Raw genomic sequence first — 55824 nt, 5'->3', positions numbered from 1 at the left:
GGCGCCCGGATCTCGAGATCTTCGCCGAGCAGCACGGCATCAAGCTCGGCACCATTGCCGACCTTATCGAATACCGCAACCAGCACGAGACCACGGTAGAGAAGGTGGCCGAGTGCAAGTTGCCCACCGAATACGGCGAGTTCGACCTCGTCACCTTCCGCGACACCATCGACAACCAGGTGCACTTCGCCCTGAAGAAAGGGGACGTGAAGGCCGACCAGCCGACCCTGGTACGGGTGCACCTGCACGACGTGCTGAGCGATCTGCTGCTCACCGACCGCCACAGCGCCCGCAGCTGGCCGCTGCCCAAATCCATGGCCCGCATCGCCGACGAGGGCGGGGTGCTGGTGATCCTGGGGGCGGAAGCCCATGGCGCCGAGCTGCTGGCCAGGGTCAAGGGTTTTGAAGCCGCCGACAAGGGGCTGGCACCGGAAGGGGCCAAGTGGCAGGGCACCTCGCGCCGGGTCGGGGTCGGTTCCCAGATCCTCAAGGCGCTGGGGGTCGGCAAGATGCGCCTGTTGAGCTCTCCCAAGAAGTACCATGCCCTCGGTGGCTTTGGTCTGGAAGTGGTGGAGTACGTCGGCGAGTAAGCGCTGAGTATGGTTGAATTCATCACCATGGCCGCCCGTTGCGGCCATGGTTTTTTGTCGCGGCTCTGTTGTGCTAGAATGCGTGCACTTTTGAGCCCGGCCCCTAATTGATTGCACAGAGACAGGATTTCCAATGAAGATTATCGAAGGAAATATCGCCGCTCCCGAGGCGCGTGTTGCTATTGTCGTTGCCCGTTTCAACAGCTTCATCAATGACAGCCTGGTGAACGGCGCGCTGGACGTGCTGAAGCGTCAAGGTCAGGTCCAGGAGAGCAATCTGACCCTGGTGCGCGTACCGGGGGCCGTCGAAATTCCCCTGGCGGCCAAGAAGCTGGCCAAGAGCGGTCAATACGACGCCATCGTCGCACTCGGCACCGTCATCCGCGGCGGTACCTACCACTTCGAACTGGTAGCGAGCGAGAACGGCAAGGGTCTGGCCCAGGTAATGATGGAATACGACATTCCCGTTGCCTTCGGCGTGCTGACCACCGAAAACATTGAACAAGCCATCGAACGCGCCGGTACCAAGGCGGGTAACAAGGGTGCAGAGGCTGCACTGAGCGCGCTCGAAATGATCAACGTCCTGAAACAACTGGACGTGTAACGAGGAGAAATGCATTGAAACCGTCCGAGCGCCGTAAGGCCCGCCATTGCGCCACCCAGGCCATCTACCAGTGGCAGATGACCCAGGCCAACGTGGGCGACATCGAAGAGCAGTTCAAGATCGATCAGGACACCAAGGGTGTGGACCTGAACTATTTCCGCGATCTGCTGTTCGGGGTTGCGGTCCACTGCAACGAGCTGGACAAGGTGTTCGCGCCTTTCCTCTCCCGTCCGCTGGAAGAAGTGGACATGGTGGACAAGGCGATCCTGCGTCTGGCGACCTACGAGCTGACCCGTCGTGAAGATGTGCCGCCGCGCGTGGTGATCAACGAAGCGATCGAGCTGGCCAAAGCCTTCGCCGCCGATGACAGCCACAAGTTTGTCAACGGCGTCCTGGACAAGGTGATCAAGACGCTGCCCAAGCGCTGATCCTGCTGTCCGTCAGCAATTAAGAGAGGAGCCAGCTTATTGCTGGCTTTTTACTGTATGGGTGAATTTGAGCTGATTGAGAAGTACTTCAAGGTCCCCCACGCCCGCAAGGACGTGGTGATGGGCCCTGGAGATGACTGTGCCCTGCTGACCCTGCCCCCCGACGCCCAGTTGGCGGTGAGCACGGACACCCTGGTGAGCGGCGTGCACTTCTTCCCCGACATGGATCCGGTGGATCTCGGCTACAAGGCGCTGGCGGTCAATCTCTCCGATCTGGCCGCCATGGGTGCCGAGCCGCGCTGGGTCTCCCTGGCCCTGACCCTGCCCGCCATCAACGAGCGCTGGGTCGCCGGTTTCGCCGAAGGGTTCCTCGAGCTCGCCGAGTACTACAACGTGGCGCTGGTGGGGGGAGACATGACCCGCGGGCCCCTCTCCATCACCGTCTCGGTGAAAGGATCGGTCCCGGCAGGTCGCGCCCTGATGCGCAGCGGCGCCAAGGCCGGTGACGGGGTCTACGTGACCGGTACCCTGGGAGATGCCGCCCTGGCGCTCTCCCACCTGCTGGGCAAGCGCACCCTCAACGAGAACCAGCTGGCGGCCGTGTTGCCACGCCTCGACCATCCCCATCCCCGCATCCTGGCCGGTCAGGCCCTGCGCGGGCTGGCCAGCAGCGCCCTGGATCTCTCAGACGGCCTGGCGTCCGATCTCGGCCACATCCTCAAGGCGTCCGGTGTGCGGGCCCAGATCGATCTCAATCTGCTGCCCCTCTCCCCCGTGTTGCAGGATGCGGTGCCGGCCATGGATGCCTGGCAACTGGCTCTGGCCGGGGGCGACGACTACGAGCTCTGCTTCACCGTCCCCCAGGAGCATCACGGTGCCCTGGACACGGCACTGGCCAATTGTGGCGTGAAGTTCACCCGCATCGGTCGCATCCTGGCCGGGGAGCCTGGCATCGACTACCTGCAGGACGAACAACCCGTCGAACTGCACCTCAAGGGCTGGGATCACTTCGCATGATGTCTTTCAAGATAAAGCCCGAACTGACGCGGCTGAACCTTAAAAACCCGCTCCACTTCCTGGCGGTGGGGTTTGGCTCCGGCCTCTCCCCCAAGGCGCCGGGCACCATGGGGACCTTGGCAGCCATCCCGCTCTATCTCTTGGTGAGCGGGCTGCCGACCTCCTGGTTCATCGCCCTGCTGGTGGTGGGTTTCGTGGCGGGCATCCGCATCTGCCAGAGCGCCACCGACGCCATCGGGATGCCGGATCACGGGGCCATCGTCTGGGACGAGGTCATCGGATTCGGGGTCACCATGATTGCGGCCCCGGCCGGCTGGGAGTGGGTGCTGGCGGGCTTCGTGCTGTTCCGGGTGTTCGACGTGCTCAAGCCCTGGCCCATCTCCTGGTTCGATCGCCGCATTCACGGCGGGCTTGGCATCATGCTGGACGATCTCATTGCCGGCCTGTTCGCCCTGGCCTGCATGCAACTGCTTGCCCACTGGTGAGGGGGGGCGGCATCTGAACGCCCTCTCGCTGTTTTTTCACTGCTCTCCTCTTGCAAAGAGGCCGGATATACCGCACACGCAGGCCCTGAGGGGCCTGCGTTTTTTTGTATGCAATCCCTCCCGGCTTGCCGTGCCGGCGGGCCTGTGGCCCAGGTTGATCCTTCTGCATTGTCCCTATTTAGCTCTGCCTATTTTTCCTTACTCCAGATATGCTGCCGTCAAAAAATCATTTCACATAAATATTCACTACTCATTCGAAGCTGGTCAGCATAATGCTGATAGTGAATAAGATGGTTTGTTGCTATTTTGTTGAAACATAATTGGTTGATGGTCTCGCATTGCCAGCGTAATCTCTGGTAATGTGACTTTTATCGACATTTTAACCCCAGGGTGTCGGCATTCTCTGGGCAAAGTATTGCGAAATTGTATAACTGGATCATTTACACCCGCGGGCAAACCGACTAACTTACTCGCGGGTTATTCCAAAAAAATGCAAAAAACCCGCCCGGATCGCTGGTTTGGCTGCCTCATGGATTGAGCGTTAATTACACAACAACGGCTCTCGAGCAGTACCAAGGCACAACCAGCATCTGCGGCTGATTTACGGACGAATTATTTGGGACGGATGTCCCCCGCAGAGGTAACCATGTCCTTGCTTGAAGTCAAAAACTTGCGGATCGAGTACCCCTCCCGCTACGGGGTGCTTGCCGCGGTCAAGGATCTCTCTTTTTCTGTTGAAAAGGGCGAGATCGTCGGCGTCGTCGGTGAGTCCGGCGCTGGCAAATCCACTATCGGCAACGCCGTCATCGATCTGTTGAGCCCGCCCGGTCGCATCGCCCGTGGCGATATCTACCTCAACGGCGAGCTCATCTCCGGCAAGAGCCAGAACGAGATGCGGGCCATTCGTGGCTCGCGCATCGGTTTCATCTTCCAGGATCCCATGACCTCCCTCAATCCGCTGTTCACCGTGGAGCAGCAGCTGGTGGAGACCATCCTCGCCAACACCGACCTGTCCCGCGAGGCGGCCTTTGCCAAGGCCCTCGAGCTGATGGGGGCGGTGGGGATCCCGAACCCGGACGTGCGCATCAAGCAGTATCCTCACCAGTTCTCCGGTGGCATGCGCCAGCGGGTGGTGATCGCCATCGCCCTCTCCGGGGATCCCGAGCTCATCATCGCCGATGAGCCGACCACGGCGCTGGACGTCTCCATCCAGGATCAGATCCTCCAGCTCATCCGCAACCTGTGCAAAGAGCGCCAGGTAGGCTGCATGCTGGTGACCCATGACATGGGGGTGGTCTCCAACGTCACCGACAAGGTGGCGGTGATGTACCGCGGCGATCTGGTGGAGTTCGGCACCACGGAACAGGTGCTGGGCCGCCCCAATCACCCCTATACCCGCAGCCTCATCTCGGCGGTGCCCCGCTCGGATGTGAAGCTGGTGCGCTTCCCCTTGGTCTCCTATATCGAGGATGCCGGTGCGGCGGATACCAGCATCGATCTCAAAACCCACTGGCTCGGCCAGAGTCAGGACGAGCGCACCTATGAAGGCGCGCTGCTGCGGGTGGAGAACGTGGATCTGAAGTTCGTCACCAAGGATTCCATCTTCCCGAGCCGCCGCCAGTACGTGCGCGCCTGCAACAACATCAGCTTCGAGATCTTCGAGGGTGAGACTTTCGGTCTGGTGGGGGAGTCGGGCTCCGGTAAATCCACCATCGCCCGTGCCATCACCGGGCTCTATCCGCCCGATACCGGCAAGATTGTCTTCGAGGGGATCGATCTCACCGCCCTGAAAGGGGAGCACGAGCGTCGCCCCCTGCGCCGCCAGATGCAGATGGTGTTCCAGAACCCGTACTCTTCGATGAACCCGCGCATGAAGGTGCGTGACATCATCGCCGAGCCGATCCGCTTCCACCGCCTCGCCGAGAGCGAGCGGCAGATAGAGCAGATCGTCGGGGACCTGCTGGATCACGTGGGCCTGGGCCGCGGCGCCGGGGTCAAGTATCCCCACGAGTTCTCCGGTGGCCAGCGCCAGCGCATCTCCATTGCCCGCGCCCTGGCGACCCGCCCGCGCTTCCTCATCTGCGACGAGCCGACCTCGGCGCTGGATGTCTCGGTGCAGGCCCAGATCCTCAACCTGCTCAAAGACTTGCAACAGGAGCTTGGGCTCACCATGCTGTTCATCAGTCACGATCTGCCGGTCATCCGCCAGATGTGCGACCGCATCGGTGTGATGCAGCACGGTCATCTGGTGGAAGTGGCCGAGACCGAGAAACTGTTCACCAATGCCGAGCATGAGTACAGCCGCAAGCTGATCTCCCTCATGCCGGAATTCAAGGGAATGTCCCGCGAGGGGCTGGAAATCGCAAGCTAGGAAAGCACCGGTTCGCCGGTTTGTCTGTCAATAAAAAGCCAAAAGCATGGAGAAAGACATGAAGAAAGGATTATCCAAGATCGCCATGGCGCTGTTCGCCGCTGGTCTCGCGTTCAACGTTTCTGCTGCCGACATCAAGGTCGCCGTCGCGTCCGACGCCACCTCGCTGGACCCGCAGGAGCAGCTCTCCGGTCAGACCCTGGAGATGTCTCACCTGGTGTTCGACCCCCTGATGCGTTACACCCAGGATCTGCAGTTCGAGCCGCGTCTGGCCGAGAAGTATGAGCGCATCGACGACAAGACCGTCCGTTTCCACCTGCGCAAGGGTGTGAAGTTCCACTCCGGCAACGACTTCACCGCCGATGACGTGGTATGGACCGTCAACCGTCTGAAGGCCTCCCCGGACTTCAAGGCGATCTTCGACCCCATCGCCGAAGCCAAGAAGGTGGATGATTTCACCGTGGATCTCGTCACCGCCAAGCCGTTCCCGCTGGTGCTGCAGACCGTCACCTACATCTTCCCGATGGACTCCAAGTTCTATAGCGGCAAGACCGAGGCGGGCAAGGACAAGGCCGAGATCGTGAAGAACGGTGACTCCTTCGCCTCCACCCATGTCTCCGGTACCGGTCCGTTCAGCGTCAAGTTCCGCGAGCAGGGCGTGAAGCTGGAATATGTGCGCAACGCCAACTACTGGGACAAGGCCTCCAAGGGCAACGTCGAAAACCTGACCGTGGTACCGATCAAGGAAGACGCCACCCGTGTTGCAGCCCTGCTGGGCGGCGACGTGGACATGATCTACCCGGTTGCCCCGAACGATCTGGAGCGCGTGAAGAACGGCAAGGATTCCCAGCTGGTCACCCTGTCCGGTACCCGTGCCATCATCATCGAGCTGAACCAGAACACCAACCCGGCGCTGAAAGACAAGCGCGTGCGTCAGGCGATCAACTACGCCATCAACCAGGTGGGCATCGTCGACAAGATCAACAAGGGCTTCGGTACCCCGGCCGGCCAGCTGAGCCCGAAAGGCTACGCAGGCTACAACGAGGCGCTCAAGCCCCAGTATGATCTGGCCAAGGCCAAGGAGCTGATGAAGGAAGCCGGTTACGAGAAGGGCTTCAAGATGAGCTTCATCTCCCCGGCTGCCCGCTACGTCAACGACGTCAAGATTGCCCAGGCCGTCTCCGCCATGCTGTCCAAGATCAACATCAAGGTGGATCTGAAGACCATGCCGGTGGCCCAGTACTGGCCGGAGTTTGACAAGTGCGCCGCTGACATGCAGCTGATCGGCTGGCACTCCGACACCGAAGACAGTGCGAACTTCTTCGAGTTCCTGACCTTCACCAAGGATGCCAAGACCGGCATGGGTCAGTACAACTGCGGCGGTTATGCCAACGCGGAAGCTGACAAGATGGTGATGGAAGCCAACACCGAGACCGATCCTGCCAAGCGTGCCGCCATCCTGCAGAAGGTGGAAGCCATGCTGATCGACGACGCCGCCTATGTGCCGCTGCACTGGGAAGACCTGGCCTATGGCGCCAAGAAGAACGTCGACATCAAGCCGGTGGTCAACGTGATGAACTTCCCTTATCTGGGTGACCTGGTGGTCAACAAGTAAGCGAAGCGTTTAAGGAAGGACCCGGCGGGGCACCCATGGTTGCCCCGCCATTAACAGAAGCCTGTGCCAAGACACAGGCCACGTAGAAGGACAAGCATGTTTACATTCCTGCTGAAACGGTTCTATCAGGCCGTGATAGTGATGTTCGTCATCAGCCTGGTCGCCTTCTCCATCCAGGACAACCTGGGGGATCCGCTGCGCGAGCTGGTGGGACAATCCGTCTCCGAGTCCGTGCGCCAGGAGCTGCGCGACAAGATGGGACTCAATGATCCCTTCCTCGTGAAATACAGCCGCTTCTTGAAGAACGCGGTACACGGGGATCTGGGCACTTCCTATTTCTTCAAGCGACCAGCCCTCGAGGTTATCCTCGACAAGCTGGTGGCTACCCTTGAGCTGGTGTTTGCCGCCGCGCTCATCATCGTCGTGGTCTCCATTCCGCTGGGGGTTTATTCGGCGATAAGACCGCGCAGCATCCTCACCAAGCTCATCATGGCGGTGAGCAGCATCGGCATATCGATCCCGGTCTTCCTGACCGCCATCATGCTGATGTACCTCTTCTCCATCCAGCTGGGCTGGCTGCCGGCCTATGGCCGTGGCGAGACCTACAACCTGCTGGGCTGGGAGTCGGGCTTCTTCACCTGGGACGGAATCCTGCACCTGGTGCTGCCTGCGGTCTCCCTCTCCTCCATCATGCTGCCGCTGTTCATCCGGCTGGTGCGCTCGGAGATGCTGGAGCAGCTCTCCTCCGAGTACGTCAAGTTTGCCCGTGCCAAGGGGCTGGACAACAACAAGGTCTACTACCAGCACGCCCTGAAGAACACCATGCTGCCGGTCATCACGGTGGGCGGTGTGCAGATCGGGACCATGGTGGCCTACACCATCCTGACCGAAAGCGTGTTCCAGTGGCCGGGGACAGGCTTCCTCTTCCTTGAGGCGATCCACCGGGTCGATACGCCGCTGATCACCGCCTACGTCATCTTCGTCGGCCTCATTTTCGTGGTGACCAATACCCTGGTCGACCTGCTCTACGGGTTGATCAACCCGACCGTCAACCTGACCGCCAAGGGGTAACAGATGACTAACGCTGTAACTGCAAGCCCAAGCCGTTGGGCACGCTTCAAAAATTCCGACATCGTCTACTATTTCCTGCGGGACAAGGTAGCCATGTTCAGCTTTGCGGTGTTTGTGGTCTTCGTGCTGGCGGCTCTGCTGGCACCCTGGATCGCACCGCACAACGTCTATGACCAGACCAGCTTCGATCTGATGGATGCGGAGCTGCCCCCCTCCTGGCTGGAAGGGGGCGAGGCCCGCTTCTGGCTCGGGACCGACAACCAGGGACGCGACATCTGGAGCACCATCCTCTATGGTGCCCGCATCTCGCTGACCATTGGTCTGTTCGCGGTGGGGCTGCAGCTGGTGCTCGGTATCGTCATCGGTCTGATGGCCGGGTACTTCGGTGGTCGCATCGACAACCTGCTGATGCGCTTTGCCGATGTGCAGCTGTCGTTCTCCACCATGATGGTGGCGATCATCATCTCCGCCATCTTCCAGGCGACCTTTGGCTCCGAGTTCTACTCGAAGTTCGCCATCCTGATGCTGGTGGTGATCATCGGTATCGCCGAGTGGCCCCAGTATGCCCGGACGGTGCGCGCCTCCGTGCTGGCGGAGAAGAAGAAGGAGTATGTGGAAGCGGCTCAGGTGATGGGGTTCCGCGCCCCGCGCATCATGTTCCGCCACATTCTGCCGAACTGCCTGTCCCCCATCCTGGTCATCTCCACCGTGCAGGTGGCGAACGCCATCATGAGCGAGGCGGCCCTCTCCTTCCTGGGTCTGGGGATGCCGGTTGATCAACCGTCCCTGGGGTCGCTCATCAGCGTGGGCTTCAACTACATCTTCTCCGGATCCTGGTGGATCACCGCCTTCCCGGGCCTCTGCCTGGTGGTGCTGGTGCTGGTGATCAACCTGCTGGGTGACTGGCTGCGGGATGTGTTCAACCCGAAGATCTACAAGGGCTGATAAACCTCTCCACGAACTGGCTGCGAGGCCGTGATCAAGGTTCATGTGCTGCTCGCTTATGTGGAATCAAGGAGTGCTCACGTATGTCTCGGTTCCTGAGCGGCTTGTAACCTTGTTGACGGCCTTCTCGTGACAGGGCGTGAGCAGGGTTGGTCTGGCACAGTGAATAACAAAAAAGGGCGCCATCAGGCGCCCTTTTTATTGCTTGCGATAACCCTTGTCAGGCCTGCAGCCAGCTCTCGATGCGGGTCTGAATGCCCACGCTGTCCAGCCCCAGCAGGGCGTAGATCTCATCCTGGGTGCCCTGCTCGATGAAGCGATCCGGCAGGCCGAGGTTGAGCACGGGTTTGCACTGCTTGCTGCCCATCAGCAGCTCGTTCACCGCAGAGCCTGCACCGCCCATGACGGCGTTGTCCTCGAGGGTGACGAACTGATCGTGGGAGGCGGCCAGAGAGAGCACCAGCGCCTCGTCCATGGGTTTGACGAAGCGCATGTCCACCAGGGTGGCATCGAGCGCCTCTGCGGCTGCTCTGGCCTGTTGCAGCAGGGTGCCGAACGCCAGGATGGCGGTCCCCTTGCCCTCACGAACGACACGTCCCTTGCCGAGGGGCAGGGCCTGCATCTCGCTCTCGGCCTGGATACCGGTGCCGCTGCCACGAGGGTAGCGCACCGCCGCTGGCCCGTTGCACAGATAGCCGGTGTAGAGCATCTGGCGGCACTCGTTCTCGTCGGACGGGGTCATCACCACCATGTTGGGCACGGTGCGCAGGAAGCTGATGTCGAACGCCCCCTGATGGGTCGGGCCGTCGGCCCCCACCAGACCGGCCCGGTCGATGGCGAACAGCACCGGCAGGTTCTGCAGCGCCACGTCGTGGATCAGCTGGTCATAGGCCCGCTGCAGGAAGCTCGAATAGATGGCGACCACGGGTTTCTGGTCGGCGATGGCGAGACCGGCGGCGAAGGTGACCGCATGTTGCTCGGCGATGGCCACGTCGAAGTAGCGATCCGGATATTGCTGGCTGAATTTCACCAGACCGGAGCCTTCGCGCATGGCGGGGGTGATGCCGACCACGCGCTCGTCCTTGGCGGCGATATCGCACAGCCACTGACCGAAGATGGCGGAGAAGGTGGGTTTGCCACCGGCGCTCTTGGGCAGGGCACAGTCATCCGGGTTGAATTTGGGGACGGCGTGATAGCCAATGGGATCTTTTTCCGCCGGCTCGTAGCCCTTGCCCTTCTTGGTCTTGACGTGCAGCAGCTGGGGACCCTTGAGATTGCGCATGTTGCGCAGGGTTTCGACCAGGGCATGGATGTCGTGACCGTCGATGGGGCCGATGTAGTTGAAGCCGAACTCCTCGAACAGGGTGCCCGGTACCACCATGCCCTTGAGGTGCTCCTCGGCCCGCTTGGCGAGCTCCTTGACCGGCGGCAGCCCCGCCAGCACCTTCTTGCCACCCTCGCGAATGGTGGTGTAGAGCTTGCCGGACATCAGCCTGGCAAGGTGATTGTTCAGGGCCCCCACGTTCTCGGAGATGGACATCTCGTTGTCGTTGAGCACCACCAGCATGTCCTTGTGGACGTCGCCGGCGTGATTGAGGGCCTCGAAGGCCATGCCGGCGGTGATGGCGCCATCACCGATGACCGCGACCACCTTGCGGCCAAGCCCTTCGCTCTCGGCCGCCACCGCCATGCCGAGCGCCGCCCCGATGGAGGTGCTGGAGTGGCCCACGCTGAGCACGTCGTACTCGCTCTCTTCCCGCCAGGGGAAGGGGTGCAGGCCATCTTTCTGGCGAATGGTGTGAATGCGCTCCCGTCGTCCGGTCAGGATCTTGTGGGGATAGGCCTGGTGGCCCACGTCCCACACCAGCCGATCGAAGGGGGTGTTGTAAACATAGTGCAGGGCGACCGTCAGCTCGACGGTGCCAAGGCCGGAGGCGAAGTGGCCGCTGGAGCGGCTCACCGAGCGCAGCAGATACTCGCGCAGCTCGTTGCACACCACGGGCAGCCGCTCGAAGGGGAGGGATCGCAAATCGACCGGCGTGTCCGCGAGGGCCAGGTTGGGGAAATCGCTAATATCAACGCTCATATTGTTACTGTTATCCAGCGTTTAGTGGGTTCGCTCGATGATGTAATCGGCAAACGCTTCCAGAATGTCGGTATTGTAGGGCAAGGATTGCAGGGCTGTTAAGGCCTTGTCATGCAGTTCGCGAGCCAGCTCACGGGCATTGTCGAGTCCGAGCAGGGCCGGATAGGTACTCTTTTCCAGCGCCAGATCCGAGCCTTGCGGCTTGCCCAGGGTGGCGGTATCGCCCGTGATGTCGAGGATGTCGTCCTGCACCTGGAAGGCGAGTCCGATGGCGGCGGCATAGGTTTGCAGGGCGGTGAGGGTGGCGGGTTCCACGTCAGCCTTGCACAGGGCGCCGAGGGTCACGGCGCACTCGATGAGGGCCCCGGTCTTGTGGCGGTGCACCTGCTCCAGCTCGGCGAGGCTGATCCGGCGCCCTTCGGCGTCCAGATCCAGTGCCTGACCGCCGCACATGCCGAGATAGCCGGACGCGCGGGCCAGGGCACTCAGCATCCGCACCCGGTTGGCCATCAATGTATCGGGCATGGGGTGGTCGGCCAGAATGGAAAACGCCAGGGTCTGCAGGGCATCGCCCGCCAGGATGGCTGTGCCTTCATCGAAGGCCTTGTGTACGGTGGGCTGACCACGACGCAGGTCGTCGTCGTCCATGGCGGGCAAGTCGTCGTGCAGGAGGGAGTATGCGTGAATGCACTCCACGGCGGCGGCGGGGCCATCCAGCAGTTCGCTCTTGACGCCCAGCATCTCGCCAACGGCATAGACCAGGAAGGGGCGCACCCGTTTTCCACCGAGCAGCAGGCCGTATTTCATCGCGTCCCGCAAACGTGGCGCCATGGCGGGCAGGGCGTCAAGCTGTGCCGAGAGGCAATCGTCGATGCGGCGCCGATGCAGGCGGGAGAAATCGTCCAGGGTCACTCACTCCTCTCCTTGTTCTGCTCGAAAGGGGACCGCTTGCTCGCTGCCATCGGCCTGGGTCAGGAGGATCTGGATCTTCTGTTCGGCCTGTTCCAGCTTCTGCTGGCCGGCACGCACCAGATGGATGCCCTGTTCGAATTGTTTGAGTGCCTCCTCGAGGGGGAGCGAGCCCTGTTCGAGTTGATGCACTATGGTTTCCAGCTCTTCCAGGGTGGCATCAAAACTCAGACGGTCGATTTTTTTACTGGCCATGTCCATCCTCGGGGATTGAAAAAAACGGCTCATCTTAACATCGACCGGCCACAGGGGGGAGGCAGAAAAACGCGGCGTCCTCAAACTATCCTGACCCTGGCCGATAAGAACGGGCATGCAACCACGCATTGCCGATCGGCGATTGCGGTGTACCGGGCTTGCTGCCGGGGACGCAATAGCAGAAAATTCAACGCAATATAATGAGACGGCACGTTCGGCGACAGGAGTAGGGATGTGGATTTAGGGAGTCTGATAGGCTTGGTGCTGGGGTTCGGGGTCGTGGTGTACGGCATGTTGCTGGGCGGCCCCATGAGCATGTATGTGGACATGCCATCGGTCTACATCACCATACTGGGGTCCGTGTTCATCTGCATGATGAAATTCAACCTCGGTCAGTTTCTGATGGCCTTCAAGGTCGCGGGCAAGGCCTTCATGTACAAGGGGGACAAGCTCGACGATCTCATCACCAAGGCGGTGGAACTGGCGGATGCGGCCCGCAAGGGGGGCTTTCTGGCCCTGGAGGCGGCAGAGATCCCCAATACCTTCATGAAGAAGGGCATCGACATGCTGGTGGACGGCCATGACGCGGACGTGGTGCGGGCCGTGATGGAAAAAGACATAGAACTGACCTCTGAGCGCCACGTCATCGCCGTCAAGGTGTTCCGCTCCCTCGGTGATCTCGGTCCGGCCATGGGCATGATCGGTACCCTGGTGGGGTTGGTGGCCATGCTGGCCAACATGAGCGACCCCAAATCCATCGGGCCGGCCATGGCGGTGGCCTTGCTGACGACCCTGTATGGCGCCATCGAAGCCAACATGATTGCCATCCCCATCGCGGACAAGCTGGAACTGCGCAGCGGCGAGGAACAGTTGAGCCGCACCCTGATCCTCGACGCCATCATGGGGATCCAGGATGGACAGAACCCGAGGGTGATCCAGGCCATGTTGCAGAACTACCTGAATCAGTCCAAACGCAACAACGGGACCGAATAGGAGCGCACAGATGGCAAAGTGCAAGTGCCCGCCTCCCGGATTGCCCGGTTACATGGGAACCTTCGCGGATCTCATGTCCCTGCTGATGTGCTTCTTCGTGCTCTTGCTCTCCTTTGCCGAGATGGATGTGCAGAAGTTCAAGCAGATCGCCGGTTCCATGGAGAAGGCGTTCGGGGTGCAGAACATCCTGGAGGTCAAGGATATCCCCAAGGGAACCTCCGTCATCGCCCAGGAGTTTCGTCCTGGTCGCCCCGAGCCGACGCCTATTGACACCATCATGCAGCAGACCATCGACATGACCCAGACCGAGCTGGATTTCCAGCCTGGGGATGCGGACAAGGCGGGTGGACATGACAAGACCGAAGGCCAGCAGAGCGGTGGCGATACCGCCCAGGAAGCCCAGAAGGCGCAGGAACAGTCCAACACCCTGGCCAAGGCTCTGGCGGAGCAGATGCAGGCCCAGATCCAGGATGGGGCCATCGAGATAGAGGCGCTGGGCCAGCAGATCATCATTCGCATTCGCGAGAAAGCGGCGTTCCCGGCGGGATCCGCCTTCCTGCAACCCCAGTTCTGGCCGGTGATCCGCAAGGTGGCTGCGCTGCTCAAGGATGTGCCGGGGGAGATCACCGTCTCCGGCCACACCGACAATGTGGCCACCGAGGACGAGTTGTTCCAGTCCAACTGGGAGCTTTCATCCCAGCGGGCGGTGGCGGTTGCCCACCAGATGATCAAGGTGCCCGGTTTTGACGGCAATCGTCTGGTGGTGCAAGGGATGGCGGATTCCCAGCCGCTGGTGCCCAACAACAGCCCGGAGAATCGGCGCATGAACCGACGTGTCGAGATCGCCATCATGCAGGGCAAACCGACGGTGTCGGCTCCGCTTGGCGTCTCGGAATCCAAGTAACGCTGGCCCAAAGCGGGATCCCGCTCGCAGGGGCTGACATGGATTTTGTGGCGGCTTCATATTAAGATGCCCCATCCGAACCGACAGCTGCGGCTCTCTTTTGATTGCCGCAGCTTCTCTTTATAAAGCAACCCAGGTTTCGACTATGAATCATACTCCGATGACTGTTCGCGGCGCTGAAAAGCTGCGTCAAGAGCTCGATTATCTCAAGACCGAGCTGCGTCCCCAGATTATCGAAGCGATTGCTGATGCCCGTGAACATGGCGATCTGAAAGAAAATGCCGAATACCATGCCGCCCGCGAGCAGCAGGGTTTCTGTGAAGGCCGCATTCAGGAAATCGAAGGCAAGCTCTCCAATGCCCAGATTATCGATGTCACCAAGATTGCCAACAATGGCCGCGTCATCTTCGGCGCAACCGTGACCCTGCTCAAAAGTGAAACGGAAGAGGAAGTGGTCTACCGCATCGTGGGAGACGACGAGGCGGACATCAAGCAGAACATGATCTCCGTGAACTCCCCCATTGCCCGCGCCCTGATCGGCAAGGAAGTGGATGACGTTGCCATCGTCAAGACGCCGGGTGGCGATGTGGAGTACGAGATCCTGGAAGTTGCCTATCTCTGATTGAACGGCGGGGAAAGAGACAGGGGAGCCGGGCTCCCCTGTTGTCTTTAGTCACCCTGATAGGCCTGGACGAAGGCGTCCTGGTGGCGCTGGAAGAGCCAGTCCCGCAATTGTTCCTGATCCTCCTTGCCCAGTCGGAACTGGACGGCCCAGTCATGGTGATGTTGATTGGCATCCACGTGCCTGATGAGGGTGCCTGTCATGGCCAGGGGAGGGAGATCCTCGATGCGAAGGTATCCGCCAAGTGGATCTCCCTTGGCAGAGGAGTCCGGCAAGCCGGCCACGATGAGACCGCCAAGGGAGAGGCTGTATACCTCGTACTCCGCGTCTTCGGTGCAGAGCACGGCCTTTTCGTCGAGTCGCCAGGCGCGCAGATGGGGCGAACCCAGCTCGGTAATGGTCGGCGCGGCGATGCGCAGCTCGGTGTGGCCCTCCTCTGCCTGGGTGCAGTGGAGCGGGAAACGCAATTGGTAGCCGGCGATGCGGGCTTCGAGTGTCAGAGGCTTGGCTCGCTGCAACAGGCTTTGGAGAGGAAGGGGCAGGGTGCCGCGCAGGTATTGGCTGGTGGCAATGTCTTCATCGTTTCCCAGGTCCCGCAGCATGGCCAGTTCTTCATCGGTGAGGAGCTGATGCTTGTCCATAGTGGGTGTCCGCGACTATTCATCGCAGGTTAAGGGCCTGACCACTATTTTGGCAAGCGACTTGGGAAGAAGGGAAATGAAGGAAAGAGCGAATGCTCTTTCCTGTTACTTGCGCGGCAACTGGATCTTGGGCTCTTTGGCCTGACGGTAGATGGTCAGTACATGGCCCATGCTCTGTACCTTGATGGCGCCGGTCTCGCGAACGATGGCATCCATCACCAGCTGTTTCATCTCACGATCTTCAGACGCAACCTTAACCTTGATCAGCTCATGGTGGTTCAGGGCCAGATCGATCTCGGCCAGCACCCCTTCGGTCAGACCGTGTTGTCCCAGCAGGACGACCGGCTTCAGACTGTGGGCCAGGCCCTTGAGATACTGTTTCTGTTTATTGTTGAGAATCATGGCAATTTCTTCATAAGTCAGGGTTGAAAGGGGCGTATTCTACCCCCACTTAGCCCTTAATACTAATAACCCTTGTGGTTTTTTAAAGTCGACAATCATGACCCAGAAAAAACGTTCCCCCAGTTCAACCCGCTGGTTAAAAGAACATTTCGACGACCAATACGTCAAGAAAGCCCAGAAGTTGGGACTGCGCTCTCGCGCCGTTTTCAAGATCGACGAGATCCAGGGCAAAGACAGGCTGCTCAAGCCGGGGATGACGGTAGTGGACCTGGGGGCTGCTCCCGGTGGCTGGTCCCAATTTGCCATCGACCAGGTCGGTGACAAGGGGCGCGTCATTGCATGCGATATTTTGCCGATGGATTCCATTGCCGGTGTCGATTTCCTGCAAGGGGACTTTCGGGAGGAAACTGTACTCGGCGCCTTGCTGGAGCGAGTCGGCCCCGACAAGGTGGACGTCGTCATGTCCGACATGGCGCCCAACATGAGCGGTACCCAGCAGGTGGATCAGGCCCGTGCCATGTACCTGGTGGAACTGGCGCTGGACATGTGCAATCAGGTCCTGAGCAGTAATGGCAGTTTTGTAGTCAAGGTGTTCCAGGGGGAAGGGTTTGATGCCTATCTCAATGAAATACGTAGACTTTTCTCTGTCGTCAAGATTCGAAAACCAGACTCGTCCCGTGCCCGTTCACGAGAAGTCTACATTGTGGCTACCGGTTTTAAACTGTAGTACCCTAACCCTCATCGTTAACTGTCAGTCTGCGAGGTCATTGATTTGAGTGACATGGCGAAAAACCTAATCCTGTGGCTGGTCATCGCCGTCGTGCTGATGTCGGTGTTCAATAGCTTCAGCCCCAGCGATACCACCAGTCGCCAGCTGGACTATTCCAGCTTCGTGAAAGAAGTGACCCAGGAGCAGATCCGTGAAGTGCGGATGGATGGCAAGGTCATCAATGGCGTCAAGCGCACCGGTGAACGTTTCACCACCATCATTCCTGCGCCGGATCCCCAACTGCTCAACGACATGCTCAACCATAACGTCAAAGTGATGGGTGAGAAGCCGGAAGAACCGTCCCTGATCACGTCCATCTTCATCTCCTGGTTCCCGATGCTGTTGCTGATCGGCGTCTGGGTCTTCTTCATGCGTCAGATGCAGGGCGGTGGCGGCAAGGGTGCCATGTCGTTCGGCAAGAGCAAGGCTCGCCTGATGAGCGAAGATCAGATCAAGACTACCTTCGCCGACGTAGCCGGTTGTGACGAGGCAAAGGAAGAGGTCAAGGAGCTGGTCGACTATCTGCGTGACCCGACCAAATTCCAGAAGCTGGGTGGCAAGATCCCGACCGGCGTCCTGCTGGTAGGTCCTCCTGGTACCGGTAAGACCCTGCTGGCCAAAGCCATTGCAGGCGAGGCCAAGGTGCCGTTCTTCACCATTTCAGGTTCGGACTTCGTGGAAATGTTCGTGGGTGTCGGTGCCTCCCGGGTGCGTGACATGTTCGAACAGGCCAAGAAATCCTCCCCCTGCATTATCTTCATTGATGAGATCGATGCGGTCGGTCGCCAGCGTGGCGCCGGTCTGGGTGGTGGTCACGATGAACGTGAGCAGACCCTGAACCAGATGCTGGTTGAAATGGATGGTTTTGAAGGCAACGAAGGCATCATCGTCATCGCCGCCACCAACCGTCCCGACGTACTGGATCCTGCGCTGCTGCGTCCGGGTCGTTTCGACCGCCAGGTCGTGGTCGGCTTGCCGGATGTTCGCGGTCGTGAGCAGATCCTGAAAGTGCACATGCGCAAGGTACCGCTGGCGGATGACGTCAATCCGGCGCTGATTGCCCGTGGTACCCCTGGTTTCTCCGGTGCCGATCTGGCCAACCTGGTGAACGAGGCTGCCCTCTTCTCTGCTCGCGAGAGCCGCCGAGTGGTCTCCATGCTGGAGTTCGAAAAGGCGAAGGACAAGATCATGATGGGGGCGGAACGTCGCTCCATGGTGATGAAAGAGTCCGAGAAGGAGATGACGGCCTATCACGAAGCGGGTCACGCCATTATTGGTCGCGTGGTGCCGGATCATGATCCTGTCTACAAGGTCTCCATCATTCCGCGCGGCCGTGCGCTGGGTGTGACCATGTACCTGCCAGAACAGGACCGCTGGAGCCACTCCAAGCAGCATCTGGAGTCCATGATCTCCAGCCTGTATGGCGGTCGTCTGGCGGAAGAGCTGATCTACGGTGCCGAGAAGGTATCGACCGGTGCATCCAACGACATCGAACGTGCCACCGACATCGCCCGCAAGATGGTGACCCAGTGGGGCATGTCCGAGCGTCTCGGCCCCATGCTTTACGCAGAAGAGGACGGTGAAGTCTTCCTCGGCCGCAGCATGGCCAAGGCCAAGCACATGTCTGACGATACCGCCCGCATCATCGATGCAGAGGTCAAGCAGGTCATCGATCGCAACTACGATCGTGCCAAGCAGATCCTGCTGGACAACATGGATGTGCTGCACACCATGAAAGATGCATTGATGAAGTACGAGACCATCGATGCCAAGCAGATCGATGATCTGATGGCGCGTCGCGAGGTCCGTGCTCCCAGCAACTGGCATGATGAGCACGGTGACACCCCGCAAGGTGGTGCCAGCGTGAACAACGGGCCGGAGGCCAAGGCGCCGGCTGAAGAGGGCAATGCACCTCTGAGTGACATCGACAAGGCGAACGATGTCCCGGCCAAATAAGTTGCCATGATACAAACCCCGGGCTTGCCCGGGGTTTTTCTTTGCACGAAGAGTTTGCCGCTCTTGTTGGAGGTAGTTGAAGCAATGCAGTTAATCAGCAAGGGACGTACCCTTTCTCTCGACCGTCCCCATGTCATGGGCATTCTCAATGTGACGCCGGACTCCTTTTCAGATGGTGGCCGCTTCAAGCAGATCGATCTGGCGTTGGGTCATGCCCGCGACATGGTGGCCGATGGGGCCACCCTTATCGATATAGGTGGCGAGTCGACCCGCCCGGGCGCCCCCGACGTGAGCGAGCAGGAGGAGCTGGACAGGGTCATCCCCGTGGTGGAGCGCATGGTCTCCGAGCTGGATGTGATGATCTCCCTCGATACCTCCAAGGCGATTGTCATGCGGGAGGGTTGTGCTGCTGGTGGTCACCTCATCAATGATGTCCGCGCCCTGCAAGAGCCGGGAGCGCTGGGCGCGGCGGCCGAGGCTGGCGTACCGGTATGCCTCATGCACATGCAGGGGCAGCCCCGTACCATGCAGGTGGAGCCGCACTATGACGATCTGGTGGGGGAGGTGAGAGCCTTCTTTGACGAGCGGATTGCCGCTTGTCTGGGGGCCGGTATCCCGCGTGAGCATCTGGTACTGGATCCAGGCTATGGCTTTGGCAAGACGCTGGTGCACAACTATCAGCTGCTGGCCCAGCAGGCGTCACTGCTCGATTACCAACTTCCGCTCTTGGTGGGCATGTCACGAAAGTCTATGATAGGCAACCTGCTTGACCGCCTGGTAGACGAGCGGTTGGCTGGTAGTCTGGCCTGTGCCCTGATCGGGTTGCAACATGGCGCCAGGATCATCCGGGTGCACGACGTGCGGGCCACCATGGATGTCTTGCGTACAGGCTGGATGACCATGACGGGACAAGATTTCATATCCAAATAGAAAAACGAGAAACAGACAATGACCAGAAAGTACTTCGGCACCGACGGCGTGCGCGGCAAGGTGGGTGAATACCCAATCACCCCGGATTTCGTCATGAAACTGGGCTGGGCCGCCGGCAAGGTGCTCTCCAAGAAAGGGACCAAGAAGGTGCTGATCGGCAAGGATACCCGTATCTCCGGTTATATGCTGGAGTCGGCACTGGAGGCGGGGCTCTCCGCCGCCGGTCTCAAAGCCATACTGATGGGACCCATGCCCACCCCGGCGGTTGCCTACCTGACTCGCACCTTCCGTGCCGAAGCCGGCATCGTCATCAGTGCATCCCACAACCCCTATTACGACAACGGCATCAAGTTCTTCTCCGCCGACGGCACCAAGCTGCCCGATGATGTCGAGCTGGCCATCGAAGCCGAGCTCGACAACGAACTCAAGTGTGTAGAGTCCGCGGAGCTTGGCAAGGCGCAGCGCATCGATGATGCGGCTGGTCGCTACATCGAATTCTGCAAGAGCACCTTCCCCTCCAATCTGAGCCTGGAAGGGCTGAAAATGGTGGTGGATTGCGGTCATGGTGCCACCTACCATATCGCCCCTTCCGTCTTCCGCGAGCTGGGTGCCGAAGTCATCGCCATCGGCTGCAGCCCGGATGGGCTCAACATCAATGACGGTGTCGGTTCCACCGCACCGGAGGCGCTGGCCGCCAAGGTCCAGGAATGCAAGGCAGATCTCGGCGTCGCCTTCGACGGTGACGGCGACCGTCTGGTGATGGTGGACAGCACTGGTTACATCATCGACGGGGATGAGATCCTCTACATCATCGCCCGGGATGCCCTGCGCCATGGCCGTCTCAAGGGCGGTGTGGTGGGCACCCTGATGGCCAACATGGGGCTGGAGCTGGCGCTTCAGACCCTGGGCATCCCCTTTGCCCGTGCCAAGGTAGGTGACCGCTACGTGCTTGAAATGATGAACGAGAAGGGCTGGCGCATCGGCGGCGAAAACTCCGGTCACATCATCTGCCTGGATCAGACCACCACGGGGGATGGTATCGTCGCCGCCCTGCAGGTGCTGACGGCCATGCGCAGTGCCGAGATGCCGCTGGCCAAATTGCGTTCGGGCATGAGCAAGTTCCCGCAAGTGCTGGTCAATGTGCGCTTCGCCGAAGGCAAGGATCCGCTGACCTCCAGTGCCGTTCAGCAGGAAGTGGCGGCAGTGGAGCTGGAACTGGCCGGCCGTGGCCGGGTGCTGTTGCGCAAATCCGGCACCGAGCCCCTGATCCGGGTCATGGTCGAAGGTGAACACGAACAGCAGGTGCGCGATATGGCAGAGCGCATCGCCAAACAGGTCGAATCGGCGTTTTAATGAACAGCCAAGGCGGCTTTTTAGTCGCCTTGGTTGTATCTTGTTCAAACGATTCGAAAATTTGAAAATAGCACTTGTCAGCTGAGCATCCTCTGGATATTATCAGCCCCGCTTTCGCAAGGGAGTTGCCGATGGGACATCGCAAGCCGTTTGTAGCAGCCAACTGGAAGTTACACGGTAGTAGGTCGCAGTTAGAGCAGTTTACGAGTCAATGCACAGAGCGCATTGATGAAGACGTAGATGTGGTCTTGTGTCCATCCCATGTGCATCTCGGTTTCACGGCCGAACTGCTCGGTGAGCAGGGAAGAGTGAAGCTGGGGGCTCAGAACGTGAGCCAGCACAGACAGGGCGCTTATACGGGTGAAATCTCGTGTGAGATGCTGGTCGAGGCAGGTTGCCGATATGTACTTGTTGGCCACTCCGAGCGCAGGCGTCTCTTTGGTGAGACCAGTTTTATCGTCGCAGAGAAGTTTGCGGCAGTCAGAGCAGCAGGTCTGATACCCATACTTTGTCTGGGTGAGTCAGGAGCAGCGAGGCAGGCAAGAAGAACCTTCGAGGTGATTGCCGAGGAACTGGACATCGTCATAGAGAAAAATGGCGCGATGGCTTTCGATAATGCTATCATCGCCTACGAGCCAATCTGGGCTGTAGGTACAGGTAAATGCGCCACACCCGAGCAGGCACAAGAGGTTCATTCCTTTATTCGCGGTCGCTTGGCGGAGGATACTCCGGTAATAGGTGAGAAAGTCAGAATCATCTATGGTGGGAGCGTGACACCGGCCAATGCACAAGATTTGTTTGCGCAGTCCGATATTGATGGCGGTCTGATAGGCAGGGCAAGTCTTGATGGCGAGGCGTTTTTAGGAATAGTTGAAGCGGCAAAGGGTGCAAGTTAAATGTACGAGATTCTTTTGGTCGTTTATCTGCTGGTATCGCTGGCTCTGATTGGTCTGGTGATGATTCAGCAAGGTAAAGGGGCTGATATGGGCGCCTCCTTTGGCGCAGGGGCATCGAATACTGTGTTCGGCTCCGGTGGTTCAGGCAGTTTCCTGACCCGCACAACAGCGATTTTGGCTACTCTGTTTTTCTTGATTAGTCTGGTTCTGGGTTCCATGTCCAGCAACAAGGTCAAACAGGGTAGTGAATGGGAAAATCTGCAACAGACTCAACAAGTTGAGCAGAGCAAAGCGCCAGTGAAGAAAGATACTGACGTTCCCGAATAAGAGTTTTGCCGTGGTGGTGGAATTGGTAGACACGCTATCTTGAGGGGGTAGTGCTCTAGGGTGTGCGGGTTCGAGTCCCGCCCACGGCACCAATTAAGCAGTGAACCCGGGTAACCGGGATGTTATAGCCACTGAGTCTTGTCTCACGAGAGTGAAGTAGCTATAATCTCGCACGATTTCGGACGCGGGGTGGAGCAGCATGGTAGCTCGTCGGGCTCATAACCCGAAGGTCGTCGGTTCAAATCCGGCCCCCGCAACCAAATTTCACGCATTTCCTACGCTCAGGAAGGCGGTCGCTGCGAGGCGACAATCAGGGTAAAGCGCCAAGCCCCGATTTGACATCGGGGCTTTTTGTTATGTGCAATTTACTCTGAATCTATTTCTATCTGGGCTATATGCCCTTTTTTCGTTTTTCGGAGGGTGACTTTGGCTACGTTGGAACAACGTTTGACCGATCTGCTCGAGGCTCCGGTCGTTGCCTTGGGTTTTGAACTGTGGGGTATCGAGTTTATCCGTGCGGGTAAGCACTCGACCCTGCGCGTTTTCATCGACTCGGAGCAAGGCGTGACGGTGGAAGACTGTGCCGAGGTGAGCCGCCAGGTCGGCGCCATCATGGATGTCGAAGATCCCATCACCGAGGAGTACTACCTTGAGGTGTCTTCCCCGGGTCTGGATCGTCCACTGTTCAAGGTCGCCCAGTTCGAAAAATACGTTGGCCAGGAGGCGGCGGTAACGCTTCGGATGGCAACAAACAACCGCCGCAAGTTCAAAGGCGTAATCAAAGCCGTGCAGGGGGACATGATCACTCTGACGGTAGATGGTAAGGACGAGGTGTTGGCTTTCACCAATATCCAAAAAGCGAACATAGTGCCGAACTTTGGTTAACGAGGCTATCGGATATGAATAAAGAGATTTTGCTGGTCGTTGACGCTGTGTCCAACGAGAAGGCTGTCCCCCGCGAGAAGATTTTCCAGGCTCTGGAGACTGCGCTGGCGACTGCGACCAAGAAAAAATACGAAGGCGAGATTGAAGTGCGTGTCGAGATCGATCGCAAGACCGGTGACTACGACACCTATCGCCGTTGGGTCGTGGTGGCCGATCAGGCTTCCATGGAGAACCCGTACGGGGAAATCACCCTCGAAGCCGCTCAGATCGAGCAGCCGGATATCCAGATCGGCGACTATGTTGAAGACCAGATTGACTCTGTGACCTTCGACCGTATCACCACCCAGACCGCCAAGCAGGTCATCGTGCAGAAAGTGCGCGAGGCTGAGCGTTCCCAAGTCGTTGACCAGTTCAAGGACAAGGAAGGCACCATCATCAGCGGCGTGGTCAAGAAGAGCAACCGCGACAACGTGATCCTGGATCTGGGCAGCAATGCCGAAGCCGTGATCTTCCGTGACGACATGCTGCCCCGTGAGACCTTCCGTCCCGGCGACCGTATCCGTGGCCTGCTCTACGCCGTGCGTCCGGAAGCCCGTGGTTCCCAGCTGTTCGTCAGCCGCTCCAGCCCGGACTTCCTGAAAGAGCTGTTCCGCATCGAAGTGCCGGAAATCGGCGAAGAGATGATCGAAATCATGGGCGCCGCCCGTGATCCGGGTTCCCGCGCCAAGATCGCGGTGAAGACCAACGATCGTCGTATTGACCCGATCGGTGCCTGTATCGGCATGCGTGGTGCCCGCGTTCAGGCCGTCTCCGCCGAGCTGAGCGGTGAGCGTGCCGACATCGTGCTGTACGATGACAACCCGGCCCAATACGTGATCAACGCCATGGCGCCAGCCGATGTGGCCTCCATCATCGTCGATGAAGACAACCACACCATGGACATCGCCGTGGAAGCCGCCAACCTGGCCCAGGCCATCGGCCGCAACGGTCAGAACGTGCGTCTGGCCTCCCAGCTGACTGGTTGGGAACTGAACGTGATGACCGTCGAGGACATGCGTGCCAAGCACCAGGCCGAGAACGATCGCATCATGAACCTGTTCACCAGCACCCTCGATATCGACGACGATTTCGCCGGCCTGCTGATGGAAGAGGGCTTCTCCACCCTGGAAGAGATCGCCTTCGTCCCGGTCAACGAGCTGCTGGCCATCGACGGTCTGGATGAAGACATGGTCGAAGAGCTGCGCAAGCGTGCCAAGGATGCCCTGACCACCAAGGCCCTGGCCAAAGAAGAATCCTTTGAAGGCGTCGAGCCTTCCGAAGAACTGCTCAATCTCTCCGGCCTCGGCCGTGAAATGGCCTATGCCCTGGCCGCTCGCGGTGTCGGCACCCTGGAAGATTTGGCAGAGCAAGGTATCGATGACCTTGCCGACATCGAAGAGTTGACCGCCGAGAAGGCTGGTGAGCTCATTATGGCTGCTCGCAATATCTGTTGGTTCGGAGAAGAGCAGTCTGAATAAGGTCAAACGGAGGAAAATGAATGGCAGAAGTATCAGTTAAGCAACTTGCCACTGACATCGACACGCCGGTTGATCGTCTTCTCCAGCAGTTTGTCGATGCCGGTATCGTGAAGAGCAAGGCCGACGACATGGTCAGCGAGTCTGAGAAACAGACTCTGCTGGCACATCTGAAGAAACAGCATGGAGGTGACGAGGTCACCGCACCTGCTCGCATGACCTTGCAGCGCAAGACCAAGAGCACTCTGAGTGTTCAGGGGACTGGTGGCAAGAACAAGGAAGTGCAGGTAGAAGTGCGCAAGTCTCGCACCTATGTAAGACGCTCGGCGCTGGAAGATGAACAGCGCCAGGCGGAAGCCGAGGAAACAGCGCGTTTGGAAGCAGAAGAAAAAGCTCGTCGCGAGGCCGAAGAGAAGGCCCGCCTCGACGCTGAAGAGAAGGCTCGCCGTGAGGCTGAGCAGGCTCGTCGTGAAGCTGAGGAAAAGGCGCGGATCGAGGCACAACAGAAGGCTCGACAGGCTCAACAGCCCGCCAAAGCAGCCGTTAGCACAGCTCAGCAAGAGGCAGAAAAGATGGCCAAGCGCGAAGCAGAAGAACTGAAGCGCCAACAGGAACAGACAGCTTTGCAAAAAGCTGAAGAACTCGCCGCGAAGAAAGCCGAAGAGGCTCGCATCATGGCGGAACAGAATGCGGCCCGCTGGGCTGAAGAAGAAGCGGCTCGCGCCAAAGAGAGCAGCGATTACCATCTGACCACCAACAAGCACGCGCAAGCGGCCGAAGATGAGTTGGATCGTAAGGAAGAGACCAGCCGTCGCACGGCTGCCGCTGCCAAGGCGCCGAAGAAGGTCGGCCGTCGCGAAGACGACCGCAATGACCGCAACTCCCGCGATCCGCGTGCCCGCAAAGGCAAGCGTGGCAAGATGGCCATGCCGAACGCCATGAAACACGGCTTCAACAAGCCGGCTGCCGTGGTCAACCGTGACGTCGTCATCGGCGAGACCATCACAGTGGCGGAGCTCGCCAACAAGATGGCCGTCAAGGGCGTTGAAGTCATCAAGGTGATGATGAAGATGGGTGCCATGGCCACCATCAACCAGGTGATCGACCAGGAGACCGCTCAGCTGGTCGCCGAGGAGATGGGTCACAAGGTAGTGCTGCGCCGTGAGAACGAGCTGGAAGAGGCGGTACTTAGCGATCGTGACGAGACCTCCGAAGCCAAGCCGCGTGCGCCGGTCGTGACCATCATGGGTCACGTCGACCACGGCAAGACCTCGCTGCTGGACTATATCCGTAAGGCCAAGGTTGCCGCGGGCGAAGCCGGTGGCATTACCCAGCACATCGGTGCGTACCATGTACAGACCGACAGCGGGATGATCACCTTCCTGGATACCCCGGGTCACGCGGCGTTTACCTCCATGCGTGCTCGTGGTGCCAAGGCGACCGACATCGTTGTGCTGGTTGTTGCAGCTGACGACGGCGTGATGCCGCAAACCATCGAAGCTATCCAGCATGCCAAGGCGGCCGGTGTGCCGCTGGTTGTTGCGGTGAACAAGATCGACAAGCCTGAAGCGGATCCGGATCGCGTCAAGACCGAGCTGGCCCGTTACAACGTCATGTCCGAAGACTGGGGTGGCGATTGCCAGTTCGTGCACGTCTCCGCCAAGTCTGGCGAAGGCATCGACGACCTGCTGGAAGCCATCCTGATCCAGGCCGAAGTGCTGGAGCTGAAAGCGGTGGTTGACGGCATGGCCAACGGCGTCGTGATCGAATCCTTCCTGGATAAAGGTCGTGGTCCGGTTGCCACCGTGCTGGTACAGGAAGGTACTCTGCGTCAGGGCGACATCGTGCTGTGCGGTCTCGAATACGGCCGGGTGCGCGCCATGCGTGACGAACTGGGTCGCGAGATCAAGGAAGCGGGTCCGTCCCTGCCGGTGGAAATCCTCGGCCTGTCCGGTGTTCCCTCTGCCGGTGACGAAGCCACGGTCGTGCGTGACGAGAAGAAAGCCCGTGAAGTGGCGCTCTACCGTCAGGGCAAGTTCCGCGAAGTCAAGCTGGCTCGCCAGCAGAAGGCCAAGCTGGAAAACATGTTCGCCAACATGACCGAGGGCGAAGTGTCCGAAGTGAACGTGGTGATCAAGGCCGATGTACAAGGCTCTGTGGAAGCGATCTGCGATGCGCTGGTCAAACTCTCCACCGACGAAGTGAAGGTGAAGATCGTGGGTTCCGGCGTAGGTGGCATCACCGAAACCGACGCGACCCTGGCCGCGGCTTCCAGCGCCATCCTGGTGGGCTTCAACGTCCGTGCCGACGCTTCTGCGCGCAAGGTCATCGAATCCGAGAGCCTGGATCTGCGTTACTACTCCGTCATCTATGACCTGATCGACGAAGTGAAGCAGGCCATGAGCGGCAAGCTGGCTCCTGAGTATCGTCAGGAGATCATCGGTCTGGCTGAAGTGCGTAGCGTCTTCAAGTCGCCGAAGTTCGGCGCCGTTGCCGGCTGTATGGTTACCGAAGGTGTGGTCAAGCGTTCCAACCGCATTCGCGTTCTGCGTGACAACGTGGTTATCTATGAAGGCGAGCTGGAATCCCTGCGCCGCTTCAAGGATGACGTCAACGAAGTTCGCAACGGCTACGAGTGTGGTATCGCGGTCAAGAACTACAACGACGTGCGTGAAGGCGACCAGATCGAGGTGTACGAGACCGTTGAAATTCAGCGGACTCTGTAAGCCGAGCGTTAGACAAAATAGGGGGCCGCGGCCCCCTTTTATCGCAGGATAGAATATGGCCAGAGAATTCAGCCGGACCCGTCGGGTCGGGCAGCAGATCCAGCGTGAAATCGCGCTGATCCTGCAGCGCGAGGTGAAAGACCCGCGCATCGGCATGGTGACCGTCTCCGACGTGGAGGTCTCCAAGGACCTCAACTATGCCAAGGTTTATGTCACCTTCTTGCAACTGGAGAATGACGCCGAGCGCATCAAGGAAGGGCTCAAGGGCCTGACCGAGGCTGCCGGTTACATCCGCAGCCTGCTGGGCAGCGCCATGCGTCTGCGGGTGGTGCCCGAGCTGCGTTTCTACTACGACCAGACCCTGGTCGAGGGGATGCGCCTCTCCAACCTGGTGACCAACACTGTGCGTGAAGACAAGCGTCGCATGACTGAAGCCGGTCGTGACGAAGAGCAATCCGCACCGGATGACACGACTGAGGATAACGCCTGAGATGTCTCGTAGACGTCGTTTCAAAGGCCGTGACGTACACGGCATCCTGCTGCTGGACAAACCGACCGGCCTGACTTCCAACGATGTGTTGCAGAAGGTCAAGCGGATCTACAACGCCGCCAAGGCTGGCCATACCGGCGCCCTGGACCCCCTGGCCACCGGCATGTTGCCGATCTGCCTCGGGGAGGCCACCAAGTTCTCCCAGTATCTGCTGGAAGCGGACAAGCGCTATGAAGTGACCGCCAAGCTGGGCGAGCGCACCAATACCAGCGACTCCGACGGCGAGGTGGTCTCCACCCGTCCGGTGAACGTGGCCGTGGGTACCCTGATCGAGGCGCTGGACCAGTTCCGCGGCCCCATCATGCAGGTGCCGTCCATGTACTCCGCCCTCAAGCACAACGGCCGTCCGCTCTACGAATATGCCCGTGAAGGGATCGAGATCGAGCGGGAAGCCCGTCCCATCACCATCTTCGAACTCAAGCTGCTCGGCTTCGAGGGGAACGAGGTGAAGCTGGAAGTGCATTGCAGCAAGGGTACCTATATCCGTTCCCTGGTGGACGATCTCGGTGAAGTGCTGGGCTGTGGCGCTCACGTCACCCAGTTGCGTCGCACCCAGGTGGCGAGCTACCCCTACGAGCGGATGCTGACCCTGGAGCAGCTCGAGTGTATCTTCGAGCAGGCCAAGGCCGAAAGCATTCCGCCACGGGAGCAGCTAGATCCCCTGCTGCTGCCGATGGACACCGCCGTGGCCTCCCTGCCCGAGGTAAACATGCTGGTCGCCGTGGCCGCCTATGTGAACCAGGGTCAGGCCGTGCAGGTGGCAGGTAGCCCCCAAAGTGGCCAGGTCCGCATGACGGTTGGCCCGGAGCGCGAATTCATCGGGGTTGGCGAGATCGATGACGAGGGGCGCGTGGCGCCCAAGCGTCTGGTTCGCTACCACGACGAGGAGTGATCCTCAGGCGGTATCGGTCTGTCACGCGTCTTTCCCGTTGCGAAAAGGGGCGGGGACGATTATGATACCGCCCTCATTTCACGGCTGAATTAGAGATTGGCTGTGAACCTTTAAACACTCTACTGGAGTAATACCATGTCTCTAAATGCTGAGATCAAAGCTCAAATCGTTGCCGACAACGCTCGTGGCGCCAACGACACCGGTTCCCCCGAAGTGCAAGTTGCCCTGCTGACTGCCCAGATCAACCATCTGCAAGGTCACTTCAAGGAGCACGCCAAGGATCACCACGGTCGTCGCGGTCTGCTGCGCATGGTTTCCCAGCGTCGTAAGCTGCTGGACTACCTGAAGCGTAAAGACGTTCAGCGTTACGCTGCTCTGATCGCCAAGCTGGGTCTGCGTCGTTAATCGACCATCAGATTTCGCAAAAAAGGGGAACCGCGAGGTTCCCCTTTTTTATTGCCCGTTTCAAACAGGATGCAGGCCGTTGCCTGCCTCACAGAATTGACGTCCGCGCTTACCTTTTGATGCGAATCAAGTATACTTGCACGCGAATTTAAAGCGCCAAATTGTTAAAAGGAAATTCACGTGAATCCTATTGTAAAGTCATTCCAGTACGGTCAACACACCGTCACACTGGAAACCGGTGTGATGGCCCGTCAAGCCACTGCGGCCGTCATGGTCAGCATGGACGATACCTGTGTCTTCGTGACTGTCGTTGGCAAGAAAGAGGCCGATCACGGCCGTGATTTCTTCCCGCTGACCGTCAACTATCAGGAGCGTACCTATGCTGCTGGTCGTATCCCGGGTGGTTTCTTCCGTCGTGAAGGCCGTCCGAGCGAGGGTGAGACCCTCATCTCCCGTCTGATCGACCGTCCCATCCGTCCGCTGTTCCCGGAAGGCTTCCTCAATGAGGTTCAGGTGGTTGCCACCGTCATGTCCGTGAACCCGGCCGTTTCTCCCGACATCGTTGCCATGATCGGTGCCTCCGCGGCCCTGGCCATCTCCGGCATCCCGTTCGGCGGCCCGATCGGTGCAGCCCGCGTGGGTTACATGAACGGCCAGTACGTGCTGAACCCGACCACCACCGAACTGCCCCAGAGCGATCTGGATCTGGTGGTTGCCGGTACTGCCAATGCGGTGCTGATGGTGGAATCCGAAGCGGCCATCCTCTCCGAGGAGGTGATGCTGGGCGCCGTGGTCTACGGTCACGAGCAGATGCAGACAGTGATCAACGCCATCAACGAATTCGCTGCCGACGTCGGTACCAAGCCCTGGGACTGGACCCCTCCTGCCGTCAACGAAGCGCTGAAAGCCAAAGTTGCCGAACTGGCCACCGCTGAACTGGGTGAAGCCTACCGCATCACCGAGAAGGCTGTTCGTTACGAAACCATCGCAGCCATCAAGGGCCGCGTGGTCGAGCAAGTCATCGCATCCGGCGTGGAAGAAGATGCCAAGAAGATCGGCGAAGAGTTCCACAGCCTGGAGAGCCGCATCGTCCGTGGTCGCGTCGTACGTGGTGAGCCGCGTATCGACGGTCGCGATCCGGAAATGATCCGCGCCCTCTCCGTCGGTACCGGCATCCTGCCCCGTGCCCACGGTTCTGCCCTGTTCACCCGTGGTGAAACTCAGGCCATCGTGGTGGCCACTCTGGGTACCGAGCGTGACGCCCAGAACATCGACGAGCTGACCGGCAATCGCGCCGATCGCTTCATGCTGCACTACAACTTCCCGCCCTACTGCGTCGGCGAGACCGGCATGATGGGCAGCCCGAAGCGTCGTGAAATCGGTCACGGTCGTCTGGCCAAGCGCGGCGTTGCTGCCGTGATGCCGAGCGCCGCCGAGTTCCCGTACGTGGTGCGCGTGGTCTCTGAAATCACCGAATCCAACGGCTCCTCCTCCATGGCGTCTGTCTGTGGTTCCTCCCTGGCGCTGATGGATGCCGGTGTGCCGATCAAGGCCTCCGTTGCCGGTATCGCCATGGGTCTGGTGAAGGAAGAAGAAGGTTTCGTCGTGCTGTCCGACATCCTGGGTGACGAAGATCACCTGGGCGACATGGACTTCAAGGTAGCCGGTACCAGCGAAGGTGTGACCGCGCTGCAGATGGACATCAAGATCGAAGGCATCACCAAAGAGATCATGGAGATTGCCCTGAAGCAAGCTCGTGGCGCTCGTCTGCACATCCTGAAGGTGATGGACGAAGCTATCCAGGCTCCCCGTGCTCAGATCTCCGATTTCGCACCGCGCATCCACACCATCAAGATCAATCCTGAGAAGATCAAGGATGTGATCGGCAAGGGTGGTTCCGTGATCCGTGCCCTGACCGAAGAGACCGGCACCAACATCGAGCTGGATGATGACGGTACCGTTCGCATCTCCGCCGTGGCCAACGAAGCCGCCATGGAAGCGATCCGCCGCATCGAGGCCATCACCGCCGAGATCGAAGTGAACCGCATCTACGAAGGCAAGGTCGTGCGCCTGGCTGACTTCGGCGCCTTCGTCAACATCCTGCCGGGTAAAGACGGTCTGGTGCACATCTCCCAGATCACCGATGCCCGCGTGCAGAACGTGGCCGACTTCCTGAAAATCGGTGACGTGGTGAAGGTGAAGGTACTGGAAGTGGACCGTCAGGGCCGTGTGCGTCTCTCCATCAAGGAAGCGAACGCACCGACCGAAGCGGCTGCTGCTCCTGCTGCCGTTGCCGTCGAAGAGCCGGCTGCCGAATAAGGCTGCCGTATGTGAAAGAGCCGACCCTTGGGTCGGCTTTTTTGTGCCTGTCGCCCGGCATGGCGCAGATTGTCTCCTTGTTCCTTTTGGCGCCCCTTGATATAAGGGACGACCCCGCTTCGTTGGCAAAAGGAATTGCAGCATGTCATGGGCCTACCTCAGACAGTTTCCTTCCCTGGTCTGGATCGTCATCCTGGGCACTTTCATGGTGCGTACCACCTTCTTCATGGTCTGGCCCTTTCTCTCCATCCTGCTCTACCGTGACTACGGACTTTCGGCGACCCTGATAGGCGCCATCCTGGGGGCCACGGCGGCGCTTTCCACTCTCGTCAGCTTCTATGGCGGCTGGCTCTCGGACAAATGGGGGCGGCGCAACATCCTGTTGTTCGGCTGCCTGGTGTCCGCCCTGAGCGTCGCCCTGCTCGGCCTCTCCCACCAGGTGGGCTGGCTGGCACTCGGGGTGATCGGCAGCGGACTCTCCTACGGACTCATCGACTCACCGGGCAAGGCACTGATGGCTGACAATCTGGCCGAGCCCAAAGCCCGTGAGCTGGCGCTGCACCTGCGTTATTTCCTGCTCAACCTGGGGGCGGCCATCGGTCCTCTGCTCGGCGTCACCTATGGCCTGAGCGCGCGTCAGGAGACCTTCCTGTTGCTCAGTGCCAGCTATCTGCTGCTTGGCATCGTCTTTGTCATCGGGTTCAGGCTGGCGGGTTGCCACACCAGCCAGGCGGCCGGGCCCGGCATGCGTGCCGTGCTGCGGGTGCTCTGGCAGGACAGGGGGTTTCTGCTGCTGATCATGGCCAATCTGCTGCTGATGCTGGTCTACGCACAGTTCGAGTCGCCCCTCATCCAGTATCTGACCCGCGCGGGGACGCCGGAGGTGGAGCGGCTCATCGGCTGGCTGGTGACGACCAATGCGCTGACCATAGTGATGCTGCAGTTCCCCCTGCTGCACCTGACTGCCCGCTGGTCCACGCGGCGCAAGCTGCAACTCGGGGTGGCGCTCTTTCTCGGCGCCCAGTTGCAGTTTGCGCTGGGGGATACCGCCATCTGGTGGCACTGGATAGTGGCGGTGATCCTCTTGAGCGTCGGGGAGTGCATCCTCTTCCCCTTGCTCAATGTGCTGATCGATCAGATGGCGCCTGGTCATTTGAAGGGGAGCTATTTCGGGGCGGCCTCCATCTCCGGACTCGGGGTGGCCATGGGGGCCTTGCTGGGAGGCTGGGTGCTGGCCCACTGGGGCGGGAGTTGGCTTTACGCCCTGATGGCGCTGCTCTGCCTGGTGATCCTGATGCTCTATGGTCTGAGTACCCGGACCTCGCGCACTGCGCTGGTCCGGGCTGGGCCCTGACGGCTAGAAGGTCAGCACCTTGTCGGCGGCCAGAGTCCATTGGGCCAGCAAGGGGAGGGTGCCTATCTCTATGCCCTCGACAAGGGGTAGCGGGGTGATGCCGCGCGCATCGGTGCAGCTCTTGCAAAGCCGGATCCGGGTGCCCTGAGCCAGCAGTATTTCCAGCATCTGGCGCAGGTTGTAGCCCTCGGCCGGAGCCTGCCCGGCCAGAGCAGCAGTGACGGCATCCGACATCAGGAAGAGGTTGAGGTCTACCTTTCCCTCCTCTTTGAGGGCGATGCCGAGGCGCAGGGCATTGAACAGGGACTCGCTGCCATAAGGGGCGCCGTTGGCAATGATGAGAATGTGTTGGGTCATGTGGCTCTCCTGATTGAAAGGGCCATTGTAGCCTCGGCGAAAGCGGCCCGGCATGATGCAGAGCACACTCTGTCGTAGCCCGGCCCCGTGTGTCTTGACCTCACACAGGGAGTCAGGTCTCATGGACGGCCATCCAGTATGACAGAACAAAGAGGTTGTTATGTGGAAGATCGCTGGAATAGGCTTATTGTTGTTGGCCGGACAAGCCTATGGTAGTGAAAACATCGGCTGCAAGGCCAGACAGCAGGCCGTGACGGATCAGCTTGCGTTCGCCAGGGCGCACAACAACCAGGAGCAGGTAGCCGGCCTTGAGCGGGCACTGCGCAACCTGGAGGCCCATTGTACCGATGCCGGGCTCCTTGAGGAGCTGCAACGCAAGGTGGTCAAGCAGAGGGAAGAAGTGGAAGAGCGGCTGGCCGAGTTGCAGAGCGCACGGGTATCGGGCAAGCCGGACAAGATTGCCAAGAAGCAGTCCAAGCTGGAGGAGTCCCAGGCCGAGTTGCTGGAAGCCCAGCGCGAACTCGAGGCGCTGCAAAAACTGGTCAAACCCTGAGGGAAGGGCAGTGCAATAGAAAAAGCCGGGCATGCCCGGCTTTTTCTATTTCTGGATAATGCACACCACGAGTGTCAGACCCTGACTGCCTGTGCATCCGCACGAACTTCTCTATCAGCTGATTTCGGTCTCCACCCTATGGACGGGATCCCGGAGGATGCCGTCCATGGGGCGCAGACGCTGATGCAGGTGCTACAGCTACTGCCTGTGCATCCGCACGAACTTTTCCATCAACTGATCTTCGGTCTCCACATGGGCGGGATCCCAGATGATGCAGTCGATAGGGCAGACGCTGATGCAGGTCGGCTTCTCATAGTGGCCGACGCATTCGGTGCAGCGATCCGGGTCTATCTCGTAGATCTTGCTCCCCAGGGTGATGGCCTGGTTCGGACACTCCGGATCGCACATGTCACAGTTGATGCACTTGTCGGTGATGAGCAGTGCCATCTCAGGCCGCCGAGTGAGGTTGACGGGTATCCTCTCGCTCGCCGAGATTGCGCAGCAGGATGCCGTAATTCACGTCGATCTCCTTGGGAACCGGCACGTAGACCACGTGGCCGTTGCCCGGCGCGGTGTCGATGAGCTCGCCCTTGCGGTTCTGCATCTGCTCCAGGTTGAAGCTGAGGTTGCCCTGGGGGGTCATCAGCTCCAGGCTGTTGCCCAGCAGGAACTTGTTCTTCACCTCGACTTCGACCATGTCACCGTTGCGACCGGTGATCTCGCCGACGAACTGCTGGGTGTCGGAGACGGAGTAACCGTAGTCGTAGTTCTGGTATTCGCTGTGGTTGTGACGGCGCAGGAAGCCCTCGGTGTAGCCGCGGTGGGCCAGGTTCTCGAGGGTGCCCATCAGGGTCGGATCGAACGGACGGCCAGCCACCGCATCGTCGATGGCCTTGCGATAGACCTGGGCGGTACGGGCGCAGTAGTAGAAGGACTTGGTACGGCCTTCGATTTTCAGCGAATGAACGCCCATTTTGGTCAGGCGCTCGACGTGCTCGACGGCGCGCAGATCCTTGGAGTTCATGATGTAGGTGCCGTGCTCGTCTTCAAACGCAGTCATGAACTCGCCCGGGCGGTTGGACTCTTCCAGCAGCACCAGGGCATCGGTCGGCTTGCCTGCGCCCAGGGTCGGATCCACCTTTTGCACGGCGATGGGCTCCTGGCGGTGGACGATCTGGCCCACGTCATCTTCCTTGCCCTCGTGCACCTTGTACTCCCAGCGGCAGGAGTTGGTGCAGGTGCCCTGATTGGGGTCACGCTTGTTGATGTAGCCGGAGAGCAGACAGCGGCCGGAGTAGGCCATGCACAGCGCCCCGTGGACGAAGACTTCCAGTTCCATCTCCGGCACCTGCATGCGGATCTCCTCGATCTCGTCGAGAGACAGCTCGCGGGATAGGATGGCACGGGTCAGTCCCATCTGATGCCAGAACTTCACCGTGGCCCAGTTGACCGCGTTGGCCTGCACCGAGAGGTGGATAGGCATGTCGGGGAAGGCTTCGCGCATCATCATGATGAGGCCGGGGTCGGACATGATGAGTGCATCCGGCTTCATATCCACCACGGGGCGCATGTCGCGGATGAAGGTCTTGAGCTTGGAGTTGTGGGGCTGGATGTTGGCCACCACATAGAACTGCTTGCCGAGGGCATGGGCCTCGTTGATGCCGAGCTGCAGATTCTCGTGATCGAATTCGTTGTTGCGTACCCGCAGGCTGTAGCGCGGCTGGCCCGCATAGACGGCGTCTGCGCCATAGGCATAGGCGTAGCGCATGTTCTTGAGGGTCCCGGCAGGGGAGAGCAATTCTGGTCTGAACATGTTGGACTCTTTTATCTGATTGCAAATCAGGACGGCGCCACCTGATGGCGTCGTGTGGGTTCATCGGTGGCGCTACCGTCTTCGACGCACGGCCATCCGATGGGGGCACATCGGAGCAGGAGGTGACTCGATACTCCGGATATACGGGGTGCGAGATTGTACTCGTGACCGCCTCGTCATGCAATTTGGGACGGCCTTGGCATGTCTGCGCCATGTTCATTTTACGCTCAGACTGGGGTTGCTAGAGTGCAAGGGGTGAAAGAGGCCCCCGAGTTGGCAGTGAAATGGATCTTTTCGGCGAAAAAGACCATCTCCAAGTTGAAATTTTGCCCTGCTCGGGAAAGAATGCGCGCTCGGTTGTTGGTCCCCGGTGACGGGCCCACAAGAGACCGATGATGAGCAGGGCAAAGGCCCACAGGAACAGGAAACCATACAGGAATTTTATGAATCCCCTTCGCATTGCCGCTTCGGCTCTTTTATGTACGCTGGCGCTGGTCAGCCAGCAGGCCGCCGCCGTTGAATACCAGCTGCCCGCAGCCAACAGCCGCCTGATCGGTGAGAACCAGGAATACGTGGTGCCCGCAGACAACCGTCCGCTGGAGCAGATCGCCTCCGACTTCCAGCTGGGTCTGACCAACATCATGGAAGCCAACCCGGGCGTCGACCCCTACCTGCCCAAGGCGGGCAGCACGCTGATCATTCCCCATCAGCTGATCCTGCCCAACGCTCCCCGCGAAGGGATCGTCATCAACGTGGCGGAGATGCGTCTCTACTACTACCCGAAGGGCAAGAACGTGGTGCATGTGCTGCCCATCGGCATCGGCCAGCTCGGGGTCAACACCCCGGAGAACTGGATCACCAAGGTTGAGCGCAAGCGTGCCAACCCGACCTGGACCCCGACCGAGAACATCCGTCGCCGCTACGCCGCCCAGGGCAAGACCCTGCCCGCGGTCTGGCCGGCCGGCCCGGACAACCCCATGGGCCTGCATGCGCTCTACATCGGCAACCTGTACGCCATCCACGGCACCAACGCCACCTTCGGCATCGGTCTGCGGGTGAGCAGCGGCTGCGTGCGCCTGCGCGCCGACGACATCAAGTACCTGTTCGATCACGTGCCGGTCGGCACCCGCGTCCAGTTCGTCAACCAGCCGGTCAAGACCACGGTCGAGCCGGATGGCGGTCGCTACATGGAAGTGCACGAGCCGCTGTCGCGCACCGAGGAAGAGTTCAACTCCACCGCCTCCGTGCCGCTGCCCATGACCCCGGCGACCACCCGCTTCATCGCCCACGCTGACAGCGATTCCAACGTGGTCAAGCAGGTGCTGGAACAGCGTACCGGCATCCCGACCCGCCTCAATCCAGAGGCGTAATGGCCGGCAAGTACAGTTAAACAACAACGGCGACCATCAGGTCGCCGTTGTTGTTTCTGCGTATCCGGACGTCAGCTGGCTGGTGGGGCATAGAGGGCCAGCCAGTTGCCTTCGGTATCTTCGATGATGACCCGGGAGCCATGACCGCTGCCGATGCTGTGCAGAGGCTCCAGCACCCGCCCGCCGAGCCGGGGGACCAGCAGCTCCGCCTCCTGCAGCCTGTCACCGAGGGAGAGATAGATGAGGGGACCGGCACCGCCGGGCTGGTGATATTTGTCCATGGGGCCGAGACAGGCCGCCGCGTTGCTGCCGTCGTGGCGCAGCATGGCAAAGCGCATGGTCTCTTCCTGGATGGGGGTGACCTGCACATCGAGCAGGGCCGAGTAGAAGTCCATGGCACGATCCAGATCCCGTGTCGGAATGTCGGCCCAGACCAGGGTGTTGTCCATCTTGATGATCTCCAGCATGTTCCGGCCGATGCGACCGGCGGCGCTGTTCCTTGCTGACGGCCTCTCGCGGCAGCTCGCAGGCAGCTTCCTAGAGGTTAGGAGCGGCCCATGAGGGGCGCCAGAGCTAAAAAAGCGGCGCCTGATGGCGCCGCTTTCGGGTGGGGAACTGGAGGTTTTTTCCCTCGATATACAGTTACTTGCCGGCGATGCTCAGCCCGCCGAAGCGAATGAGCGGCGCATAGAAGCTCTTGCCGTCGTCGTGGTGCAGCACGTTGGCGACCGCTTCCAGCTCACCCAGCAGGCGATAGAAGTTGCCCGCCACCGTGATGCCGCGTACCGGCGCCACGCGCTCGCCATTTCGGCAGAGGAAGCCGGAGGCGCCGAACGAGAAGTCGCCGCTCACCGCATCGGCCCCGGAGTGCAGGCCGTCCAGCTTGACCAGCTCCAGGTACTCACCGCTTTGTACCTCGGCCTCGCCGTGGGGGCCGAGCCCGAACACCAGGTGACGAGGGGCCACGTCCAGGGCACTGCGGGCACTGCGGGCGGCTGCACCGTTGCTCGTCACGCCGAAGTGGCGGGCGGTGGCGCTGTTGTGCAGCAGGGTCTTGAGCTCCCCCTCGCCGATGAGCAGGAGATCCGAAGTGGCGGCCCCTTCGCCGTCAAACGCCTTGATCTTCATGCCCCCCGGCATATAGGCACGACTCTCCAGGGTGAGCCAGCGAGACGCCACGCTTTGGCCCAGCTTGTCGCGCCAGGGGTTGATCCCCTGCTGGGCCCACTTGCCAGACAGTGCGGACTGGAAGCAGCCAAACAGGCTGGCAAAGCAGTGGGTGCTGAAGATGACGCTGTAGCGACCGCTCGGCACCGCCTCACCCATCAGCAGGCCATCGGCCACGGCGTGGATCTGGCGGATGAGAGGCTGGCTCTCCAACTCGTCGAAGCGCCGTGCGTACTGTCCCTGGTAGTGCATGGACTGGCGGCCCTCCCGCTCGATGAGAGCGGAGCTGTGGCAGCCGACGCTGAACTCCTGATGTTCGCAGACACTGCCCTGGCTGTTGGCAAGCCAGAGGCGGCTCTCCCCCTCAAAGAAGCCGTTGTAGGGGGCGCCGGTCACGTCCGGCAGGGCCAGCATGTCGGACTCGAGGTGCAGGGTCAGGGCGATCTTCTCTTCCACCGCCGTGGTGTCGGCCTGATGTATCTCGGCGCAGTCGGTGATGAACCTGCTCTGCTGCACTGTGATGCGCTGATCCGGGTCCACCTTGGCGAAGCGGCTCGCATCGAGCGCATCCTGCACCATGGCGTCCAGGGCCGACGCGTCGAGGGACTCGGAATAGGCGATGCCGACCCGGCCTTCCTTGATGAGACGAATGCCGATTTGCTGGCTGCTGGTGACCTTGTATTCACTGAGCTCGCCCTTGTCGGCCTTGAGGGAGAAGGCCTTCTCCTGATTGGCGATGACGTCCGCCTCGGCACCCAGATCGGCGACTTGGTCCAATAGACGGGCAAGCAGTTGGTTCATGTCGAGTTGGCTCATCAGGCGTTCCCTCCGACCAGGATATTGTCAACCTTGAGCGGCGGCTGGCCGACCGAGGCGGGAATGGATCCGGAGACCGAGCCGCACATGCCGGCGGAGAGGGCCAGATCGCGCCCCACCATGGAGATCTCCTTCAATACCTGCGGGCCGGTGCCGATCAGGGTGGCCGACTTGAGGGGTCGGGTGATCCTGCCCCCCTCGATGAGGTAGGCCTCCTGCACGTTGAAGTTGAACTCGCCGGTACCGGGCTGCACAGAGCCCCCCCCCATCCGCTTGGCATAGATGCCGTGCTCCACGGTTGCCAGCATGTCGTCGAGGCTGTAGTTGCCCGGTTCGATATAGGTGTTGCGCATGCGGGAGGCAGGGGCGAACTTGTAGGATTCCCGGCGCCCAGAACCGGTGCGGGCGTAGCCGGTGCGAAGGGCCCCCATTCTGTCCACCAGGAAGCCGGTGAGCACACCGTCCTTGATGAGCTGGGTGTGCTGGGTCGCCATCCCCTCGTCATCGACGTTGATGGAGCCCCAGGCGTTGCCCTGCAAGCCCTCGTCCACCGCGCTGACCGCGGGGTTGGCGATGAGCTGGCCCATCTTGTCGTGGAACACGGATGCCTTTTTGGCTACCGAGGTGGTCTCCAGCAGGTGACCGCACGCCTCGTGGAAGATGACGCCGCCAAAGCCGCTCTCCATGATGACCGGCAGCTTGCCGCTCGGGCAGGGGGCTGCTCCCAGCTTCACCAGTGCCTGGCGGGTAGCGGTGAGAGCCAGCTCGCGGGGGTCGATGCTCTCGGCATGCTCCCATCCCTTCATGGCACCGGGGGCTTCATAACCTACGCTCTGCTCGCCCCCGTCCAGGGCGATGGTCTGGGCCATGATGCGGTTGTAGTGGCGGCGATCGCTCACCTGCACCCCTTCGCTGTTGAAGATCTCCACCTCCTGCTCCCAGCCGAGCACGTTGCCCGAGAACTGGCTCACCTTGTCGCTCTCGGCGCGGGCCGCAGCGTCCATGGCATGCAGGTAGGCGATCTTCTGCTCCAGCAGCTTGTCGGCCGACAGCGGCAGAGCGATGGGGTTGCGGTCGGTCAGGCGGGTGAAGTCAAAGGCAGTGGCGGTGACCACGGGGTCACGCCTGTCCTTGGCCGCCAGCAGGGTAACGATGCGCAAGAGCTCGTTGCGATCGGCCAGATTGGTGTAGCCATAGAGCACCTTGTGGCCGTAGCACAGGCGAACGCCGATACCGAAGTCGAGACCACCGCTGATGTTCTCTATCTGGCTGGAGAGCAGGCTGAGCTGGCTGCGGCGCTTGCGCTCCACAAACAGCTCGGCGAAGTCGGCACCCAGCGCCAGCGCGTGATCGAGCACGTCGCGGGCGATGGCGGGGGCCAACAGGGAGAATGAAGTCATAGAATATCCTTTTCTGGTCTGTCCGTTTGCTTCCGACACCCGGCGTTGTGTTGTTATGGGGTGTCGACCTCATTGTTGCAGACCAGAAGCAAAAAGTCGCTATAGCGTCAGCCGATGATACCAAACGAGAAAATCGGTGCGATTTATGCGCCCGGCAGCCCGAGCGCAGGCTACCGGCAGGGGAGGTTGGCGCCGCTCATGGCGCTCGTTTTTTATGAGGTCGGCCCACTGCTCTATACGGGGTCGGTCTGGTCGCCCATTGGCCGGCGTCGTTGAACATCCAGGCGGCCAGGATCAGAGCAGTTCGTGGATCTCGCTCAGGATCTGGTCGACCCACTGCTCGATACGGGGTCGGTCTGGTCGTCCATTGGCTGGCGTCGTCGAACATCCAGGCGGCCAGGATCAGAGCAGTTCGTGGATCTCGCTCAGGATCTGGTCGACCCACTGCTCGATGCGGGACTCGGTCTGGTCGTACTGGTTGGCGTCATCGAGGGCCAGCCCGACGAAGTGACGGCCATCGTCGATGAGCGCCTTGGAGGCATCGAACTCGTACCCCTCGTTGGGCCAGTAGCCCACCAGCTTGACTCCCTTGGGGACCAGCTGATCGTGCAGCAGGCCGAGGGCATCCTGATACCACTCCCCATAGCCCAGCTGATCGCCCATGCCAAACAGGGCGATGATGCGTCCCTCCAGATGCAGGTCGGCGATGTCTTCCCAGCGGGATTCCCAGTCCTCCTGCAGCTCGCCGAAGTCCCAGGTGGAGATGCCCAGGATCAGGATGTCGTACTCCTGCATGCGGGCGAGGGGCACATCCTTGATGTTGTGGAGATCGACCAGCTCGGGGCCGATGAGGGCGCGGATCTTCTCGGCGGCCATCTCGGTGTAGCAGGTGGTGGAGCCATAAAACAAACCTATCTTCATCGCTCTTCTCTTGATCGCAGTCGGCAAGGGGCGTGACCGGCACAGCGGCGCCCGGGGGGGAGGGCGCCAGTCTAGCAGATTGCGCCGGGCTCTTCACCGCCTGAGGGGATGTGCAGCCTTGCCTTGCGGCCCGGGTGGGTCGGCACGTTACAATGGCGACCTGTTTCCCTGAGCGCGGCGCACCATGAGCAAAGCAGAATCCCATCCCCTGATCGAGCCGTTTCTCGACGCCCTCTGGCTGGAGCGTGGGCTTTCCGACAACACGGTCAGCTCCTATCGCACCGACCTGGAAAAATTTGCCCTCTGGCTCGATGAGCAAGGCGGTTCCCTGCTGCTGGCGGGGCTGGACGACATCCAGCACTACCTCGCCTGGCGGGTGGACCATCAGTTCGCGGCCAGCAGCACGGCCCGTTTCCTCTCGGCCCTGCGCCGCTTCTACCAGTACCTCAATCGCGAGAAGCTGCGCAGCGACGATCCCACCGTGCTGCTGGAGGGGCCAAAGCTCCCCAAAAAGCTGCCATCGGATCTGAGCGAAGCCGAGGTGGAGGCGCTGCTGCAAGCCCCCCTGGTGGACGATCCGCTGGAGCTGCGGGACAAGGCAATGCTCGAGCTGCTCTACGCCACCGGGCTGCGGGTGTCCGAGCTGGTGGGGCTGACCGCCGAATACGTCAGCCTGCGCCAGGGGCTGGTGCGGGTGGTGGGCAAGGGCAACAAGGAGCGCCTGGTCCCCATGGGGGAGGAGGCGGTGCACTGGCTGGAGCGCTACTACCGGGAGGGGCGCACCCTGCTGCTGGGTGGCACCAGCTCGGATGTGGTGTTCCCCTCCAAGCGGGCCCGGATGATGACCCGCCAGACCTTCTGGCACCGCATCAAGCTCTATGCCCTGAGAGCCGGCATCAGGGGGGAACTCTCCCCCCACACCCTGCGTCACGCCTTCGCCACCCACCTGCTCAATCACGGCGCCGATCTGCGAGTGGTGCAGATGCTGCTGGGCCACGCGGATCTCTCCACCACCCAGATTTATACCCACGTGGCCAACGAGCGGCTCAAGGCACTGCACGGCCAGCACCACCCCAGAGCCTGATCGCCTCATCGGCCTTGCAACAAAAAACCGCCCGAAGGCGGTTTTTTTTTCAGCACACGACAGGGAGGAAACGGTTATTTCCCCTGCTGGGATTTCAGCAAGTCGCGGATCTCGGTCAGCAGCTCCTGATCCTTGGTGGGGCCGGCCGGGGCAGCGGCTTCCTCTTCCTGCTTCTTCTTCAGGGTGTTGATGGCCTTGAGCCCCATGAAGATGGCGAAGGAGATGATCAGGAAGTCGATACAGGTCTGGATGAACTTGCCGTAGGCGATGACCACGGCAGGGGCATCCCCTTCGGCGGCCTTCAGGGTCACGGCGAGATCGCTGAAATCCACGCCCCCCAGGATCAGCCCGATGGGGGGCATGATCACGTCTCCCACGAAGGAGGAGACAATCTTGCCAAAGGCGGCACCTATGATGATACCGACCGCCATGTCGATCACATTGCCCCTGGATGCAAAGGCCTTGAACTCTTGAATCAGACTCATTTTTCCCCCTAGAAATGGACAACGTGCCACCTGAGCGCACGTCGATTTGAATAATAAAACATCAGCAAAACAGAGGGATGACTAAAGATGTCTCCCGTCGTCCTGATTAGCTTGCGGGGCTCAAGCCCGATTGGCAACCTGTCATCCCGTGATTTTTTCTTGCGGACGTTATTAATCGATCACTAATTAAGGTCTTTGGGAGAGGGAATTGTCTGGGTTACCTTATGAGACCCTTCAATCATGCCAAGTGAATGAGCTGATGCGATATTTACTGCTGGGAATGATGCTGCTGTGCGCTTTTGCGGCCAGCGCGGGGATGGACCCCCATGTGTTGAAACAGACCATAGAGCAGCGCCTCGGTGTGCAGGTCTACCTGGTGGACGAGACCCCCATGCCGGGCCTCTATCTGCTGGGCACGGCCCAGGGACTGCTCTACAGCGATGCCAGGGGAGACTATGTGCTGCAGGGCTCCATGCTGGATCTGGCCCACGAGATGAGAAACCTCACCCGGCTCAGCCAGCAGCAGCAACGCAGGCTGGCGCTCTCCCAGATAGGGGAGGCCCGGCTCTGGCTCAAGGCCACCCCTGAACGCCACCGCCTCACCCTGTTTACCGATCTCGCCTGCGGTCCTTGCCGCATCGCGCTGGAGGAGTTGCCCCGCTTGCAGGCGAGGGGCGTGAGCGTGCAACTGCTGCCTGCGCCTGTCGCCGCCTCGGATCAGGCTAGTTGGTGCGATCCCGGTCTGCTGCGCGAACTCAACTTCAGCGATCGTTTGCCTGAGAGCGGCTGTAATGCGATCCTTGCCCATCATATCGGCCTGAGCCAATGGCTCGGGATCAAGGCGTCACCGAGCTGGGTCCTGCCCAATGGCGACCTGGTGCGCGGTTACCAGAGCCCCGAACAACTGCTCAAGATACTGGATCACATCAATGCCCCTGCAAATCCGTCGTCGTCCGCGAGTTGATGATTCCCATCTGCCCGCCACCCTGCACCCGCTGCTTCGCCAGATCTTCGCCAGCCGCGGGGTAGAAGACCCTGCCCTGCTGGAGCGCAGCGCCAACCAGCTGCTGCCGCCCCAGCGTCTGTTCGGCATGGCGCAGGCGGTGCCGCTGCTGGCCGAGGCGCTGACGGCGCAAAAACGCATTCTCATCGTCGGTGACTTCGACTGCGACGGCGCCACCAGCTCGGCCCTGTGCGTGCTGGCCTTGCGCGCCATGGGGGGGCACCACATCGATTTTCTGGTGCCCAACCGATTCGAGTTCGGTTATGGCCTCACCCCGGAGATCGTCGAGCTGGCGGTGGCCCGCGGCGCCGAGTTCCTGATCACGGTGGACAACGGGATCTCCAGCATCGCCGGGGTGGCGGCGGCCAAGGCGGCAGGCATGCAGGTACTGGTTACCGATCACCATTTGCCCGGCCAGGAGCTGCCTGACGCCGACGCGATAGTGAACCCCAACCAGCATGGCTGCGACTTCCCCTCCAAGTCCCTGGCCGGGGTCGGGGTCGCCTTCTATCTGATGGCGGCCCTCAACACCCATCTGCGCCAGAGCGGCTGGTATGAGCGCCAGGGGCTGCGCGCCCCCAACGTGGCGGATTACCTCGATCTGGTGGCCCTCGGCACCGTGGCCGACGTGGTGGCGCTCGATGGCAACAACCGCATTCTGGTTCATCAGGGTTTGCAGCGGATCCGGGCCGGCCGTTGTCGCCCCGGCATCCAGGCGCTGGTGGATGTGTCGGGCCGCGACGGTCGTCGCCTGTGCGCTGCCGATCTCGGCTTTGCGCTGGGGCCGCGCCTCAACGCGGTGGGCCGGCTCGATGACATGTCCCTCGGAGTCGCCTGTCTGCTCTGTGACGACATCAACCTGGCGCGCCAGTTCGCCTCCGAAATGGACAGCCTCAACCAGGAGCGCAAGGAGATCGAGCAGGGGATGCAGCAGGAGGCGCTCGTCACTTTGGAGCAGATCCGTTTTCGTGACGGCGAGGTGCCCTCCGGCATCGTGCTGCACCGGGATGAGTGGCATCAGGGGGTGGTGGGGCTGGTGGCCTCCAAGGTGAAGGAGAAGTACTACCGCCCGGTCATCGCCTTTGCCGAGAGCAGCGAGACCGAGCTCAAGGGATCCGGGCGCTCCATCCCGGGGGTGCACCTGCGCGATGCGCTGGAACTGCTCGATACCCGCCACCCCGGCTTGATGGGCAAGTTTGGCGGCCACGCCATGGCGGCCGGGTTGACCCTGCCCAAGGCCAATATCGAGGCCTTCGGCCGTGCCTTCGAGGCGGTCATCGGCGAGCTGGTGACCCCTGAGCTCTTGACCGGGGTGCTGCTCACCGACGGCGAGCTGCTGCCGGACGAGCTCACCCTCGAGCTGGCGGAGCTGATCCGCGCCTCCGGCCCCTGGGGTCAGGCCTTTCCCGAGCCGCTGTTTGACGGGGAATTCGTGCTGGTGCAGCAGCGGCTGGTGGGGGAGAAGCACCTCAAGATGATGCTGACCACGGATTCCGGCCACGCGGTGGATGCCATCGCCTTTGGCGTCGACTTGCAGCGCTGGCCCGATGCCTCGGTGAAGCGGGTGCGGCTGGTCTACCGGCTCGACGTCAACGAGTGGCGCGGCAACCGCAGCGTGCAGCTGCTGGTGGAGCATCTGGAAGCCGCCGGCCTCTGATTCCCGCGAGTCTCTCTTGCTGTCGATGACGGCCACCTCAGGGTGGCCGTTTTTTTATGGTGTGAACCCGGATGTTGTCGTTGACCCGTCTATTGCTTCACAGTTTAAGCTTCCCTTCATCGGGTCACGGACCCCTCAGCGAGTGGTTGTCATGAAAATATCCGAACTGGCCCGGCGCTGCGGCCTGGCCCGCTCCACCCTGCTCTATTACGAGAAGCTGGGGGTGATTGCGGGCACGAGGGGCGCCAACGGCTATCGCCACTACGACGATGACGATCTGCAGCGGCTGCGGATGGTACAGGCCCTGCAGGCCGGCGGGCTCAGCCTCAAGCAGTGCCTCGACTGTCTGGCGGGCGAGCTGGAGCAGGCAACACTGGAAGCCCGGATCAGGGAGCTGGATGAAGAGCTGGCGCGGATGCAACGCGCCCGGGATCTGCTGGCGGATCTCGCCGGTTTGCGTGCGCACTCCGGCGACGAGTTCAAGGCCTGGCAGCGGCAACTGCAGCATCAAGCCCCGCAGGCTTACTTTGCCTGGGTGATGAAGCAGGGATTCAGTGAAAAAGAGCGTTACCACCTGCAGTGGCTCAGCAAAGACATGAATGAACATGAACGTTACATCCGGGATTTCAAGCTGCTGCTGGATGGCATGAGCTATTGGGGGCCGGGCGATAGCCTCTTCACCCAGCAGCAGTTTGCCGCGCTGCCCAGCCAGCCTCGTCGGATCCTCGACATGGGCTGTGGGCGTGGCGCCGCCACTCTGGCGCTGGCACAAGTGACGGACGCCACCATCGTGGCCATCGATCTGGACGAGGAGGCGCTGGCCGCCGTGGCGAGATCGGCCAGCGCGGCGGGGCTGAGTCAGGTCACTACTCTGTGCGCCAACATGGCGGCGCTGCCGGCAGATCTTGCCCCCGCCGATCTCATCTGGGCCGAGGGGAGCGCGTACACCATAGGGGTGGCCAATGCGCTCAAAGCCTGGCGGGCGCACCTTGCCGGCCCTGATGCCTGCATCGTGCTGAGCGACCTGGTGTGGCTGACGGACACGCCGCCAGAGGAGGCGCTGGCGTTCTGGCAGCGGGATTATCCCGTCATGCAGACCCTGGCGGGCCTGCTCAAAACGGTGCAGGAGGCGGGTTATCGCTGCCTGTGGCACACCGAGTTGCCGCAAAGGGCCTGGCACAACTATCTGGACCCCATCGAGCGCAATCTGGCGCGCCACAGTGCCGAGCTGGGGGATAGCCCCGCTTGGCAGGACTTGAGCCGGGAAGTGGCCATCCACCGCCAACACCTGGGCAGCTATGGCTATGTGATCTGCTGCCTGCAGGCAGTCTGATCAGGTCATCCATTGAAAGAGAGCAAACGGAGAAAACCTATGAACATCATCATTCGGCCCGAAACAGGCGCCGATCACGACGCCATTGAAGCGCTGACCGTGGCCGCGTTCCTCAATGCCCCCCATACCGATCACAACGAACAGCTGATCGTGCGCGCTTTGCGCCAGGCCGGGGCACTCAGCCTGTCGCTGGTGGCGGAGCTGGAGGGGCAGGTGGTCGGTCACCTCTGCTTCTCGCCGGTGACCATCAGCGATGGCTGCCCGCACTGGTATGGTCTTGGTCCCATTTCGGTCTCTCCTGCGCTGCACGGCAAGGGGCTGGGGTCACGGCTGATGGAGGTGGGTCTGGCCGAGCTCAGGGGGATGGGAGCGGCTGGCTGCGTGGTGCTGGGGGATCCCGGCTTCTACGGCCGTTTCGGTTTCGTGCCCGAGCCGGGGTTGACGCTGCCCGGCGTGCCGCCCGAGTACTTCATGGCCCGCTTGTTCGGCGCTGCCATGCCCCGTGGCGAAGTGTGCTATCACCCGGCCTTTGTGCAGGAGTGAGGGTCACCGTGAGGGAAAAGAGAGGGCTCCTTGCGCTCATTGTGGTTTTTAATTGCCCTCTTTATTTATAAAGAGGGTTTTTAGTATCAATTCGTGGGTGTTTGCAGGGTTTAAAATTCAATAAAAAGATGAATTGTGATATATTCGGCCTAGCTGAATTCTCTTTTAAAGAAGGGACTCCCCGCTTGTCACCCTCTGGCCGACGCTCTACCTGGCCGATGGCGCTCGCCATCGCCTGCCTTCTGTGGCTTGCCGCCTTCGCCGCGGCAGAGGTCGGTGCAGCCGTACGTCAGGCCGCGGTCGGCCAGGACGCCTCGATGCAGTTGCATGAGCCGGCCGATCCTGGGCTTGTCAACAGCGTCAGCCTGCCGCCGGGCGGCCAGTGGCGGCTCAGCTTCGAGCAGGGTCGACGGTTGGAAGGGGCCGCTCAAGCCGAGCTCTATGAGGTGCTGCTGGCCTGGTTCCAGCACGAGATCCTCGGCCTGCTCTGCGGCCTGCTGTTTTTCCTGCCCCTCATCTATCTCAGGCAGCGGCCCGACTACTTCGGCGCTCTGCACACACGGCGGCTTCGCTGCCACCACCTGCAATATCGCTTCTGCCAGGGCGACTAGGTTCACCAGCCGGGCGCCTGCCCGTTTGATCCCCGTCATTGAGTACCGCTGACCGGGCTGCTCGGCAGTCTGGCGGCTGCCGTGGTCATTCTGGGTGCTGCGCCAGCTCTCTCTGTAAACGTCATCTTCGCGACTGGCCGTTGGCCGGGCGCGGACATGCTCTTATTGCAACCAAGTGGTGAACTCATTCATGGACTATTACGTCAATCTCTTCATCCAGTCGATTTTTGTGGAAAACCTGGCGCTGGCCTTCTTCCTTGGCATGTGCACCTTCCTGGCCGTCTCGAAAAACATCAACACCGCCTTCGGTTTGGGCATGACGGTGCTGGTGGTCATGGTGATCGCCATCCCCCTCAACAACCTGATCTACCGCCATATCCTGCGTCCCGAGAGTACCTTCCTCGGGGAGTTTGATCTGGGCTTTCTCGATTTCATCGTCTACATCGGGGTGCTGGCGGCGCTGGTGCAGGTGATGGAGATGGTGCTCGACAAACATTTCCCGGCGCTCCATCACGCGCTCGGTATCTATCTGCCGCTGCTGACGGTGCACTGCGCCATCTTCGGCGGGGTGATGTTCATGGCGCAGCGGGATTACGACTTCATCGAATCCGTGGTCTACGGGGCGGGCTCAGGGCTGGGCTGGCTGCTGGCCATCGTCGCCATTGCGGGGTTGCGCCAGAAGATGAAGTATTCGGATGTGCCCGAGGGGCTGCGGGGGATCGGCATTACCTTCATCGTGGCCGGGCTGATGTCCCTCGGCTTCATGTCTTTTTCCGGCATCTCGCTCTGAGCCATGGGCCGGGTGGTGGCCCAATGAAGGTGCTCAATCCAGACGCTTTGCCATGTTGTAGCCGGTGATGGTGAAGCCCAGCGCCTGATAGAGCGCCAGTGCCCTCGGGTTGTCATGGGCCACCCTCAGCTTGATCTGGTGGATGCCTAGGGGGGTGAGCTGCCCCTCCAGGGCGGCCATGGCAGCCTTGCCGAGGCCGCGACCACGATGGGGCGGTGTCACATAGAAGTCGTAGATGAAGGTGGTGCCGGCGGCGCCGTCGATGGCGTGCCAGAGATAGCCCAGAGGCTCGCCCGGTGCGTTCGAGGCTTCAGGTACCATGGCGAGCAGGTGATGACCCGGGGTGGCGACACCCAGTGGCAGGAGCTGCTGCAACGAGGCGTCGGCATGACGGTGGGCGTCAGGCAGCGCCATCCCGTGGTTGCTGGCAAGATCCTGGGCGTAATCCTCGATGAAGTAGTCGCGATAGGCGGGAAAGTCTGCGTCACGCAGGGGGAGCAGGCGAACGGTGAGAGTCGGCATCCGGCACAGCACTCCAGAGAAGGGGAGTGGCCACGTTACGCCAGAACGGCGCCAATCACAAAGGGACAACCGCTGCCTGCGAGGTGACGGCGATAAAAAAGAGCGCCCAGGGGCGCTCTTTTTCTGCCAGCAGGAAAAGAGGCTTATTTGACCTCTTCCCCCTTGGCTTGCAGGTCTGCGTGGTAGGAGGAACGCACGAAGGGACCGCAAGCGGCGTGGCTGAAGCCGAGATCCATGGCCACATCCTTGAGTTCGTCGAACTCTGCGGGCGGCACATAACGCTTCACCGGCAGGTGGTGGCGGCTCGGTTGCAGGTACTGGCCCAGGGTCAGCATGTTGACGCCGTGCTCGCGCAGATCCTTGAGTACCTCGACGATCTCCTCGTTGGTCTCGCCAAGGCCCATCATCAGACCGGACTTGGTCGGCACGTGGGGGTGCATCTCCTTGATGCGGCGCAGCAGCTCCAGAGACCACTTGTAGTCGGCGCCCGGACGGGCAACCCGGTACATGCGCGGGGCGGTTTCCAGGTTGTGGTTGAAGACGTCAGGCGGGGTCTCGCGGAACACCTCCAGCGCCTGCTCCATCCGGCCACGGAAGTCCGGGGTCAGGATCTCGATGCGGGTCTGGGGGCTGTGCTCGCGGATCTCGCGGATGCAGTCGGCGAAGTGCTGGGCACCGCCGTCCCGCAGATCGTCGCGGTCCACCGAGGTGATCACCACGTACTTGAGGTTCATCTCCTTGATGGTGAGTGCCAGCTTCTTCGGTTCCTCCGGATCCAGCGGCAACGGACGGCCGTGGGCCACGTCGCAGAAGGGGCAGCGGCGGGTACAGATGGCGCCCATGATCATGAAGGTCGCGGTGCCGTGGTTGAAGCACTCCGCCAGGTTGGGGCAGGAAGCCTCTTCACACACAGAGTGCAGCTTGTTTTTGCGCAGGGTGCTCTTGATGTGCTCGATCTTCTGGCTCGACGGCGGCAGCTTGATCCGCATCCACTCCGGCTTGCGCAGCACTTCCTCGTTGGGATCCGGCATGAATTTCACCGGGATCAGGGCCATCTTGTCGCCATCGCGCAGCTTGACGCCCGGCTCCATACGAACGGGTTTGCTCATGATTCACTCTCGGTGTTTGTTATTGTCTGGTTGACGGTCACCAGGGGCCTTGCGGCTCCCTCGTGACCACGGGGCATGGGGTTGCTCATGCCGCCTCTTCGGTATTCGTGATCTCTTGGTAGCCAATCAGGCGGGCCAGCTCCGTCACCAGCAGGGACTGTGCCTCGGCGACGCTCTGCGGGCCGCCCAGGGCGCTGGTCTGGGTCATGGCCATGCCCGCATAGCCGCACGGATTGATGCGCAGGAAGGGAGTCATGTCCATGTTGACGTTGAGGGCCAACCCGTGGAACGAGCACCCCTTGCGAATGCGCAAACCCAGGGACGCCAGCTTGGCTTCCATACCCAGATCGCTCTTCACGTAGACGCCCGGGGCATCGGCCTTGGCGTAGGCCTCGATATTGCTTTTGGCGAGCGTGTTGATGATGGCGGTTTCGAGGCAGGTCACCAGCTCCCGTACAGAGAGCTTGCTGCGGCGCACATCCACCAGCACGTAGAGCACCAGCTGGCCCGGGCCGTGATAGGTCACCTGGCCGCCGCGATCACTCTGCACCACCGGGATGTTGCCGGGGGCGAGCAGGTGTTCGGCCTTGCCGGCCTGACCCTGGGTGTAGACGGGGTCATGCTCCACTACCCAGAACTCGTCCGGGGTGTCGGGGGTGCGATTGTCGGTGAACGCCTTCATGGCGTCCCACACCGGCTGGTAGGGGCGACGGCCCAGCTGTCTGACGAGCAGTTGGCCGGCTGACGGTTGTGGCTCGGCGGGCGTTTCGAGTGACATCTTTCCTCACTGGCGGCGCGGTGTCGGTACGGTCGCCGCTGCGACCGGGCGGCAAATAATCAGTCGCCCCGGTGGCGGGGCGAGAGAGGCAACTTACAGGACGTAACGAACCAGCTCGATCTTGCCAAGGGCGGTATACATGGCCTCGATGTGTTCCTTGCTCTGGGCGGTGACCGTCACCCGTACCGAGTGATAGTTGCCCTTGGAGCTCGGTTGAACGGTCGGGCTGTAGGTGCCGGGAGCATGTTGCTGCAGCACTTCCACCACCATGTCGGGCAGGGCGGGATCGGCCACGCCAAGCACCTTGAACGGGAACTTGCAGGGGAACTCCAGCAGTTCATCAAACTTGGTATTCATCTACTTCACCTTTCTGGGTCGCCGGGAAGCGACGTCATCTTTACGTCTTTGAGGGCCGCCGAAACGGTCCCCTCATCTGCCCCCAGGGGGCAGTTCCCAGTCTATATGGGCATGAGCCGCCTCGGGATCAAGACCCGGCGGTGCGGCAAGACGTGGAAATGCTGCTTTTTACCACAAATCGTCAGTCGGCGGAACCTGCAGATTACAGGGTTATTGACTGGACAGACCGCAAAAGACAGCAGCGGCGCCTGTTGGCGCCGCTGCTTGAGGAAGGGTCTGTTACTTGAACCAGCTGGAGACCAGCATCACCAGGTAATCCCACAGGCGGCTCATCAGGCCACCTTCCTGCACCTCTTCCAGGGCAACCAGGGGAACCTGCTTGATCTCCTTGTCCCCTTGCTTGAGGTACACGGTGCCGACGCGCTGGCCCTTGGCCAGGGGCGCCTTCAGCTCGCTCTCCAGTTGGAAGTCCGCCTTGAGGTTGTTGCCCTGGCCACGGGTGACCAGCACGGAGACGTCCTTGTCGACCCCCAGCTTCACTTCAGACTTGTCGCCCATCCAGATCTTCTGGGTGACCAGTTCGGTGCCCGCCTTGTAGGGGGTCAGGCTCTGGAAGAAGCGGAAGCCGTAGGTGAGCAGCTTCTTGCTCTCGGCGGCGCGGGAAGCCTCGCTGTTGGCCCCCATGACCACGGCGATCAGGCGCATGCCTTCGTTGTTGGTGGCGGAAGAGACCAGGTTGTAGCCTACCTGGCTGACGTGGCCTGTCTTGATGCCGTCAACCTGCAGGGATTGGTCCCACAGCAGGCGGTTGCGGTTGTGCTGGGTGATGCCGTTGAACACGAAGGACTTCTGGGAGTAGATCTTGTACTCCTCCGGCTGATCGTGGATCAGAGCCTGACCCAGGCGGGCCATGTCGCGGGCGGTACTGTAGTGGCCCTCTTCATCCAGGCCGTGGGGGTTCTTGAACTGGGAGTCCTTCATGCCGAGCTTGGCGGCCCAGGCGTTCATCAGGCTGGCAAAGGAGTCGGTGCTGCCCGCCAGGTGCTCGGCCATGGCGACACAGGCGTCGTTGCCGGACTGGATGATGATGCCCTTGTTGAGATCATCGACGGAGACCTGCTTGCCCACCTCGATGAACATCTTGGAGGAGTCGGAGTAGTTCTTGGACCAGGCGTTCTGGCTGATGGTCACCATGTCGGTGCCCTTGATGTTCCCCTTGTGCAGCTCGTCGCCGACGATGTAGGAGGTCATCATCTTGGTCAGGCTGGCGGGGGGCAGACGCTCGTCGGCGTTCTGCTCGGCCAGCACCTGGCCGGAGAAGTAGTCGATCAGGATGTGGGCCTTGGCGGAGATCTCGGGCGCGGCAGGCACCACCATGGGGGCGCTGTTCAAAGTGGGGACCGGCTGGGCACTCGGCAGGGCCGAATCCGGGGTCGGAACAGGCTGGTTGGCCTGAGCGGTGGCGCTTAACAGGGAGGCCAGAATAACGGAGCGGGCAAATTTGGACATCTTGAAATTCCTGGTGCCTGGATGGGATGTACCCAAGTTGAAAAAAAGCGGGCCCCACTATACCAGATGTGCGTGTCGGTCATAGTCCGAGATGCGACCTGGACGGGATTTTATGGGATGGTCCCCGACCTCGCGTCGTATCCCGGCGCGAGGTCGGGGCGGGTATCAGGGCACGATGAAGGCCTGCTCCAACCCACCCTGGCGGATCTGCTCGAGCAGGGGGGCCTGCTTGTCGCTGGCCACGGGTCCGAGCAGGACGCGGAAGACGGCGCCGTGCGCCACCACCTGGTACGGCACGCCATAGCGCTGGGTCATCACCTTGCCCATGGCCTCGGCCCGCGCCTGCGAGCCGCTGGCGAGCACCTGGATCATCTTGCCCTGGGTCGCTCCGGCCTTGGGGGGGGAGACGGTGGTGGTTGCCGTGGCGGCAGGAGCAGGCGCGGCCTTGGCCGGTGCCGTGGGGGCCGGCGTCTCGTTGACGAAGGAATTGGCGGCTGGCGCCGCAGGCTCCATGGGCGTCATCGGGGTCATGGGCATCATCTCCACCATCTGATCCGGCTGATCGGTGATGAGTTCGAGGCGCACCCGGGCCTCACCCCCTTCCACCATCTCCAGCTGCGCGGCGGCGGCGTGGGAGAGATCGATGAGGCGATCGCTGCCGAAGGGGCCGCGATCATTGACGCGTACTATGGTCTCCAGGCCATTGTCCAGATTGGTGACCCGCACGTAGCTTGGCAGGGGCAGGTTGCGGTGGGCGGCGCTGAACAGGGTGCTGTCCTGCACGTCGCCGTTGGCAGTCTTGTTGCCGTCCAGATCCCGGGAGAGCCAGCTGGCAGTGCCTTTCTCGCTGTAGTGCTTGATGTCGCGCCACACCTCAAACTTCTGCTTGCCAATCCAGTAGTCCCGGTTGCCGCTCTCGCTCATGGGTTCGGGGCGGGGAATGGCGCCGGTCGCCTGGGGGATCTCGATGACCTGGGGCTTCTCCTGGGGGACGGGCTCCGGGGGCAGCGGCTGGGGTTCGGGTTGGCTGCTACAGGCGGCCAGCAACAAGGTCAGGCTGAGGGGAAGAAGTTTGTGGCTGTAATGCATAAGCGTCCTGGATTGCTTGACTGAGTTGATGCACCGCCATCGCATAGAGAGGGCTGCGATTGTAGCGGGTGATCACGTAAAAATTGTGGCGCGCGACCCAGTATTCCGGTCCTTCGGCCTGCTCCATCGCCAGCAGTTTTACCGGCGTCTCGGGTGACGGCGGTGTGGCGACTTCTATGCCCGCAGCGGCCAGCTCTGCCCAGCGGTGTCTTAGCTCGGGCTCGGGCTCGGGTGCAAGCAGGGTACCTACTGGCGCCAATCCGATCAAGGCGGGCTCCACCACCGGCTCGCCCCAGCGCCAGTGGTGCAGGGCGAAGTAGTTGGCCACGCTGCCGATGGCATCTGCCGGGTTGGCGAAGAGATCCCGCTTGCCGTCTCCGTCGAAGTCGACCGCGTAGTGGCGGTAGCTGGAGGGCATGAACTGGCCCATGCCCATTGCGCCGGCATAGGAGCCCTTGAGATTGGTGAGCGGCCACTTCTCTTCCCGGGCAAGCAGCACCAGCTGGGCAAACTCCTTGGCGAAGAAATCCTCCCGTTCTGGGTAGTGGAATCCCAGGGTGTAAAGGCTGTCGAGCACCGGATGGCGGCCCATCTGTCGACCGTAAAAGGTCTCGATGCCGATGATGGCGACGATGAGGGAGGCGGGGACCTGGTAGGTCTGCTCGGCCCGTGCCAGGGTGGCGGCATGGCGCTGCCAGAATCCCACTCCGTCCCGGATGCGCTCCGGGGTGACGAACAGCGGCCTGTAGCGGTGCCAGGGCTTGGCTTCCCAGGGGCGGCGGATGGTGTCCAGCACCTCCTGGCGCAGGCTGGCCTGGGCGGCGGCGGCCTGCAACTCTGCCAGCGGCACCTGCTGCTGCTCGGCCAGCAGGCTGAGCCGGGCCGGCGAGACGGCAGCACCCGCCGTCAGGGTGCACAGAGATAGAGCCAGCCAGCCGAGCCGCATCAGGCGAGCAGCCGCCTGTGGGTCTGGATGGACATCAGAACGCCGAAGCCCGCCATCAGGGTCACCATGGAGGTGCCGCCGTAGCTCACCAGTGGCAGGGGCACCCCTACCACCGGCAGGATGCCGCTTACCATGCCCATGTTGACGAACACATAGACGAAGAAGGTCAGGGTCAGGGCGCCCCCCAGCAGGCGTTCGAAGCTGTTCTGGGCCTGCATGGAGATAAACAGGCAGCGGCTGATGATGTAGAGGTAGATGACCAGCAAGAGGGCCACTCCCACCAGACCGAACTCCTCGCTGAAGACGGCGAAAATGAAGTCGGTGTGGCGCTCTGGCAGGAATTCGAGCTGTGACTGGGTGCCTTGCAGCCACCCCTTGCCGAACACGCCGCCGGAGCCGATCGCAATCTTGGACTGGATGATGTGATAGCCGCGACCGAGCGGGTCCTTCTCCGGGTCCAGCAGCATCAGCACCCGCTGGCGCTGGTAGTCGTGCATCAGGAAGAACCAGAGTACCGGCATGAAGGCGCAGATGAGCAAGACCGCGAGCCCGATGAGCCACCAGCTGATCCCCGCCAGGAAGATGACGAAGAAGCCGGAAGCGGCCACCAGGATGGAGGTGCCGAGATCGGGTTGGGCCGCGATCAGCAGGGTGGGCAGCAGCACCATCACCAGGGCGATCATCACATGGCTGAACTTTGGCGGCAGGGAGTGCCGGCTGAGCCAGGCGGCCACCATGATGGGCATGGAGAGTTTCATCACCTCGGAGGGCTGGAACTTCATAAAGCCGAGGTCTAA

At 61.0% G+C, this 55824-nt stretch carries 56 protein-coding genes and 2 tRNA genes (2 of these 58 only partly in view); 37 read left to right on the top strand and 21 right to left on the bottom strand.

Annotated features, from left to right (window positions below):
• The 9 genes from ribBA to H7R73_RS17655 all read left to right on the top strand — a co-directional run.
• Nucleotides 1-590 carry the 3' portion of a bifunctional 3,4-dihydroxy-2-butanone-4-phosphate synthase/GTP cyclohydrolase II gene (ribBA, locus tag H7R73_RS17695; RefSeq protein ID WP_039040299.1) on the top strand. 520 nt of this gene lie to the left of the window's left edge, so only the last 590 of its 1110 coding nucleotides appear in the window; its start codon lies off the left edge, out of view; the stop codon is at nucleotides 588-590.
• 133 nt (nucleotides 591-723) lie between these two features.
• The gene (gene ribH / locus H7R73_RS17690) at nucleotides 724-1194 is read left to right on the top strand and encodes a 6,7-dimethyl-8-ribityllumazine synthase (RefSeq protein ID WP_010675391.1); all 471 of its coding nucleotides are present in this window, start codon (nucleotides 724-726) and stop codon (nucleotides 1192-1194) included.
• A 14-nt stretch (nucleotides 1195-1208) separates the two neighbouring features.
• The gene (gene nusB / locus H7R73_RS17685) at nucleotides 1209-1622 is read left to right on the top strand and encodes a transcription antitermination factor NusB (protein WP_010675390.1); all 414 of its coding nucleotides are present in this window, start codon (nucleotides 1209-1211) and stop codon (nucleotides 1620-1622) included.
• A 57-nt stretch (nucleotides 1623-1679) separates the two neighbouring features.
• Nucleotides 1680-2639, top strand: coding sequence for a thiamine-phosphate kinase (gene thiL, locus H7R73_RS17680; RefSeq protein ID WP_039040298.1), 960 nt, complete (start codon nucleotides 1680-1682; stop codon nucleotides 2637-2639).
• Entirely contained in the window at nucleotides 2636-3124 is a 489-nt protein-coding gene (locus H7R73_RS17675) for a phosphatidylglycerophosphatase A family protein (protein ID WP_103259664.1), read from the top strand. The genes thiL and H7R73_RS17675 overlap by 4 nt, the downstream gene beginning before the upstream one ends.
• A gap of 646 nt (nucleotides 3125-3770) precedes the next feature.
• Entirely contained in the window at nucleotides 3771-5495 is a 1725-nt protein-coding gene (locus tag H7R73_RS17670; protein ID WP_010675387.1) for a dipeptide ABC transporter ATP-binding protein, read from the top strand.
• Between the two features lie 58 nt (nucleotides 5496-5553).
• On the top strand, nucleotides 5554-7110 hold the full coding sequence (locus H7R73_RS17665; protein WP_103259665.1) for an ABC transporter substrate-binding protein: 1557 nt from the start codon (nucleotides 5554-5556) through the stop codon (nucleotides 7108-7110).
• A gap of 96 nt (nucleotides 7111-7206) precedes the next feature.
• On the top strand, nucleotides 7207-8181 hold the full coding sequence (locus H7R73_RS17660; RefSeq protein ID WP_042014465.1) for an ABC transporter permease: 975 nt from the start codon (nucleotides 7207-7209) through the stop codon (nucleotides 8179-8181).
• A gap of 3 nt (nucleotides 8182-8184) precedes the next feature.
• A complete protein-coding gene (locus H7R73_RS17655) occupies nucleotides 8185-9126 on the top strand; it encodes an ABC transporter permease (RefSeq protein ID WP_029314771.1) in 942 nt (313 codons plus the stop codon).
• Nucleotides 9127-9346: 220 nt separating this feature from the next.
• On the opposite strand, the gene dxs is transcribed toward H7R73_RS17655, so the two are convergent.
• Genes dxs through xseB form a run of 3 tightly spaced genes read right to left on the bottom strand, consistent with a single transcriptional unit; the run spans nucleotide 9347 to nucleotide 12376 of the window.
• Nucleotides 9347-11212: a 1-deoxy-D-xylulose-5-phosphate synthase gene (gene dxs / locus H7R73_RS17650; RefSeq protein ID WP_103259666.1), complete on the bottom strand. Its 1866-nt coding sequence runs from the start codon at nucleotides 11210-11212 to the stop codon at nucleotides 9347-9349.
• Between the two features lie 21 nt (nucleotides 11213-11233).
• Entirely contained in the window at nucleotides 11234-12124 is an 891-nt protein-coding gene (gene ispA, locus H7R73_RS17645) for a (2E,6E)-farnesyl diphosphate synthase (protein WP_041215676.1), read from the bottom strand.
• Entirely contained in the window at nucleotides 12125-12376 is a 252-nt protein-coding gene (gene xseB, locus H7R73_RS17640) for an exodeoxyribonuclease VII small subunit (RefSeq protein ID WP_010675381.1), read from the bottom strand.
• Nucleotides 12377-12610: 234 nt separating this feature from the next.
• On the opposite strand from xseB, the gene pomA reads away from it, so the two are divergent.
• The 3 genes from pomA to greA all read left to right on the top strand — a co-directional run bounded on the left by pomA (nucleotide 12611) and on the right by greA (nucleotide 14895).
• On the top strand, nucleotides 12611-13369 hold the full coding sequence (gene pomA / locus H7R73_RS17635) for a flagellar motor protein PomA (protein WP_103259667.1): 759 nt from the start codon (nucleotides 12611-12613) through the stop codon (nucleotides 13367-13369).
• Nucleotides 13370-13379: 10 nt separating this feature from the next.
• Nucleotides 13380-14273, top strand: coding sequence for a flagellar motor protein MotB (locus H7R73_RS17630; RefSeq protein WP_042878323.1), 894 nt, complete (start codon nucleotides 13380-13382; stop codon nucleotides 14271-14273).
• A 145-nt stretch (nucleotides 14274-14418) separates the two neighbouring features.
• Entirely contained in the window at nucleotides 14419-14895 is a 477-nt protein-coding gene (gene greA / locus H7R73_RS17625; RefSeq protein ID WP_010675378.1) for a transcription elongation factor GreA, read from the top strand.
• Nucleotides 14896-14942: 47 nt separating this feature from the next.
• Here greA and H7R73_RS17620 read toward each other — a convergent pair whose 3' ends face one another.
• Together H7R73_RS17620 and yhbY are read right to left on the bottom strand one after the other, a co-directional pair.
• A complete protein-coding gene (locus H7R73_RS17620) occupies nucleotides 14943-15536 on the bottom strand; it encodes a PilZ domain-containing protein (RefSeq protein WP_103259668.1) in 594 nt (197 codons plus the stop codon).
• Between the two features lie 105 nt (nucleotides 15537-15641).
• Nucleotides 15642-15938, bottom strand: a complete 297-nt coding sequence (gene yhbY / locus H7R73_RS17615) for a ribosome assembly RNA-binding protein YhbY (protein WP_010675376.1) — start codon at nucleotides 15936-15938, stop codon at nucleotides 15642-15644.
• Between the two features lie 97 nt (nucleotides 15939-16035).
• Here yhbY and rlmE point away from each other — a divergent pair, with 97 nt between their 5' ends.
• From rlmE to H7R73_RS17535, 16 genes are all read left to right on the top strand, one after another.
• A complete protein-coding gene (gene rlmE / locus H7R73_RS17610) occupies nucleotides 16036-16665 on the top strand; it encodes a 23S rRNA (uridine(2552)-2'-O)-methyltransferase RlmE (protein ID WP_010675375.1) in 630 nt (209 codons plus the stop codon).
• A gap of 45 nt (nucleotides 16666-16710) precedes the next feature.
• Nucleotides 16711-18663: an ATP-dependent zinc metalloprotease FtsH gene (ftsH, locus tag H7R73_RS17605; protein ID WP_042865085.1), complete on the top strand. Its 1953-nt coding sequence runs from the start codon at nucleotides 16711-16713 to the stop codon at nucleotides 18661-18663.
• A gap of 84 nt (nucleotides 18664-18747) precedes the next feature.
• The gene (gene folP, locus H7R73_RS17600; RefSeq protein WP_103259669.1) at nucleotides 18748-19593 is read left to right on the top strand and encodes a dihydropteroate synthase; all 846 of its coding nucleotides are present in this window, start codon (nucleotides 18748-18750) and stop codon (nucleotides 19591-19593) included.
• Between the two features lie 18 nt (nucleotides 19594-19611).
• On the top strand, nucleotides 19612-20946 hold the full coding sequence (gene glmM, locus H7R73_RS17595) for a phosphoglucosamine mutase (RefSeq protein WP_042014473.1): 1335 nt from the start codon (nucleotides 19612-19614) through the stop codon (nucleotides 20944-20946).
• Nucleotides 20947-21077: 131 nt separating this feature from the next.
• Entirely contained in the window at nucleotides 21078-21842 is a 765-nt protein-coding gene (gene tpiA / locus H7R73_RS17590) for a triose-phosphate isomerase (RefSeq protein WP_048207072.1), read from the top strand.
• A complete protein-coding gene (secG, locus tag H7R73_RS17585) occupies nucleotides 21843-22169 on the top strand; it encodes a preprotein translocase subunit SecG (RefSeq protein WP_010633113.1) in 327 nt (108 codons plus the stop codon).
• A 7-nt stretch (nucleotides 22170-22176) separates the two neighbouring features.
• Nucleotides 22177-22261: transfer RNA gene (locus tag H7R73_RS17580), tRNA-Leu, on the top strand.
• 91 nt (nucleotides 22262-22352) lie between these two features.
• A tRNA-Met gene (locus H7R73_RS17575) sits at nucleotides 22353-22429 on the top strand.
• A gap of 166 nt (nucleotides 22430-22595) precedes the next feature.
• Nucleotides 22596-23054: a ribosome maturation factor RimP gene (rimP, locus tag H7R73_RS17570; RefSeq protein ID WP_010675370.1), complete on the top strand. Its 459-nt coding sequence runs from the start codon at nucleotides 22596-22598 to the stop codon at nucleotides 23052-23054.
• 14 nt (nucleotides 23055-23068) lie between these two features.
• A complete protein-coding gene (gene nusA / locus H7R73_RS17565; protein ID WP_010675369.1) occupies nucleotides 23069-24571 on the top strand; it encodes a transcription termination factor NusA in 1503 nt (500 codons plus the stop codon).
• Nucleotides 24572-24591: 20 nt separating this feature from the next.
• The gene (infB, locus tag H7R73_RS17560) at nucleotides 24592-27294 is read left to right on the top strand and encodes a translation initiation factor IF-2 (RefSeq protein WP_041212506.1); all 2703 of its coding nucleotides are present in this window, start codon (nucleotides 24592-24594) and stop codon (nucleotides 27292-27294) included.
• A 55-nt stretch (nucleotides 27295-27349) separates the two neighbouring features.
• Entirely contained in the window at nucleotides 27350-27784 is a 435-nt protein-coding gene (gene rbfA, locus H7R73_RS17555) for a 30S ribosome-binding factor RbfA (RefSeq protein ID WP_010675366.1), read from the top strand.
• A 1-nt stretch (nucleotide 27785) separates the two neighbouring features.
• Entirely contained in the window at nucleotides 27786-28736 is a 951-nt protein-coding gene (gene truB, locus H7R73_RS17550; protein ID WP_041215670.1) for a tRNA pseudouridine(55) synthase TruB, read from the top strand.
• 135 nt (nucleotides 28737-28871) lie between these two features.
• On the top strand, nucleotides 28872-29141 hold the full coding sequence (gene rpsO, locus H7R73_RS17545) for a 30S ribosomal protein S15 (protein WP_010675364.1): 270 nt from the start codon (nucleotides 28872-28874) through the stop codon (nucleotides 29139-29141).
• Nucleotides 29142-29321: 180 nt separating this feature from the next.
• Nucleotides 29322-31460, top strand: a complete 2139-nt coding sequence (pnp, locus tag H7R73_RS17540; protein WP_029314766.1) for a polyribonucleotide nucleotidyltransferase — start codon at nucleotides 29322-29324, stop codon at nucleotides 31458-31460.
• 142 nt (nucleotides 31461-31602) lie between these two features.
• On the top strand, nucleotides 31603-32814 hold the full coding sequence (locus H7R73_RS17535; RefSeq protein ID WP_103259671.1) for an MDR family MFS transporter: 1212 nt from the start codon (nucleotides 31603-31605) through the stop codon (nucleotides 32812-32814).
• 3 nt (nucleotides 32815-32817) lie between these two features.
• Here H7R73_RS17535 and H7R73_RS17530 read toward each other — a convergent pair whose 3' ends face one another.
• Entirely contained in the window at nucleotides 32818-33171 is a 354-nt protein-coding gene (locus tag H7R73_RS17530) for a DsrE/DsrF/TusD sulfur relay family protein (RefSeq protein ID WP_010675361.1), read from the bottom strand.
• 160 nt (nucleotides 33172-33331) lie between these two features.
• Here H7R73_RS17530 and H7R73_RS17525 point away from each other — a divergent pair, with 160 nt between their 5' ends.
• Complete coding sequence (locus H7R73_RS17525) at nucleotides 33332-33724, top strand: DUF1090 domain-containing protein (RefSeq protein ID WP_103259672.1); 393 nt, start codon at nucleotides 33332-33334, stop codon at nucleotides 33722-33724.
• A 198-nt stretch (nucleotides 33725-33922) separates the two neighbouring features.
• On the opposite strand, the gene H7R73_RS17520 is transcribed toward H7R73_RS17525, so the two are convergent.
• Both H7R73_RS17520 and trhP read right to left on the bottom strand, forming a co-directional pair.
• Nucleotides 33923-34171, bottom strand: coding sequence for a YfhL family 4Fe-4S dicluster ferredoxin (locus H7R73_RS17520; protein WP_010675358.1), 249 nt, complete (start codon nucleotides 34169-34171; stop codon nucleotides 33923-33925).
• 1 nt (nucleotide 34172) lies between these two features.
• Nucleotides 34173-35537, bottom strand: coding sequence for a prephenate-dependent tRNA uridine(34) hydroxylase TrhP (gene trhP, locus H7R73_RS17515; RefSeq protein ID WP_010675357.1), 1365 nt, complete (start codon nucleotides 35535-35537; stop codon nucleotides 34173-34175).
• 443 nt (nucleotides 35538-35980) lie between these two features.
• Between trhP and H7R73_RS17510 the strand changes: the two genes are divergently transcribed.
• Nucleotides 35981-36907, top strand: coding sequence for a L,D-transpeptidase family protein (locus H7R73_RS17510; RefSeq protein WP_041212511.1), 927 nt, complete (start codon nucleotides 35981-35983; stop codon nucleotides 36905-36907).
• A gap of 71 nt (nucleotides 36908-36978) precedes the next feature.
• On the opposite strand, the gene H7R73_RS17505 is transcribed toward H7R73_RS17510, so the two are convergent.
• The 4 genes from H7R73_RS17505 to fldB all read right to left on the bottom strand — a co-directional run bounded on the left by H7R73_RS17505 (nucleotide 36979) and on the right by fldB (nucleotide 41211).
• Entirely contained in the window at nucleotides 36979-37374 is a 396-nt protein-coding gene (locus H7R73_RS17505; protein ID WP_182951340.1) for a VOC family protein, read from the bottom strand.
• 175 nt (nucleotides 37375-37549) lie between these two features.
• Nucleotides 37550-38890 (bottom strand): TldD/PmbA family protein, encoded by a 1341-nt coding sequence (locus H7R73_RS17500; protein WP_103259673.1) that lies wholly within the window; start codon nucleotides 38888-38890, stop codon nucleotides 37550-37552.
• Nucleotides 38890-40290, bottom strand: a complete 1401-nt coding sequence (locus tag H7R73_RS17495; RefSeq protein ID WP_041212515.1) for a TldD/PmbA family protein — start codon at nucleotides 40288-40290, stop codon at nucleotides 38890-38892. The genes H7R73_RS17500 and H7R73_RS17495 overlap by 1 nt, the downstream gene beginning before the upstream one ends.
• A 402-nt stretch (nucleotides 40291-40692) precedes the next feature.
• Nucleotides 40693-41211 (bottom strand): flavodoxin FldB, encoded by a 519-nt coding sequence (gene fldB, locus H7R73_RS17490; protein ID WP_041212516.1) that lies wholly within the window; start codon nucleotides 41209-41211, stop codon nucleotides 40693-40695.
• A 184-nt stretch (nucleotides 41212-41395) separates the two neighbouring features.
• On the opposite strand from fldB, the gene xerD reads away from it, so the two are divergent.
• Nucleotides 41396-42295 carry a site-specific tyrosine recombinase XerD gene (gene xerD / locus H7R73_RS17485; RefSeq protein ID WP_103259674.1) on the top strand — a complete coding sequence of 300 codons (900 nt, stop codon included), beginning with the start codon at nucleotides 41396-41398 and terminating at the stop codon, nucleotides 42293-42295.
• A gap of 74 nt (nucleotides 42296-42369) precedes the next feature.
• On the opposite strand, the gene mscL is transcribed toward xerD, so the two are convergent.
• Nucleotides 42370-42780, bottom strand: a complete 411-nt coding sequence (gene mscL, locus H7R73_RS17480; RefSeq protein WP_010673746.1) for a large-conductance mechanosensitive channel protein MscL — start codon at nucleotides 42778-42780, stop codon at nucleotides 42370-42372.
• Between the two features lie 259 nt (nucleotides 42781-43039).
• Between mscL and H7R73_RS17475 the strand changes: the two genes are divergently transcribed.
• From H7R73_RS17475 to nqrE, 6 genes are all read left to right on the top strand, one after another.
• Nucleotides 43040-43744: a disulfide isomerase DsbC N-terminal domain-containing protein gene (locus H7R73_RS17475; RefSeq protein ID WP_042014491.1), complete on the top strand. Its 705-nt coding sequence runs from the start codon at nucleotides 43040-43042 to the stop codon at nucleotides 43742-43744.
• Nucleotides 43710-45440, top strand: a complete 1731-nt coding sequence (gene recJ, locus H7R73_RS17470; RefSeq protein WP_103259675.1) for a single-stranded-DNA-specific exonuclease RecJ — start codon at nucleotides 43710-43712, stop codon at nucleotides 45438-45440. The genes H7R73_RS17475 and recJ overlap by 35 nt, the downstream gene beginning before the upstream one ends.
• A gap of 151 nt (nucleotides 45441-45591) precedes the next feature.
• Nucleotides 45592-46773 (top strand): MerR family transcriptional regulator, encoded by a 1182-nt coding sequence (locus H7R73_RS17465; RefSeq protein ID WP_103259676.1) that lies wholly within the window; start codon nucleotides 45592-45594, stop codon nucleotides 46771-46773.
• A 39-nt stretch (nucleotides 46774-46812) separates the two neighbouring features.
• On the top strand, nucleotides 46813-47316 hold the full coding sequence (locus H7R73_RS17460; protein ID WP_103259677.1) for a GNAT family N-acetyltransferase: 504 nt from the start codon (nucleotides 46813-46815) through the stop codon (nucleotides 47314-47316).
• A 185-nt stretch (nucleotides 47317-47501) separates the two neighbouring features.
• Complete coding sequence (locus H7R73_RS17455; RefSeq protein WP_232092705.1) at nucleotides 47502-47927, top strand: hypothetical protein; 426 nt, start codon at nucleotides 47502-47504, stop codon at nucleotides 47925-47927.
• A gap of 190 nt (nucleotides 47928-48117) precedes the next feature.
• A complete protein-coding gene (gene nqrE, locus H7R73_RS17450; protein ID WP_010673752.1) occupies nucleotides 48118-48717 on the top strand; it encodes an NADH:ubiquinone reductase (Na(+)-transporting) subunit E in 600 nt (199 codons plus the stop codon).
• A gap of 33 nt (nucleotides 48718-48750) precedes the next feature.
• On the opposite strand, the gene H7R73_RS17445 is transcribed toward nqrE, so the two are convergent.
• From H7R73_RS17445 to rodA, 8 genes are all read right to left on the bottom strand, one after another.
• Nucleotides 48751-49239, bottom strand: coding sequence for a GNAT family N-acetyltransferase (locus tag H7R73_RS17445; RefSeq protein ID WP_103259679.1), 489 nt, complete (start codon nucleotides 49237-49239; stop codon nucleotides 48751-48753).
• A gap of 143 nt (nucleotides 49240-49382) precedes the next feature.
• Nucleotides 49383-50348: a lipoyl synthase gene (lipA, locus tag H7R73_RS17440; RefSeq protein ID WP_039041111.1), complete on the bottom strand. Its 966-nt coding sequence runs from the start codon at nucleotides 50346-50348 to the stop codon at nucleotides 49383-49385.
• A gap of 85 nt (nucleotides 50349-50433) precedes the next feature.
• On the bottom strand, nucleotides 50434-51126 hold the full coding sequence (gene lipB, locus H7R73_RS17435) for a lipoyl(octanoyl) transferase LipB (RefSeq protein WP_010673755.1): 693 nt from the start codon (nucleotides 51124-51126) through the stop codon (nucleotides 50434-50436).
• 93 nt (nucleotides 51127-51219) lie between these two features.
• The gene (ybeD, locus tag H7R73_RS17430) at nucleotides 51220-51483 is read right to left on the bottom strand and encodes a DUF493 family protein YbeD (protein ID WP_010673756.1); all 264 of its coding nucleotides are present in this window, start codon (nucleotides 51481-51483) and stop codon (nucleotides 51220-51222) included.
• Nucleotides 51484-51762: 279 nt separating this feature from the next.
• Nucleotides 51763-52992 (bottom strand): D-alanyl-D-alanine carboxypeptidase family protein, encoded by a 1230-nt coding sequence (locus tag H7R73_RS17425; protein WP_039041110.1) that lies wholly within the window; start codon nucleotides 52990-52992, stop codon nucleotides 51763-51765.
• A 165-nt stretch (nucleotides 52993-53157) separates the two neighbouring features.
• Nucleotides 53158-54081, bottom strand: a complete 924-nt coding sequence (locus tag H7R73_RS17420) for a septal ring lytic transglycosylase RlpA family protein (protein ID WP_103259680.1) — start codon at nucleotides 54079-54081, stop codon at nucleotides 53158-53160.
• Nucleotides 54023-55027 carry a lytic murein transglycosylase B gene (gene mltB / locus H7R73_RS17415; protein ID WP_103259681.1) on the bottom strand — a complete coding sequence of 335 codons (1005 nt, stop codon included), beginning with the start codon at nucleotides 55025-55027 and terminating at the stop codon, nucleotides 54023-54025. The genes H7R73_RS17420 and mltB overlap by 59 nt, the downstream gene beginning before the upstream one ends.
• Nucleotides 55027-55824: the 3' portion of a rod shape-determining protein RodA gene (gene rodA, locus H7R73_RS17410; RefSeq protein WP_010673760.1), read on the bottom strand. Its footprint extends 306 nt past the window's final position; only the last 798 of its 1104 coding nucleotides appear in the window; its start codon lies beyond the right edge, outside the window; its stop codon occupies nucleotides 55027-55029. Before rodA ends, mltB begins: the two co-directional genes overlap by 1 nt.

The sequence above is a fragment of the Aeromonas sp. WP2-W18-CRE-05 genome (genome assembly GCF_014168615.1).
In the GTDB taxonomy this organism is placed as follows: domain Bacteria; phylum Pseudomonadota; class Gammaproteobacteria; order Enterobacterales; family Aeromonadaceae; genus Aeromonas; species Aeromonas caviae.
Note: the sequence above shows the minus strand (reverse complement) of the source record. Positions and strands in the feature narration are given on the sequence as shown.

What these genes read in the sequence shown, in the direction of transcription:
- ribH (WP_010675391.1), top strand. Translation starts at nt 724, where the DNA reads ATGAAGATTATCGAAGGAAATATCGCCGCTCCCGAGGCGCGTGTTGCT.
- thiL (WP_039040298.1), top strand. Translation starts at nt 1,680, where the DNA reads ATGGGTGAATTTGAGCTGATTGAGAAGTACTTCAAGGTCCCCCACGCC.
- H7R73_RS17675 (WP_103259664.1), top strand. Translation starts at nt 2,636, where the DNA reads ATGATGTCTTTCAAGATAAAGCCCGAACTGACGCGGCTGAACCTTAAA.
- H7R73_RS17670 (WP_010675387.1), top strand. Translation starts at nt 3,771, where the DNA reads ATGTCCTTGCTTGAAGTCAAAAACTTGCGGATCGAGTACCCCTCCCGC.
- H7R73_RS17665 (WP_103259665.1), top strand. Translation starts at nt 5,554, where the DNA reads ATGAAGAAAGGATTATCCAAGATCGCCATGGCGCTGTTCGCCGCTGGT.
- H7R73_RS17660 (WP_042014465.1), top strand. Translation starts at nt 7,207, where the DNA reads ATGTTTACATTCCTGCTGAAACGGTTCTATCAGGCCGTGATAGTGATG.
- H7R73_RS17655 (WP_029314771.1), top strand. Translation starts at nt 8,185, where the DNA reads ATGACTAACGCTGTAACTGCAAGCCCAAGCCGTTGGGCACGCTTCAAA.
- dxs (WP_103259666.1), bottom strand. Translation starts at nt 11,212, where the DNA reads ATGAGCGTTGATATTAGCGATTTCCCCAACCTGGCCCTCGCGGACACG.
- xseB (WP_010675381.1), bottom strand. Translation starts at nt 12,376, where the DNA reads ATGGCCAGTAAAAAAATCGACCGTCTGAGTTTTGATGCCACCCTGGAA.
- H7R73_RS17630 (WP_042878323.1), top strand. Translation starts at nt 13,380, where the DNA reads ATGGCAAAGTGCAAGTGCCCGCCTCCCGGATTGCCCGGTTACATGGGA.
- greA (WP_010675378.1), top strand. Translation starts at nt 14,419, where the DNA reads ATGAATCATACTCCGATGACTGTTCGCGGCGCTGAAAAGCTGCGTCAA.
- H7R73_RS17620 (WP_103259668.1), bottom strand. Translation starts at nt 15,536, where the DNA reads ATGGACAAGCATCAGCTCCTCACCGATGAAGAACTGGCCATGCTGCGG.
- yhbY (WP_010675376.1), bottom strand. Translation starts at nt 15,938, where the DNA reads ATGATTCTCAACAATAAACAGAAACAGTATCTCAAGGGCCTGGCCCAC.
- rlmE (WP_010675375.1), top strand. Translation starts at nt 16,036, where the DNA reads ATGACCCAGAAAAAACGTTCCCCCAGTTCAACCCGCTGGTTAAAAGAA.
- folP (WP_103259669.1), top strand. Translation starts at nt 18,748, where the DNA reads ATGCAGTTAATCAGCAAGGGACGTACCCTTTCTCTCGACCGTCCCCAT.
- glmM (WP_042014473.1), top strand. Translation starts at nt 19,612, where the DNA reads ATGACCAGAAAGTACTTCGGCACCGACGGCGTGCGCGGCAAGGTGGGT.
- tpiA (WP_048207072.1), top strand. Translation starts at nt 21,078, where the DNA reads ATGGGACATCGCAAGCCGTTTGTAGCAGCCAACTGGAAGTTACACGGT.
- secG (WP_010633113.1), top strand. Translation starts at nt 21,843, where the DNA reads ATGTACGAGATTCTTTTGGTCGTTTATCTGCTGGTATCGCTGGCTCTG.
- nusA (WP_010675369.1), top strand. Translation starts at nt 23,069, where the DNA reads ATGAATAAAGAGATTTTGCTGGTCGTTGACGCTGTGTCCAACGAGAAG.
- infB (WP_041212506.1), top strand. Translation starts at nt 24,592, where the DNA reads ATGGCAGAAGTATCAGTTAAGCAACTTGCCACTGACATCGACACGCCG.
- rbfA (WP_010675366.1), top strand. Translation starts at nt 27,350, where the DNA reads ATGGCCAGAGAATTCAGCCGGACCCGTCGGGTCGGGCAGCAGATCCAG.
- truB (WP_041215670.1), top strand. Translation starts at nt 27,786, where the DNA reads ATGTCTCGTAGACGTCGTTTCAAAGGCCGTGACGTACACGGCATCCTG.
- rpsO (WP_010675364.1), top strand. Translation starts at nt 28,872, where the DNA reads ATGTCTCTAAATGCTGAGATCAAAGCTCAAATCGTTGCCGACAACGCT.
- H7R73_RS17535 (WP_103259671.1), top strand. Translation starts at nt 31,603, where the DNA reads ATGTCATGGGCCTACCTCAGACAGTTTCCTTCCCTGGTCTGGATCGTC.
- H7R73_RS17530 (WP_010675361.1), bottom strand. Translation starts at nt 33,171, where the DNA reads ATGACCCAACACATTCTCATCATTGCCAACGGCGCCCCTTATGGCAGC.
- H7R73_RS17525 (WP_103259672.1), top strand. Translation starts at nt 33,332, where the DNA reads ATGTGGAAGATCGCTGGAATAGGCTTATTGTTGTTGGCCGGACAAGCC.
- H7R73_RS17520 (WP_010675358.1), bottom strand. Translation starts at nt 34,171, where the DNA reads ATGGCACTGCTCATCACCGACAAGTGCATCAACTGTGACATGTGCGAT.
- trhP (WP_010675357.1), bottom strand. Translation starts at nt 35,537, where the DNA reads ATGTTCAGACCAGAATTGCTCTCCCCTGCCGGGACCCTCAAGAACATG.
- H7R73_RS17510 (WP_041212511.1), top strand. Translation starts at nt 35,981, where the DNA reads ATGAATCCCCTTCGCATTGCCGCTTCGGCTCTTTTATGTACGCTGGCG.
- H7R73_RS17505 (WP_182951340.1), bottom strand. Translation starts at nt 37,374, where the DNA reads ATGCTGGAGATCATCAAGATGGACAACACCCTGGTCTGGGCCGACATT.
- H7R73_RS17500 (WP_103259673.1), bottom strand. Translation starts at nt 38,890, where the DNA reads ATGAGCCAACTCGACATGAACCAACTGCTTGCCCGTCTATTGGACCAA.
- H7R73_RS17495 (WP_041212515.1), bottom strand. Translation starts at nt 40,290, where the DNA reads ATGACTTCATTCTCCCTGTTGGCCCCCGCCATCGCCCGCGACGTGCTC.
- fldB (WP_041212516.1), bottom strand. Translation starts at nt 41,211, where the DNA reads ATGAAGATAGGTTTGTTTTATGGCTCCACCACCTGCTACACCGAGATG.
- xerD (WP_103259674.1), top strand. Translation starts at nt 41,396, where the DNA reads ATGAGCAAAGCAGAATCCCATCCCCTGATCGAGCCGTTTCTCGACGCC.
- mscL (WP_010673746.1), bottom strand. Translation starts at nt 42,780, where the DNA reads ATGAGTCTGATTCAAGAGTTCAAGGCCTTTGCATCCAGGGGCAATGTG.
- H7R73_RS17475 (WP_042014491.1), top strand. Translation starts at nt 43,040, where the DNA reads ATGCGATATTTACTGCTGGGAATGATGCTGCTGTGCGCTTTTGCGGCC.
- recJ (WP_103259675.1), top strand. Translation starts at nt 43,710, where the DNA reads ATGCCCCTGCAAATCCGTCGTCGTCCGCGAGTTGATGATTCCCATCTG.
- H7R73_RS17465 (WP_103259676.1), top strand. Translation starts at nt 45,592, where the DNA reads ATGAAAATATCCGAACTGGCCCGGCGCTGCGGCCTGGCCCGCTCCACC.
- H7R73_RS17460 (WP_103259677.1), top strand. Translation starts at nt 46,813, where the DNA reads ATGAACATCATCATTCGGCCCGAAACAGGCGCCGATCACGACGCCATT.
- nqrE (WP_010673752.1), top strand. Translation starts at nt 48,118, where the DNA reads ATGGACTATTACGTCAATCTCTTCATCCAGTCGATTTTTGTGGAAAAC.
- H7R73_RS17445 (WP_103259679.1), bottom strand. Translation starts at nt 49,239, where the DNA reads ATGCCGACTCTCACCGTTCGCCTGCTCCCCCTGCGTGACGCAGACTTT.
- lipA (WP_039041111.1), bottom strand. Translation starts at nt 50,348, where the DNA reads ATGAGCAAACCCGTTCGTATGGAGCCGGGCGTCAAGCTGCGCGATGGC.
- lipB (WP_010673755.1), bottom strand. Translation starts at nt 51,126, where the DNA reads ATGTCACTCGAAACGCCCGCCGAGCCACAACCGTCAGCCGGCCAACTG.
- ybeD (WP_010673756.1), bottom strand. Translation starts at nt 51,483, where the DNA reads ATGAATACCAAGTTTGATGAACTGCTGGAGTTCCCCTGCAAGTTCCCG.
- H7R73_RS17425 (WP_039041110.1), bottom strand. Translation starts at nt 52,992, where the DNA reads ATGTCCAAATTTGCCCGCTCCGTTATTCTGGCCTCCCTGTTAAGCGCC.
- H7R73_RS17420 (WP_103259680.1), bottom strand. Translation starts at nt 54,081, where the DNA reads ATGCATTACAGCCACAAACTTCTTCCCCTCAGCCTGACCTTGTTGCTG.
- mltB (WP_103259681.1), bottom strand. Translation starts at nt 55,027, where the DNA reads ATGCGGCTCGGCTGGCTGGCTCTATCTCTGTGCACCCTGACGGCGGGT.